Origin of the sequence: Brevundimonas sp. Leaf168 (assembly GCF_001423685.1) — a bacterium.
GTDB classification, from domain to species: Bacteria; Pseudomonadota; Alphaproteobacteria; order Caulobacterales; family Caulobacteraceae; genus Brevundimonas; species Brevundimonas vesicularis_C.
In genome coordinates this window covers 835,059-888,758 of the sequence record NZ_LMOY01000001.1, presented here as the reverse complement: position 1 = coordinate 888,758, position 53,700 = coordinate 835,059, and the positions used below count along the sequence as shown (strand labels likewise).

General features: G+C 64.0%; 60 protein-coding genes, 2 tRNA genes, 1 other RNA gene and 1 pseudogene (2 of these 64 running past the window's edge). 32 read left to right on the top strand and 32 right to left on the bottom strand.

Features of this window, described 5'->3' with window-relative positions; all coding sequences use genetic code 11:
* Positions 1–443, bottom strand: partial view of an alpha/beta fold hydrolase gene (locus tag ASF81_RS15155; RefSeq protein ID WP_055805212.1) — the beginning only. The gene continues 718 nt to the left of window position 1, outside the view; 443 of the gene's 1,161 nt are visible here — the first part of the coding sequence; the start codon lies at positions 441–443; its stop codon lies off the left edge, out of view.
* 862 nt (positions 444–1,305) lie between these two features.
* Between ASF81_RS15155 and ASF81_RS04405 the strand changes: the two genes are divergently transcribed.
* Together ASF81_RS04405 and ASF81_RS15620 are read left to right on the top strand one after the other, a co-directional pair.
* On the top strand, positions 1,306–3,234 hold the full coding sequence (locus ASF81_RS04405) for a PAS domain-containing sensor histidine kinase (RefSeq protein WP_235559213.1): 1,929 nt from the start codon (positions 1,306–1,308) through the stop codon (positions 3,232–3,234).
* Between the two features lie 21 nt (positions 3,235–3,255).
* Positions 3,256–3,666: a BLUF domain-containing protein gene (locus tag ASF81_RS15620; RefSeq protein ID WP_369814892.1), complete on the top strand. Its 411-nt coding sequence runs from the start codon at positions 3,256–3,258 to the stop codon at positions 3,664–3,666.
* Between the two features lie 316 nt (positions 3,667–3,982).
* Here ASF81_RS15620 and ASF81_RS04395 read toward each other — a convergent pair whose 3' ends face one another.
* Positions 3,983–5,515 carry a phospholipase D-like domain-containing protein gene (locus ASF81_RS04395; RefSeq protein ID WP_055805204.1) on the bottom strand — a complete coding sequence of 511 codons (1,533 nt, stop codon included), beginning with the start codon at positions 5,513–5,515 and terminating at the stop codon, positions 3,983–3,985.
* Positions 5,516–5,624: 109 nt separating this feature from the next.
* On the bottom strand, positions 5,625–5,888 hold the full coding sequence (locus ASF81_RS04390; RefSeq protein WP_055805201.1) for a hypothetical protein: 264 nt from the start codon (positions 5,886–5,888) through the stop codon (positions 5,625–5,627).
* Positions 5,889–6,628: 740 nt separating this feature from the next.
* Here ASF81_RS04390 and ASF81_RS04385 point away from each other — a divergent pair.
* From ASF81_RS04385 to ASF81_RS04370, 4 genes are read left to right on the top strand one after another with little or no spacing between them, the layout of a single operon-like run.
* On the top strand, positions 6,629–7,036 hold the full coding sequence (locus tag ASF81_RS04385) for a response regulator transcription factor (protein ID WP_055805198.1): 408 nt from the start codon (positions 6,629–6,631) through the stop codon (positions 7,034–7,036).
* Positions 7,011–8,072, top strand: a complete 1,062-nt coding sequence (locus tag ASF81_RS04380) for a YaiO family outer membrane beta-barrel protein (protein WP_055805194.1) — start codon at positions 7,011–7,013, stop codon at positions 8,070–8,072. Before ASF81_RS04385 ends, ASF81_RS04380 begins: the two co-directional genes overlap by 26 nt.
* On the top strand, positions 8,069–9,130 hold the full coding sequence (locus ASF81_RS04375) for a HEAT repeat domain-containing protein (protein WP_055805191.1): 1,062 nt from the start codon (positions 8,069–8,071) through the stop codon (positions 9,128–9,130). The genes ASF81_RS04380 and ASF81_RS04375 overlap by 4 nt, the downstream gene beginning before the upstream one ends.
* Complete coding sequence (locus ASF81_RS04370) at positions 9,127–10,551, top strand: glycosyltransferase family 2 protein (RefSeq protein ID WP_200932861.1); 1,425 nt, start codon at positions 9,127–9,129, stop codon at positions 10,549–10,551. The genes ASF81_RS04375 and ASF81_RS04370 overlap by 4 nt, the downstream gene beginning before the upstream one ends.
* On the opposite strand, the gene ASF81_RS04365 is transcribed toward ASF81_RS04370, so the two are convergent.
* The 3 genes from ASF81_RS04365 to ASF81_RS04355 are packed head-to-tail and all read right to left on the bottom strand — an operon-like array spanning position 10,535 to position 13,595.
* On the bottom strand, positions 10,535–10,819 hold the full coding sequence (locus tag ASF81_RS04365) for an Hpt domain-containing protein (protein WP_055805187.1): 285 nt from the start codon (positions 10,817–10,819) through the stop codon (positions 10,535–10,537). The two genes, ASF81_RS04370 and ASF81_RS04365, sit on opposite strands and share 17 nt — an antisense overlap.
* Positions 10,816–11,202 carry a response regulator gene (locus ASF81_RS04360; protein ID WP_055805184.1) on the bottom strand — a complete coding sequence of 129 codons (387 nt, stop codon included), beginning with the start codon at positions 11,200–11,202 and terminating at the stop codon, positions 10,816–10,818. Before ASF81_RS04360 ends, ASF81_RS04365 begins: the two co-directional genes overlap by 4 nt.
* Complete coding sequence (locus ASF81_RS04355; protein ID WP_162237571.1) at positions 11,199–13,595, bottom strand: CHASE3 domain-containing protein; 2,397 nt, start codon at positions 13,593–13,595, stop codon at positions 11,199–11,201. Before ASF81_RS04355 ends, ASF81_RS04360 begins: the two co-directional genes overlap by 4 nt.
* Positions 13,596–13,721: 126 nt before the next feature.
* Between ASF81_RS04355 and ASF81_RS04350 the strand changes: the two genes are divergently transcribed.
* From ASF81_RS04350 to ASF81_RS04340, 3 genes are all read left to right on the top strand, one after another.
* Positions 13,722–14,078, top strand: coding sequence for a response regulator (locus tag ASF81_RS04350; RefSeq protein WP_255353857.1), 357 nt, complete (start codon positions 13,722–13,724; stop codon positions 14,076–14,078).
* A gap of 580 nt (positions 14,079–14,658) precedes the next feature.
* On the top strand, positions 14,659–15,030 hold the full coding sequence (locus ASF81_RS04345; RefSeq protein WP_055805174.1) for a sensory rhodopsin transducer: 372 nt from the start codon (positions 14,659–14,661) through the stop codon (positions 15,028–15,030).
* 436 nt (positions 15,031–15,466) lie between these two features.
* Positions 15,467–17,551, top strand: coding sequence for a glycoside hydrolase family 65 protein (locus ASF81_RS04340; protein WP_055805170.1), 2,085 nt, complete (start codon positions 15,467–15,469; stop codon positions 17,549–17,551).
* Between the two features lie 312 nt (positions 17,552–17,863).
* On the opposite strand, the gene ASF81_RS04330 is transcribed toward ASF81_RS04340, so the two are convergent.
* The gene (locus ASF81_RS04330; RefSeq protein WP_055805164.1) at positions 17,864–18,592 is read right to left on the bottom strand and encodes a Crp/Fnr family transcriptional regulator; all 729 of its coding nucleotides are present in this window, start codon (positions 18,590–18,592) and stop codon (positions 17,864–17,866) included.
* A gap of 436 nt (positions 18,593–19,028) precedes the next feature.
* Here ASF81_RS04330 and ASF81_RS14730 point away from each other — a divergent pair, with 436 nt between their 5' ends.
* Both ASF81_RS14730 and ASF81_RS04320 read left to right on the top strand, forming a co-directional pair.
* Positions 19,029–19,205, top strand: a complete 177-nt coding sequence (locus ASF81_RS14730; RefSeq protein WP_082064521.1) for a DUF3606 domain-containing protein — start codon at positions 19,029–19,031, stop codon at positions 19,203–19,205.
* A 242-nt stretch (positions 19,206–19,447) separates the two neighbouring features.
* A complete protein-coding gene (locus tag ASF81_RS04320) occupies positions 19,448–19,846 on the top strand; it encodes a DUF6766 family protein (protein WP_197458458.1) in 399 nt (132 codons plus the stop codon).
* A 137-nt stretch (positions 19,847–19,983) separates the two neighbouring features.
* Here ASF81_RS04320 and ASF81_RS14725 read toward each other — a convergent pair whose 3' ends face one another.
* Positions 19,984–20,157 (bottom strand): helix-turn-helix domain-containing protein, encoded by a 174-nt coding sequence (locus tag ASF81_RS14725; RefSeq protein ID WP_235559226.1) that lies wholly within the window; start codon positions 20,155–20,157, stop codon positions 19,984–19,986.
* A gap of 107 nt (positions 20,158–20,264) precedes the next feature.
* Between ASF81_RS14725 and ASF81_RS04315 the strand changes: the two genes are divergently transcribed.
* Entirely contained in the window at positions 20,265–21,086 is an 822-nt protein-coding gene (locus ASF81_RS04315; RefSeq protein WP_055805158.1) for a hypothetical protein, read from the top strand.
* A gap of 370 nt (positions 21,087–21,456) precedes the next feature.
* Here the strand turns inward: ASF81_RS04315 and ASF81_RS14970 are convergent, their stop codons facing one another.
* Positions 21,457–21,633 carry a hypothetical protein gene (locus ASF81_RS14970; protein ID WP_156363132.1) on the bottom strand — a complete coding sequence of 59 codons (177 nt, stop codon included), beginning with the start codon at positions 21,631–21,633 and terminating at the stop codon, positions 21,457–21,459.
* An 839-nt stretch (positions 21,634–22,472) separates the two neighbouring features.
* Between ASF81_RS14970 and ASF81_RS14965 the strand changes: the two genes are divergently transcribed.
* The 3 genes and pseudogenes from ASF81_RS14965 (at position 22,473) to ASF81_RS04310 (ending at position 24,453) form a co-directional block, all read left to right on the top strand.
* Entirely contained in the window at positions 22,473–23,174 is a 702-nt protein-coding gene (locus ASF81_RS14965) for a MerR family transcriptional regulator (RefSeq protein ID WP_156363131.1), read from the top strand.
* Positions 23,174–23,338: pseudogene (locus tag ASF81_RS15615) on the top strand (helix-turn-helix domain-containing protein); the annotation flags it as partial. The gene ASF81_RS14965 and the pseudogene ASF81_RS15615, both read left to right, overlap by 1 nt.
* Positions 23,339–23,358: 20 nt before the next feature.
* On the top strand, positions 23,359–24,453 hold the full coding sequence (locus ASF81_RS04310) for a tyrosine-type recombinase/integrase (RefSeq protein ID WP_055805155.1): 1,095 nt from the start codon (positions 23,359–23,361) through the stop codon (positions 24,451–24,453).
* 94 nt (positions 24,454–24,547) lie between these two features.
* Here the strand turns inward: ASF81_RS04310 and ASF81_RS04305 are convergent, their stop codons facing one another.
* From ASF81_RS04305 to ASF81_RS04295, 3 genes are all read right to left on the bottom strand, one after another.
* Complete coding sequence (locus tag ASF81_RS04305) at positions 24,548–24,910, bottom strand: hypothetical protein (protein ID WP_231868773.1); 363 nt, start codon at positions 24,908–24,910, stop codon at positions 24,548–24,550.
* A 68-nt stretch (positions 24,911–24,978) separates the two neighbouring features.
* Complete coding sequence (locus ASF81_RS04300) at positions 24,979–25,494, bottom strand: Dps family protein (protein WP_235559212.1); 516 nt, start codon at positions 25,492–25,494, stop codon at positions 24,979–24,981.
* A gap of 125 nt (positions 25,495–25,619) precedes the next feature.
* Positions 25,620–25,693 (bottom strand) — tRNA-Gln (locus tag ASF81_RS04295).
* Between the two features lie 201 nt (positions 25,694–25,894).
* On the opposite strand from ASF81_RS04295, the gene ASF81_RS04290 reads away from it, so the two are divergent.
* Positions 25,895–25,971: transfer RNA gene (locus ASF81_RS04290), tRNA-Pro, on the top strand.
* Positions 25,972–26,031: 60 nt separating this feature from the next.
* Here the strand turns inward: ASF81_RS04290 and ilvC are convergent.
* Positions 26,032–27,066: a ketol-acid reductoisomerase gene (ilvC, locus tag ASF81_RS04285; protein WP_055805150.1), complete on the bottom strand. Its 1,035-nt coding sequence runs from the start codon at positions 27,064–27,066 to the stop codon at positions 26,032–26,034.
* Here ilvC and ASF81_RS04280 point away from each other — a divergent pair.
* From ASF81_RS04280 to ASF81_RS04260, 5 genes are all read left to right on the top strand, one after another.
* Positions 27,065–27,607, top strand: coding sequence for a DUF924 family protein (locus ASF81_RS04280; RefSeq protein ID WP_055805146.1), 543 nt, complete (start codon positions 27,065–27,067; stop codon positions 27,605–27,607). The genes ilvC and ASF81_RS04280 overlap by 2 nt on opposite strands.
* Positions 27,608–27,697: 90 nt before the next feature.
* Entirely contained in the window at positions 27,698–28,543 is an 846-nt protein-coding gene (locus ASF81_RS04275) for a thymidylate synthase (protein WP_156363129.1), read from the top strand.
* Entirely contained in the window at positions 28,543–28,842 is a 300-nt protein-coding gene (locus ASF81_RS04270; RefSeq protein WP_055805138.1) for a hypothetical protein, read from the top strand. The genes ASF81_RS04275 and ASF81_RS04270 overlap by 1 nt, the downstream gene beginning before the upstream one ends.
* Positions 28,839–29,366: a dihydrofolate reductase gene (locus ASF81_RS04265; RefSeq protein ID WP_055805134.1), complete on the top strand. Its 528-nt coding sequence runs from the start codon at positions 28,839–28,841 to the stop codon at positions 29,364–29,366. Before ASF81_RS04270 ends, ASF81_RS04265 begins: the two co-directional genes overlap by 4 nt.
* Before the next feature lie 9 nt (positions 29,367–29,375).
* Entirely contained in the window at positions 29,376–29,696 is a 321-nt protein-coding gene (locus ASF81_RS04260; RefSeq protein ID WP_039243695.1) for a YbjQ family protein, read from the top strand.
* Between the two features lie 19 nt (positions 29,697–29,715).
* Here ASF81_RS04260 and ASF81_RS04255 read toward each other — a convergent pair whose 3' ends face one another.
* Complete coding sequence (locus tag ASF81_RS04255; protein WP_055805130.1) at positions 29,716–30,813, bottom strand: NADH:flavin oxidoreductase; 1,098 nt, start codon at positions 30,811–30,813, stop codon at positions 29,716–29,718.
* A gap of 76 nt (positions 30,814–30,889) precedes the next feature.
* Complete coding sequence (locus tag ASF81_RS04250; protein WP_055805126.1) at positions 30,890–31,957, bottom strand: Mrp/NBP35 family ATP-binding protein; 1,068 nt, start codon at positions 31,955–31,957, stop codon at positions 30,890–30,892.
* Positions 31,958–32,031: 74 nt separating this feature from the next.
* Between ASF81_RS04250 and miaA the strand changes: the two genes are divergently transcribed.
* The 3 genes from miaA (at position 32,032) to ASF81_RS04240 (ending at position 33,869) form a co-directional block, all read left to right on the top strand.
* Positions 32,032–32,904 carry a tRNA (adenosine(37)-N6)-dimethylallyltransferase MiaA gene (gene miaA, locus ASF81_RS04245; protein WP_055805462.1) on the top strand — a complete coding sequence of 291 codons (873 nt, stop codon included), beginning with the start codon at positions 32,032–32,034 and terminating at the stop codon, positions 32,902–32,904.
* A gap of 10 nt (positions 32,905–32,914) precedes the next feature.
* Positions 32,915–33,284, top strand: a transfer-messenger RNA (tmRNA) gene (gene ssrA / locus ASF81_RS14715).
* Between the two features lie 111 nt (positions 33,285–33,395).
* Complete coding sequence (locus tag ASF81_RS04240) at positions 33,396–33,869, top strand: SspB family protein (protein WP_017504863.1); 474 nt, start codon at positions 33,396–33,398, stop codon at positions 33,867–33,869.
* 6 nt (positions 33,870–33,875) lie between these two features.
* Here ASF81_RS04240 and ASF81_RS04235 read toward each other — a convergent pair whose 3' ends face one another.
* Both ASF81_RS04235 and ASF81_RS04230 read right to left on the bottom strand, forming a co-directional pair.
* Positions 33,876–34,256 (bottom strand): RusA family crossover junction endodeoxyribonuclease, encoded by a 381-nt coding sequence (locus ASF81_RS04235; protein WP_217431584.1) that lies wholly within the window; start codon positions 34,254–34,256, stop codon positions 33,876–33,878.
* Positions 34,232–34,885, bottom strand: a complete 654-nt coding sequence (locus ASF81_RS04230) for a peptidylprolyl isomerase (RefSeq protein WP_200932860.1) — start codon at positions 34,883–34,885, stop codon at positions 34,232–34,234. Before ASF81_RS04230 ends, ASF81_RS04235 begins: the two co-directional genes overlap by 25 nt.
* Before the next feature lie 61 nt (positions 34,886–34,946).
* Here ASF81_RS04230 and fumC point away from each other — a divergent pair, with 61 nt between their 5' ends.
* Positions 34,947–36,338, top strand: coding sequence for a class II fumarate hydratase (gene fumC, locus ASF81_RS04225; RefSeq protein WP_055805120.1), 1,392 nt, complete (start codon positions 34,947–34,949; stop codon positions 36,336–36,338).
* 63 nt (positions 36,339–36,401) lie between these two features.
* Here the strand turns inward: fumC and ASF81_RS04220 are convergent, their stop codons facing one another.
* A complete protein-coding gene (locus ASF81_RS04220; protein WP_055805456.1) occupies positions 36,402–36,788 on the bottom strand; it encodes a YccF domain-containing protein in 387 nt (128 codons plus the stop codon).
* Positions 36,789–36,884: 96 nt separating this feature from the next.
* The gene (locus ASF81_RS04215; RefSeq protein ID WP_039243689.1) at positions 36,885–37,124 is read right to left on the bottom strand and encodes a DUF2171 domain-containing protein; all 240 of its coding nucleotides are present in this window, start codon (positions 37,122–37,124) and stop codon (positions 36,885–36,887) included.
* Positions 37,125–37,274: 150 nt separating this feature from the next.
* Between ASF81_RS04215 and ASF81_RS04210 the strand changes: the two genes are divergently transcribed.
* Both ASF81_RS04210 and ASF81_RS04205 read left to right on the top strand, forming a co-directional pair.
* Positions 37,275–38,534 (top strand): patatin-like phospholipase family protein, encoded by a 1,260-nt coding sequence (locus ASF81_RS04210; RefSeq protein WP_055805117.1) that lies wholly within the window; start codon positions 37,275–37,277, stop codon positions 38,532–38,534.
* A gap of 2 nt (positions 38,535–38,536) precedes the next feature.
* On the top strand, positions 38,537–38,725 hold the full coding sequence (locus ASF81_RS04205) for a DUF4169 family protein (protein WP_055805113.1): 189 nt from the start codon (positions 38,537–38,539) through the stop codon (positions 38,723–38,725).
* Positions 38,726–38,729: 4 nt separating this feature from the next.
* Here ASF81_RS04205 and ASF81_RS04200 read toward each other — a convergent pair whose 3' ends face one another.
* Positions 38,730–39,614, bottom strand: a complete 885-nt coding sequence (locus ASF81_RS04200) for a DMT family transporter (protein WP_055805110.1) — start codon at positions 39,612–39,614, stop codon at positions 38,730–38,732.
* A 105-nt stretch (positions 39,615–39,719) separates the two neighbouring features.
* Here ASF81_RS04200 and ASF81_RS04195 point away from each other — a divergent pair, with 105 nt between their 5' ends.
* The 5 genes from ASF81_RS04195 (at position 39,720) to ASF81_RS04170 (ending at position 43,996) form a co-directional block, all read left to right on the top strand.
* Complete coding sequence (locus tag ASF81_RS04195; RefSeq protein ID WP_055805107.1) at positions 39,720–40,127, top strand: YbaY family lipoprotein; 408 nt, start codon at positions 39,720–39,722, stop codon at positions 40,125–40,127.
* Positions 40,124–40,348, top strand: coding sequence for a ribbon-helix-helix domain-containing protein (locus ASF81_RS04190; protein WP_055805103.1), 225 nt, complete (start codon positions 40,124–40,126; stop codon positions 40,346–40,348). Before ASF81_RS04195 ends, ASF81_RS04190 begins: the two co-directional genes overlap by 4 nt.
* 24 nt (positions 40,349–40,372) lie before the next feature.
* Complete coding sequence (locus ASF81_RS04185) at positions 40,373–41,092, top strand: SIMPL domain-containing protein (RefSeq protein WP_055805099.1); 720 nt, start codon at positions 40,373–40,375, stop codon at positions 41,090–41,092.
* Between the two features lie 333 nt (positions 41,093–41,425).
* Entirely contained in the window at positions 41,426–43,780 is a 2,355-nt protein-coding gene (locus ASF81_RS04175) for an ATP-dependent helicase (RefSeq protein WP_055805092.1), read from the top strand.
* Positions 43,781–43,813: 33 nt separating this feature from the next.
* Positions 43,814–43,996 carry a DUF3606 domain-containing protein gene (locus ASF81_RS04170; RefSeq protein ID WP_055753752.1) on the top strand — a complete coding sequence of 61 codons (183 nt, stop codon included), beginning with the start codon at positions 43,814–43,816 and terminating at the stop codon, positions 43,994–43,996.
* A 61-nt stretch (positions 43,997–44,057) separates the two neighbouring features.
* On the opposite strand, the gene lpdA is transcribed toward ASF81_RS04170, so the two are convergent.
* The 12 genes from lpdA to ASF81_RS04110 all read right to left on the bottom strand — a co-directional run.
* Positions 44,058–45,464, bottom strand: a complete 1,407-nt coding sequence (gene lpdA, locus ASF81_RS04165; protein WP_055805089.1) for a dihydrolipoyl dehydrogenase — start codon at positions 45,462–45,464, stop codon at positions 44,058–44,060.
* Complete coding sequence (locus ASF81_RS04160; protein WP_055805086.1) at positions 45,464–45,943, bottom strand: glutathione peroxidase; 480 nt, start codon at positions 45,941–45,943, stop codon at positions 45,464–45,466. Before ASF81_RS04160 ends, lpdA begins: the two co-directional genes overlap by 1 nt.
* A 15-nt stretch (positions 45,944–45,958) precedes the next feature.
* Positions 45,959–47,257, bottom strand: a complete 1,299-nt coding sequence (locus ASF81_RS04155) for a pyruvate dehydrogenase complex dihydrolipoamide acetyltransferase (protein WP_055805083.1) — start codon at positions 47,255–47,257, stop codon at positions 45,959–45,961.
* Positions 47,257–47,574, bottom strand: coding sequence for a DUF5076 domain-containing protein (locus tag ASF81_RS04150; protein WP_055753755.1), 318 nt, complete (start codon positions 47,572–47,574; stop codon positions 47,257–47,259). The genes ASF81_RS04155 and ASF81_RS04150 overlap by 1 nt, the downstream gene beginning before the upstream one ends.
* Positions 47,571–48,950 carry a pyruvate dehydrogenase complex E1 component subunit beta gene (locus tag ASF81_RS04145; protein WP_055805080.1) on the bottom strand — a complete coding sequence of 460 codons (1,380 nt, stop codon included), beginning with the start codon at positions 48,948–48,950 and terminating at the stop codon, positions 47,571–47,573. Before ASF81_RS04145 ends, ASF81_RS04150 begins: the two co-directional genes overlap by 4 nt.
* 3 nt (positions 48,951–48,953) lie before the next feature.
* Positions 48,954–49,982, bottom strand: a complete 1,029-nt coding sequence (gene pdhA / locus ASF81_RS04140) for a pyruvate dehydrogenase (acetyl-transferring) E1 component subunit alpha (protein ID WP_055805076.1) — start codon at positions 49,980–49,982, stop codon at positions 48,954–48,956.
* Positions 49,983–50,116: 134 nt separating this feature from the next.
* Positions 50,117–50,416: a septum formation initiator family protein gene (locus ASF81_RS04135; RefSeq protein WP_017504845.1), complete on the bottom strand. Its 300-nt coding sequence runs from the start codon at positions 50,414–50,416 to the stop codon at positions 50,117–50,119.
* Positions 50,417–50,554: 138 nt separating this feature from the next.
* Positions 50,555–51,832, bottom strand: coding sequence for a phosphopyruvate hydratase (gene eno, locus ASF81_RS04130; protein WP_039243670.1), 1,278 nt, complete (start codon positions 51,830–51,832; stop codon positions 50,555–50,557).
* A gap of 89 nt (positions 51,833–51,921) precedes the next feature.
* On the bottom strand, positions 51,922–52,542 hold the full coding sequence (locus ASF81_RS04125; RefSeq protein WP_055805073.1) for a hypothetical protein: 621 nt from the start codon (positions 52,540–52,542) through the stop codon (positions 51,922–51,924).
* 109 nt (positions 52,543–52,651) lie between these two features.
* A complete protein-coding gene (gene rpmF, locus ASF81_RS04120; RefSeq protein ID WP_026108365.1) occupies positions 52,652–52,834 on the bottom strand; it encodes a 50S ribosomal protein L32 in 183 nt (60 codons plus the stop codon).
* Positions 52,835–52,967: 133 nt separating this feature from the next.
* On the bottom strand, positions 52,968–53,519 hold the full coding sequence (locus tag ASF81_RS15580; protein WP_039243667.1) for a sugar O-acetyltransferase: 552 nt from the start codon (positions 53,517–53,519) through the stop codon (positions 52,968–52,970).
* Positions 53,516–53,700: the end of an NAD(P)/FAD-dependent oxidoreductase gene (locus tag ASF81_RS04110; protein WP_055805071.1), read on the bottom strand. The gene runs 931 nt beyond the window's last position; the window shows 185 of its 1,116 coding nt (coding positions 932–1,116); its start codon lies off the right edge, out of view — the gene reads right to left on this strand; it ends in the stop codon at positions 53,516–53,518. The genes ASF81_RS15580 and ASF81_RS04110 overlap by 4 nt, the downstream gene beginning before the upstream one ends.

Genomic DNA, 53,700 nt, shown 5'->3' with positions numbered 1-53,700 from the left:
GGTAGGTCCCAAGTGACCCGTTGGTGTGGGACAATACTTTGACAGGTTGCCAAATCGCGGTTCAGATATTGCCAAATTGTACTGTCTAGTCCCCAGCCATGGGTGGCGATGACTACGGGGCCGTTGGCTGGACCGCGCATCTCGACATAGAGTTCGGAGCCGGTCGGACTAGCGATCCTGATGCCGTCGGAACGCCGGGGCGCAGTGACATCAGTGTCGCTTTTGGCGAGAAGCATCGTCATGGGCCAGCGGCCTAGTAGGCTCCATGCCAAGAGCCCTGCCGCAGCCCAAGCGCGCCAGTCTTCCCTAATCCTATATTCGACACCCCGCGGGCCGGTGGCGATGTCGCCCGTCCACCACGTCCATAGCAAATAGGCGGCGGCAGCCAGGAGCAACCAGCCAAGCCAGGAGGTCAGGATACGGACGACGGGGATCAGAGGCATGAATAGTCCTGTTCGCGGCGAACAAACGGTCGCAACGCGAGGCCTGAAAGCGGGACCGCCGTAAAGGTTGCTGTGTCCCTTATCCGACACGTTCCATTCAGGGCAAAGTTTGACAGCGTGCCGGCCAGTAAAACGCCCGACGACCTTGTGGCCAGAGCGTGTCGGTCGGCAAACAATCAGATGAGACTGTGTGCTACCCAGTCTTAGCCGATGTTGACCGGGTCCGGTTTCAGCTAAGGGGCGAAACCCCACGATGGAATAGGTGCAGGCAGCCTGCTCGACCCTTAAATGATAATGAGTTCGGCGTGCGCAATCGAACTCCAGCATTGCCTATGTGATCATCGTCCCTGAACGGGTTGAAAATGATGCTGAATTTAGGGCAAAACCAGCTGATGGGTCGTGGGCGGAACAGGTTTTCTCAGTCCGAGCAGTGGAAGATGTGCCACTTGCGGGAAGGAGAAGTCCTTGGCTGAAGCTGGCGGCATCCGTTGAGCGGCATTTGGCAAGAATCACACGGTCGGCTTTTGCACTGTTGCCGGTCGATACGGACACTGACAATCTGCCATCCCGTGGCAGCCCGCTCTGAGGATGGGTGTCCGGTTTCTAGCTTAGCCGACATCCTGGGAGCCTGCTCTCCGTGAGGGCAGACAGGGCCCGCTTTCTGGTCAGATGCAAAATTCGCAACCGCCCCGAACACTCTTCTAGGCCCGATTGTTATCGACGGGTGAATATGCGGTAGCAGCACCTCTATCGGCGTCCGTTGGCAGTTTTCTTTGGCGTCGGTCAATCAGGCTGCGGAACGTTCCGGTGGCAGTTCTGTTCGTCCTGCGGGGAATAGGGCCAGAGCGCATTGACCACACAATTGAACGGCTACGACGACAGCCGATACCGGCTGCTCATTGAGTCCATCACGGACTACGCGATCTACATGCTGGACGCGGGTGGCCATGTGATTAGCTGGAACCCGGGAGCGGAGCGTTTCAAGGGGTACTCCGCTGGAGAAGTTCTCGGCTCCCATTTCTCGCAGTTCTATACGCCGGAGGACCGAGACGCCGGCCGACCGGAGCGTGCCCTTGCCGTTGCTTCCGAAGCGGGGCGGTTCGAGGCTGAAGGCTGGCGGCTCCGCAAGGACGGCACCCGTTTCTGGGCTCATGTGGTGATTGATCCGGTCCGGCGCGGCAACGAGCTTGTCGGGTACGCCAAAATCACCCGCGATCTGACGGAGCAGCGAGCGGCCGAGAGAGCGTTGCGCCAGAGCGAGGAACTATTCCGTATCCTCGTTGAAGGCGTTACCGATTACGCGATCTACATGCTGGATCCGGGCGGCAAGGTGATCAGCTGGAACGCCGGGGCCGAGCGCATCAAGGGCTACAAGCCGGACGAGATTATCGGCGAACATTTTTCGCGGTTCTACCGTCCCGAGGAGGTCGGCGCCGGGGCTCCGGCTGAGGCTTTGAGTATCGCCCGTGCGACCGGGCATTTCGAAAAGGAAGGTTGGCGTCTGCGAAGCGATGGCACGCGCTTTTGGGCGCACGTCGTGATCGATCCGATCACGGCCGACGACGGCGAGATCATCGGGTTCGCCAAGATTACCCGCGATATAACCGAGCGCGCCAACGCACAACGCGAACTCGAGACGGCGCGTGAAGCGCTCTACCAATCGCAGAAGATGGAAGCCATCGGTCAACTGACCGGAGGCGTCGCCCACGACTTCAACAACCTCCTGGCTGCCATTCTGGGAAGCCTCGACCTGCTGCGGAAACGGCTGCCGCACGACCCTCGAACAACGCCCCTGCTAGAGAACGCCATTCAGGGCGCAGAGCGCGGCGCGATCCTCACCCAACGGATGTTGGCCTTTGCACGCAAGCAGGAACTCAAACTGGAAGCGGTGGACATCCCGCACCTCGTGAGGGGTATGAGCGAATTTATCCGCCGCTCTATCGGTCCAAATGTCGATGTGCAGATGCGGTTCGCTGAGGTTCTGCCGAGGGCCCAGACCGACCCGTATCAACTTGAGACGGCGTTGCTCAACCTCGTCGTCAACGCTCGTGACGCGCTCCCGAATGGTGGAGAAATCGCCATCACAGCCGATCAGGTGAGCGTTTCGAAGACGGAAGGCGAACGTCGCGCTGGAAGCTTCGTGCGACTAAGCGTGAGCGACAACGGTACCGGGATGCCAGCGGAGATCGCCGCCAAGGTGACCGAGCCGTTCTTTACGACCAAGGGTGTAGGCAAGGGCACCGGCCTTGGGCTTTCGATGGTGCAGGGATTGGCAGGACAGTCCGGAGGCTGGATCGAGATCCATAGCGAGGTCGGCAAGGGAACCCGTATCGACCTGTGGTTGCCACTAGCCACTGCCGAGTTTCCGACAGCAGGATCGCCTGTTACCGAGGCGATACAGGAAACGTGCAAGCGGCTTGTCGTGCTGGCCGTCGATGACGATCCTCTGGTTCTCACAAACACCGTCGCGATGCTGGACGAATTGGGCCACAACGTTCTGGCGGCGAACTCCGGCGACGAGGCCATGGTGATCTTTCAGAGACACCCCGAGATCGACCTCGTGTTGACGGATGAAGTCATGCCCGGGCTGTCGGGCAGCCAGCTCGCAGAACGGGTTAGGGAGTTGCGGCCGACGGCGGCCGTGGCCTTGGTGTCGGGCTACGCTGACCTCCACCCTACGCCCGGTCGTGGTCTCGCCGACCTGCCTCGTTTGGCCAAGCCGTTTACGTTGGCTCAGCTCGTCGGATTTATCGATGAACTGGCCCTGGATTCTCATCACGCGGCGCATTGACCGCGCGATCTGGGACGCCAATTGCAAGGAAGTCGGAGATTGATCGATCGTCTAATATACCGCAGTCGGTCTGTTGGGATTTTGCCAGAGGTGGCCTTGGACCCGATTTTCCGGTCCTCGGTTCCAAGGAACGCGCGGCTACACGTCACAGGAGCGCTAGGTTTTTCCCAGCTGACGTACGTCCAGCTTCTGGAAGGCCCGCCCTCCGCCCTTGACGAGCTTGTAAGGTTGCTGGAACGGGATCCACGGCACACGGAGCTGACCATCCTCTTGCGCGGCGGCTCGGAACGGCGGCTTCTCCCGAACTGGTCGATGGCCCGGGTCAATCTCGCCAAGCTGACGCCTCGAGTGGAGACCCTCCTTAAAAAGGACGACGGCCTAGGACTAATTGCGTTGTTGGCGACGCTTGCCCACGAAGGCGTGGCGACCTGACGTCCGCTTCCATCCGTTGCGGACGAATGCCGCGCCCGCTGATCGAGCCCGCGATTGTGTCGAAATCCGATCAGCTCAGCGCGCTTGAAGCCGTTGCCAACGTCGGCGCGCCTTTTGGAAAGGGCGAGCATCCGGACGTCGCCAAGCGCCATATCGTGCCTGTTGGGCTGGGAATTTGCTCTAATCCGCCCGGGCTGCCCCCTGTCAGAGCGCTCCGGTCTGGGCGAGACGCAAATCTTCTACGGCTTATCCCGTGAACCTTGTTTTGCGTCCTGACCCATCAGCTCCGAACGTGAGCTATCGCTTGCGCAAGGCACTAGTCCTGGACGAGGCTTGGTTCGACCGAACCGCCGGGCCGCACCTCCGGCGCCGGAATGTGGGCGCGGACCAGCCGATGCGCCGCCGCGGCCAGCTTGTGTCGCATCTGCGCCGGTCGGCGCCACGGTCGCAAGCTGTCGGCAGCCGAGATTGGATCGCCTAGATGGTGTTCGGCGACGAACCGGGAGAAGGCGCCGTGACGGCGTGATCGAAGCGGACGGAGACGACCAAAACCTTCGTCCCGCAGATGTTCGATGCCGGCACTGATGCCGCCTCGGGCCAAAATCGCCCGGGTGACCTGCCTCTCTTCGCACCCCAGCCAGTGGGCGATCAGTCGGTTACGAAACCGGCCGACGCGCGTTCTTCCTGACGCTTCGGGATCCGACCCCGCATCCAGGGTCAGGTCGCATTCGCTATCGAAGCCTTGAGATCGGTTGTTGACGTTGCTGGACCCGATGCGAACGAACCGATCGTCGACAACGGCAAGCTTGGCGTGGACGATGATGATCCGGCCGTTGCGGGTGACTGGGCTATAGGCGCTGAACCGCCCATGCCGATCCGCGTCTTCAAGCCGTTTGAGGAAGGCCGAACGTGTCTTGTCCATGGTCATCTGGTCAAACCAGCTTGGCGAATGCCGGGTCGACACCAGGATCACCTCGGGACCGTCGGCTTCATCGAGCCGTTGGGCGATGGCCTCCGCCACGATGGGCGAGGTGAAATACTGGTTTTCGATGTAGAGGTCCGTTTTGGCCGAGGCGATCGCGGCCAATGTGGCCGCCTCGCCCTCCCTCAACTCTGGACACGCCTTCCACGGGGCTTGGGTTCGGGACACGCCGATCTCGACGTTTTCCAGATCGGCTTTGACCTCGGCCGGCCAGATGTCGGACACGGTGGTAGCCTGGGCAGCGAGCATTTTTCCGGTCGCTCTCGCCCACCGTTCGCGGAAGAGATCACCCAGGGTGGCCGCCGGCGGACCGTCGACCATCGCCATGACCTCATGCCGGCAATCGTAGCAGGGCGTTCCCTTCCCGGTCTTCCCGCGACGCGGATCCGGGTGGAGATGTTCGGGGCTATCCCAGCGGTCGGGACCGATGTCGCAACTGCCGCAGAAGGCCACGGCGTCATCGACGATGATGACCTTCTGGTGGTGGGAAGCGCCTGGCGGCAAGGTTCCGTCCAGACGGAAATCGACGCGCGTGTCGGCGAAGAAGCGACGACTGCGCCAGGGAAAGAACCGCTGAGTGGCCGCAACGGCTAGGGGCGACTTCCAGCACAGAATCCGGATTTCGAGCTCCGGCCGGGCCTCGGACAGATCTCTGAGGAAGCGGCCGATTGTTTGCGGACTCGAACCGTCTGTCGGCTCGTGATCAAGGATGGTGTCGGGATCGAAGGCCCAGTTCAGGAAGTAGATGGACCGGGTCGCCTGACTCATCGCAGCCCTTGCGGCCGCCAGATAAGGTTCCATGTCAACCAGTAGCGCGGCGCGGGGCGAGACTTCGGCGCGCCAGCAGGTGGTTCCGACTTCCAGCATCTTGACGTCTCCCGACAAAAATCGCCCGGTGAGCCGGTCGCACTGCTTACATCATATCGAAGATGTCGCGACGCCCCCAAAATGCATCGCGAGCGTCGCGACGCTTTGCTTACTGGGTCCGGGCCGCGGCGTCGGCCGCCGCATCGGTCTTGCGCGCTGCGGTATTGGCGGCGGCGTCGGCGTCAGCTGCCGCGTCCCGGGCCGCAGCCGCAGTCGTGTCGGCGGCGGCGTCCGCATTCGCTGCTGTGTCGCTAGCCGCCGAGGCGACCGTGTCGCCCGCGTTTTCCGCAGTCGCGGCTGCGTTTTCCTCGGTCCGCTCGGAGCAGGCCGACAAGGCCAAGGCGGCCGCAGCGGCGATGTACAAGATGCGCATTGTATGTTTCCTCTCGCTGACCCGGCGGCTGATCCGCCTTCGATTGCAGCGGCGACACGCTAGGGCGAAGACCTGCCGATGGCGACAGAGTTTTTCTAAACCGACCTCGTTGGATCGCGCGTCGGGCGGCGAATCGTTCAGAGGTCGCCGCTGGGAACCGCGTCTTCTCACATCGTCAGCTGCTAACATCCGCTAGTCGCCGAGCGTCGGACGTTCGAACAGAGTCGCAACATTTCATTCTGAAATCGTAGTTTTGCGGGACATTTTCACCGCCAAGGCGGCCGCCTCTCGCATCGACATCGATCCCAGCTCAGCGTTTTTGTCCGAGCCGCCGTCGCAATCCAGACCCATGAGGCAAAACGTGGTGACAAAACCACTGCGGCTTCCCTTCTGTAAAGACGAACGTCGCCGCCGAGCCCCTGAGGCGAAACAGGTAGGCGAGGCTTCTGATGTCGGCACGACGGACGCGCAACGTCTTCTGCCGCGCCGCCAATAAGCGAGTCTCCGGGTAAGTCGAAATCGACTGGACAGACGCTCTCTGCGCAACATCGCACCCAGCAAGAACCTCGTGCCACGCCGATGCGGCATATGGCGGCTTGGACGATGCCCTGCCGGCTAAGCTTGGCTGAGAAGGCTCGCATCTGAGATGCGAGCATTGTTTCCCATTTCCCTAGGGCTTGATTCACACTCCTGACTCTATCATGCCGCCAGGTTCGGGCGGGCCAATTGTGGAGTGAGTGATGGCGCGCATCCTAATTGCGGATGATGACCCGTTGCTGCGGGCGTTGTTGCAGCACAAGCTGGCGGCGGAAGATCACCAGATTTTCGCCGCCGAACATGGCGGCGAGGTTCTCGACATGGTCAGAAATCATGCGCCCGATTTGATCGTTCTGGACGCCATGATGCCGGTGATGGACGGGTTCGAGGTGCTGCGCAGGCTCAAGGCGGGCGCCAGCGAGCGCGATATCCCAGTGATCATGCTGACCGCCCTCAAGCGCGAACAGGATGTGGTCGGCGGGCTGCAACTGGGCGCCGCCGACTATCTCGCCAAGCCCTTCATTCCCGACGAGCTGGTGCAACGTATCCGACGGCTGCTTACGACGGCGCAGATGGAGCAGGGGAATGTTCCTTCAAGACGTCCCGGCTGACGTCCGTATTGACGCGACGGCGCTGTATGAAGCGGCGGTCGCGGATCGACGGGCAGGACGCTATGACGCGACCGTCGAGAAGCTGGATCGCGTCCTGCAAGCCCGTCCCGGCGACGTCGACGCCCGCCTGAACCGCGGGCTTGCCCTGCTGGCGCTGGATCGGACTGCGGAGGCCGAGGCTGATTTCCTTGCGGTGCTTTACGCCGCACCGGACTATGTCGACGCCCGCGTCGGGTTGGCCCGTGCCGCGCAACGCCGGGGCGATCTCGCACAGGCCCGGGTCGAGGCGGGACGGGCGCTGGCCGCCGCGCCGGACCGTCCCGATGTCCGCGCGCTGAGGCCGACGCTCGGGCTGCCGGCCGTCTGGAGAGTGGATTTCGACGTCTCCCGCAGCCGCCTCGGCGCAGGCCTTCCGGACTGGAGCGAGGCCCGCCTGGGCGCGGTGCGGACGCTGAATGACCGGTGGAGCTTCGGCGCCGCGGCCGAGTGGACCGAACGGTTCGGTCAGGACGACGTCTTCCTTGAGGGGCGCCTGGACCACCGGATCGGAGCCGGCGGCGTCTATGTGGCCTTGGGCGCTGCGGTGGAGGCCGATTACCGGCCGGAAGCCTCGCTGCGGGCGGGCGCCGACGTCCCCCTGAGCGGCGGGATCAGCGCGACGCTGGACGCCTCCACCGCGCGCTTCGCCAGCGGGACGGTGAACAGCCTGCAGCCCGGTCTGGCCGCCCAGCTGGCCGATGGCCGCCTACGGCTGGCCGCGCGCTGGATCAATGTCTGGGACGAAACCGATCAACGGCGGGACGGTTATGCCGTCAGCGTCCAGTGGGCGGCCACCGACCGTGTGCGGCTCCGTCTGGATCACGCTGATGCACCGGAAACCAGCGAAGGCGTGACCGTCGACGTCAGCGCCGTCAGCCTCGGCGGCGAAGTCGATCTGACGGACCGGACCAGTCTGCGTTTCGGCGTCCTGAAGGAGGACCGCGGGGCCTATGACCGCGAGGCGATCAGCCTCGGGCTTGGCTGGCGCTTCTGGTGAGCCTGCTGGGTCTCCTGTGGGCAGGTTCGCTGGTCATGGGGCTGGCGGCGGTCGCGTGGATGTTCGGGCTGATCATCGCCCGGTTGTTCCGGGAACGCGGCGACGCCCGTCGCGCCGCGGACCAGGCCCGCGTACGCACCGCATTCCTCGATATCCTCGGCGGCGACCTCGAAGCGCTCATGCGCCTGAAGCCCTACCGGCGCCGCGCGCGGTTAATGGCCGAGGCCGTGCTGGATGTGCTGGGTCTAATCCGTGGCGCGGAGCGGGAACGGCTGATCGAGGTTTTGGTCGGGATGGGCGTCCCCGACCGGCTGCGGGCGCGTCTGGATCGCGGCAGCAAGGCCGGCCGGATCGCATCGGCCGAGGCCCTCTGCGCCTTTCCCGAGACGGCGACGGTGGACGCCCTGCGAGGCGTCCTTCAACGCTCGCGTGACGGCGACCTGAGGGTCGCCATCCTGATCTCGCTGCTTGATCTGGATGCGGCCCCGCCTTTGAACGCTCTGCTGAACGACATCGCCGCGGGTGGGCTGCAGGACTCGCTGCTGTACGAACCGGTCATCCGGCGCGCGGCCGAGGCCGCGCCGGCCCAGGCGCTGGACGCCTTCATGCTGTCGACCGCGCCGGCGGCTAACCGCGCCCTTCTGGCGGATGCTCTGGGTGCAGCGGGCGACTACCGCGCCGTCGAACCCCTGATGCGCAACGCGGCTGCGCCTGAGCTCGAACTCCGGATCGCCTCCATCCGCGCGCTGGGCGTGCTCGGCCATCCCGCAGCCGCGCCGGCGATGATGACCGCGCTGGAAGACGAGATCTGGGAAGTCCGGTCCGCCGCATGCGAGGCCGCCGGACGCATCGGCCTGCTCGAGGCCGCGCCCCTTCTGGTCCAGGCCCTGGCCGATCCCGCCTGGTGGGTGCGGTTCCGGGCCGGCGAGGCACTGACCATGCTGGGCGACAAGGGCGTCGCCAGCCTGCGGATCGCCGCCCGAGCCGATCAGGACCTCATGCGGCGCTCCGCCTCGCTGGTTCTGGCGGAACGCGGCCTCTCGGAGGCGACGTCGTGACCCACGAGATCGCCGTCCTGATGGTCGGTTTCGCCCGCTCCATCGCCCTGTTCGTCATCGGAACGGGGGTGGCCCAGAACCTCATCTATATGTTCCAGCTGTTGCTGGCGGCCCGGGCGCTGGCGACCCGTCCCCCGATTCCCCAGCCCGCGGTCCTGTGGCGACGCTATGCGGAAGCCTCGCCCCCGATCGCCTTGCTGGCGCCCGCCTACAACGAGGCGATGACGATCGTTCAGAGCGTGCGCTCCCTGCTGTCGCTCCGCTATCCCAGCTTCGAGGTGATCGTCATCAACGACGGGTCGAAGGACGCCACCCTGCAGGTGCTGATCGACGCGTATGAGCTGAAGCTCGTCCAACGGCACTATGACCAGGCGCTGGACCATCAGCCGATCCGGGGCGTCTACGCGGCGACGCACCAGCCTCGCCTGATCGTGGTGGACAAGGAAAACGGCGGCAAGGCGGACGCCCTGAACGCCGGGATCAACGTGTCCCGGGCGCCCATCTTCTGCTCGATGGACGCCGACTCTCTGCTGGAGCCTGACGCCCTGCTGCGCGCCGTCCGTCCCTTTGTGGAGGACCCGGAGCGTACGGTCGCCGTCGGCGGCACCGTCCGGATCGCGAACGGCTGCGTCATTCGCGACGGGCGAGTTCTGGAGGTGCGCCCGCCCCGCAACCTGCTGGCCCTGCTGCAGACGGTGGAATACCTGCGCGCCTTCCTGATGGCCCGGCTCGCCTGGAGTCGGATCAACACCCTGACCATCATCTCCGGCGCCTTCGGCCTGTTCCGGCGGGCGCGCGTAATCGAGGCGGGCGGCTATACCCACGGGACGGTCGGCGAGGACATGGAGCTGGTGGTCAAGCTGCACCGGCTGATGCGCAACCAGGGCCGCCCGTACCGGGTGGCCTTCGTGCCGGAGCCTGTCTGCTGGACCGAGGCGCCCGAGGACTTGAGGGTGCTGGGCCGTCAACGCGCCCGCTGGCATCGCGGCGCGCTGGAAACCTTCGAGCGGCACTGGGATGTGATGTTCCGACCCCGTTACGGCCGACTGGGGCCCGTCGGCTTCGGCTACATCTTCCTCGTGGATGTGCTGGGCCCGATCGTCGAGATGCTGGGCTACATTTTGATTCCGGCCTTCTGGGTGCTGGGCCTGCTGTCGCTCGAGTACCTGCTGGCCTTCCTGGCGGTCAGCTTCACCTTCGGCGTGGTGATTTCGGTCGGCGCGCTGGCGCTCGAGGAATCCGAGTTGCGCAGGTTCCCGCGCGCCCGGGACCTCCTGCTGCTGACCGGCATCGCGGTGCTTGAGAATTTCGGCTACCGCCAGCTGAACAACCTCTGGCGCCTGCGCGGCGTCTGGCAGTACCTGCGCCGTAGCCAATCGTGGGGAACGATGACCCGCCGGGGCTTCAGCCCTCCGGTGTGACCAGCGCCGCCTCCAAGGTCCGGATCAGGTGATGGATTTCGTCGGGTGACGGTGTCCCGCCCGCGGCGAACGCGTCGTCCGCCGCGCCGGCGGCCAGACTGATCTCCGGAAAGCCGAAGGTGCCCGCCGCGCCCGACAAGCTGTGCACCAGACTGCTTAGCGCTTCAGCGCCGAGGTCATCGCGCGCCAGCAGGTCCTCAAGCCGCACCACATCACCGGCGCAACGCTCCAGAAAGCGCGCCCGCAAGGCCGGGAGGACGTCCGTCATCGCCGGGCCGCGAGAATGGCCCGCACGTCTTTGGCCAGGGTCATCGGATCGAACGGCTTGATGATGACGTCGAGCGCTCCAAGCGCCCGGTAGTGATCAACCTCACCTGACTGCGCCCGCGCGGTCATGAAGATGACCGGGGTCTGCACATGCTCGGGCCGCTCCCGCAGACGCCCCAGCGTGCCGGGCCCGTCGAGGTGAGGCATCATCACGTCCAGAAGGATGACGTCCGGGCGCAGGCCGCCGTCCAGAACCGACAGCGCCGCCTGTCCGGAGGCCGCCGAGGCCAGGCTTATGCCCGGGTCCAGCTCCAGCGCGAACGCCGCCACCTCGCGGATGTCGTCCTCGTCGTCGACATGAAGAACGGTCAGTGCGGTGCTCATGAGCAGCCTCCGGAACTACGGGTCAGGCGACGAACTGTCCGCGCCAGCTGGGTCAGGGACATCCGAGACTTGGTCAGCACCGCCTGAACCGCCGGCGCCGCCTGACGGTCCGTATCCTGCGCGGAATAGATGACCACGGGGATGGTTCGCCCCTCCTCATCTGTCAGTTCCGGCAGCAGGTCCAGACCATGCCCGTCCGGCAGCCCCAGATCGAGGATCACGAGGTCCGGACGGCGGTCCTGCAGGGCCTCACGCGCCTCGGCGAGGCTCTCGACGCCGCGAACCTCGACTGAGGTCAGGGCCTGTCGCGTCACCTCCAGAATGTCGCGATCATCGTCCACATGCAGCACGACCGGCTTGGCGTCCGCCCGGGCGAGGGCCTGCACCGCCAGGCGCAGACGCGATGGATCGACCGGCTTCTCCATCCAGTCCGCCACCTCGAGCGACCGTCCCCTCACCTTGCCGCGGGCGACGTCGCCGGACACCACGATCACGGGCATGGCGCGCGTGTCCTCGCCGGCCTTCAGAGCCCGGATCAGACTGACGCCGTCCGCGTCCGGCAGATGAAGGTCGACCAGCCCCAGCGCATAGCGCCCGGCCTGGGCCATGGTCAGGGCCTCGCGGGCGGTGGCGGCGACGTCGGCGTCATAACCCTCCTGCGCCACCATCTCGGCAAGGATCCTGGCGGCGTCCGGATCGTCCTCGCAGATCAGGATGCGGCCCACGCCCCGGCTGCTGGCCTGTTCAGGCAGATCGAGCGGGAGGTCCAGATGGAAGGTGGCGCCGTCTCCCTCGGCGGACTCGAACCACAGCCGTCCGCCGTGGCGTTCGGCGATCTCACGGGCGATGGCGAGGCCCAGCCCCGTCCCGCCCTTGGCCCGGGTGTCCGTCGAGTCCGCTTGAGCGAACTTGCCGAAGATGCGCGAGCGGAAGGCCTCCGGAATGCCTGGACCGTGGTCGGTGACGCTGAGGCGTGCGATCCGGGCCTCGGGATTGACAGTCACCGCGACCTCCCCGCCGGCGGGCGAGAATTTCGCCGCGTTGGACAGCAGGTTGGTCACCACCTGGATCAGCCGGTCCGCATCGCCCCGCACCGGGGCCGGATCACCCTCGCCGAGACTCAGCGAGACGCCGAGCTGATCCGCGTAACCCCGAACGCCGTCGATCGACCGCGCGGCGATCTCCCTCAGGTCGAGCGGCGACATGGCCAAGATCAGCTTGCCGGACTCCAGCTTCTCGACATCCAGGATGTCGTTGATCAGCCGCACCAGCCGCTGGCTGTTGGAATGGGCGATGCCGATCAGGCGCGCGGCCTTGTCCGGAAGCTCCCCCCCGGCTCCACCGGCCAGCAGGCCCAGCGACCCGGCGATGGAGGTCAGCGGCGTCCGGAGTTCGTGACTGACCGTCGAGACGAAGGCGTCCTTCATCTCGGCCACCCGCCGCCGCTCGGTGATGTCGCGCACCACCGCCACAACATGTCGCCCGGTCGGCAGGTCCATGGCGCCGAGCGCCACATCGGCCGCGAAGGTCTGCCCGTCCCGCCGCTTGCCGTTCAGCTCCCGCAGCAGACCGTCGGCCAAGGCGCCCTGGCTGGCGCCCAGACGGTCCAGGAACGAGCCTTCGCCGTTATTCGCCAGATCGATCAGGACGCCAACGTCGCGCCGGACCAGGTCTTCCGCGCGCCAGCCGAACATCCGTTCGGCCGCCGGATTGAGCGTCTCGATGCTGCCGCTGGGGTTCAGGGTGATGATGGCGTCGAAGGCGCTGTCCAGGGTGGCGGCATGCCGCGCCGCGGCCGCCTCCAGGCGTTCCAGCAGTGCGCCGCGCGTGGCCAGATAGCGCCAGACCAGAAACGCCGCGCCCGCTGCTGTCAGCACCAGCGCGAGGAACAGGGCCACCACCAGGATTTCGGTTCGCGCCGTGCGGCCTTGGGCCCTGTCGGACAGCTGGGCCAGATGGTTGGCCTCGTATCGGGTCATGTGATCCACCACCCGGCGGATATCGTCCATGGCGGCCTTGCCCTCGCCGGTCGAGACCTGCGCGGAGGCGGCCGCGGCGTCACCGCCTTGCCGCAGGCTGATCGAGCGTTGCATGACCTGCCGCTTCCGGGCGATCTGGCGTGACAGGTTCCGATAGTTCCCGGTCTGCTCGGCATTGCCTTCGTAGAGGCCGCCCAGCGCCGTCATCTGGCTATCAAGACGATCCAGCGCGTGATCGTAGGGTTCGAGGAAACTGGCGTTGCCGGTGATGATGTACCCCCGCTGGCCGGTCTCCGCGTCCTGCATCAGCGAGAACACCGACTGAATCTGGAGGCGGGTGTCGTAGGACCGCTGCACCGCCGCCCGCAAGGCCCCGGCGCTGGCGAACTCCCGCTTGAGTTCTACCCCGGTCATGATCAGCAGAACGCCGAATATGGCGGCCGCTAGAGAGACCACAAGCTGGTAGCGCCGCTTTCCAGGTTGACGCGTGGCTGAGGTCACCGGTTTAAACGCAAAGGCAGATACATCCGAAGGTTGACCGTGAAAGTTTGCGTCATCGAAGACGACCCCCTGATGATGGGCCATTTGGAAGACATGCTGAAGCGCATGGATTACCAAGTCGTGACTGCGGCTTCGGTCGACAAGGGTCTCGAAATCGTGCGGACATGGGAGCCCGACGCCGTCGTCGTCGATATCCTGATGCCCGACCGCGACGGCTTGAACTTCATCCTTGAAACCCGCCATCTCCGGGACACCATGCGGGTGGTGGCCATCACCGGCGGCGGCCGCCTCGGCTCAGGTCCGATCCTGAAGATGGCCTCAGGGTTGGGCGCCCACGCCGCCCTGACCAAGCCGATCAACGAAGAGGTGTTGAGGGCGGCTCTGTCGGAAGGCTGAGACGCGCCTTGATCCTTCATCGTTCGAGCACCGGGTCGAGTTTCTCGAACCGCCGTTCTCGGATCAGCCCTACGCATTCTATTCACGACTTTGACAAGGGTGGTGACGGCCCCGCACCGAGATTGGCTGCGGCTGCGATGGAGAATCTTGGGACGACGTTCTTATCGTGGGCGATCCGTGCGGCGCGCTGGCGGCGGAAGCAAAAGCGTTTCCAGTTGAGCGGGCGATGCCGGATCGAGGTTCGCTTGGCTCGGCGACAGGCGGGCTGAGCGACTGGAAAACGCGCTGGCCGCCCGTGGTGATCGGGGGCATCTGCGCCAATGTGCGACGAGTCCGGGCGCCGCATAGGCGAAACACATTCTCGAGATCGCTCACGTGCTTGCTGGTGCGAATAGCGCGACAATGCCCAATGTTTCACGAAGCGCCTGTCGGATCGCCACGCGAGTTTGAGACGCGCCGCCGATCAGATCGCATCGCTTGCCCGAACAGACGAGTTTGCCCGCTTAAACGGGAACAACCCGCAACATCATCGCGCTATGGGGCCGGGCCAACCTGATCGCAGACAAAAGGATAACGTCTTATGAGCGAGATCGGAAAACGGGTATGGGTGATCGCCGAAGGCTATATTCCGAGCGATAGCTCGGGCCCGAGTCCGGCGATGATCAGCCATGAGACAGCTTGCATCCTCAATCCCGGAGACAGGCCGACGGAGGTCGAGATCACGCTTTTCTTCGAAGATCGCGCCCCGGTCGGTCCCTACCGACTGGTGATCGGCGGGCAGCGGACCAAACATGTTCGCTTTAACGATCTCCACGATCCGGAGCCGGCGCCTCGCGATACGGACTACGCCAGTGTCATCCGCTCGCAACACCCTATCGTCGTCCAGCATACTCGCCTGGATTCGCGACAAGCCGCGAACGCGATCATGACGACAATCGCCTACAGCGAATAAGACTTGGATAAGAGCGTTCGAGAGAATTCGCGCTTCGCCCTTCGCCCTTCGCTCTTCGCCCTTGATCGGATTTTCACTGAAACCGATTGGCCGAAAGCGAACACAGGAAACTGTGGCTCGGTTTGGGGTTTGATGTGTCTCCTCCCATTCACGAGGTACAGATCGATGGGCTCGTCGAGGACCGGACGTTCCGTCCACGACGCTGACAGCAGTGAACCGAAAACGTTTGGTGGAGCGGACACGACCGATGCCGCTCGGCAGGCTCGGCTGCAGACCGACTTCCGTTCCTTCTTCGCTCCGTGGCTAGACTGAGGGCGGATCGCCGAATGGGCACCTCTGATGACTGCACCGAACCTGAGAGATCACTAGGCCGCGTCATGCGACCCGTCGAGGCGGATGTCCATGTCTTTGAGCGCCAATTTCAAGTGAGGCAGGAATGACGACTGGCGAGCCCGCCACGGACTGGAGACCGATCAGCCCGCCTGTAGAACACGGCGCTAGAGACGGCGCGCTTCCCGCCTATGTGGCCAACGGCCTGATCGGTTTGCGCGTGCGGGAAATGGCGCTCTCGCCGGGCATGACGATCGTCAACGGCGTCGTCGGCCAGGATCCTGAACGCCGCATAGAGGCGGGCGTCCCTGTCCCCTATCCGCTGGAAGCCGACATCTGCATCAACGGCGTCTGGCTGTCGGACCAGCCTTGGTGCGTCAGCGACTTAAGGCAGGCCTATGATTTTGCGACCGCTGAACTGACCAGCCGCTGGCGCGCGCGGATGAGCGACGTTAGCGCCGAGATCGAGGTCGTCACCTTCGCCAGCCGCACTGCGCCGGCCGTCGTCATGCAGGAGGTCACCGTGCGGCCCGATGCGCCGTGCGAAATCCGCCTGCGCGCCCGGACCTCGACCGCCGATGTCAGAGGGCGGGTCGTGCGGCGTCGGACGGACACGCCCGGAGATACGGACCCCGCTTGCGACGGCTCCCTGCTGTGGTCGACAGAGGGCGACCTGTCGACCTGCGGGATTGCGCTGTGGACCGACACGGATCCGGCCGCCGAGCGCGAAGTGACACGCTGGGATGCGTCGGGACCGCTGCAAACCACCTACGATCTGGGCCAGATCGGCAAAGGCGGTGCGCGTCTGCGGCAGATGGCGGCCCTTGTTCCCTCGCTGATCCATGCGCGACCCGACGAAGAGGCCGTACGTCGGGTGGCGCGCGCTGCGCAGACCGGGTTCGAGATCCTTCGCATCCGCAACCGCGACGCCTGGCGTGAGCTATGGCGTGGCCGGATCGTCGTGACGGGCGCCGATCCAGCGCATCAGGCCTTAATCGATGCGGCCTTCTTCTATCTGAACAGCTCCGTCCACCCCACCTCGCCGGCCGCGACCTCGATCTTCGGCCTGGCCGCGTGGCGGGACTATTCCTACTATTTCGGCCACGTCATGTGGGACATCGACGCCTTCTGTGTGCCGCCCCTGATCCTGAGCCAACCCGACGCCGCGCGCGCCTTGCTCGACTTCCGCTCGCGCGGTCTCGCGGCGGCCGCATCGAACGCGCGTCTGTCCGGCCGTCAAGGATTGCAGTTCCCGTGGGAGGCGGCCCCCTTGTCCGGCCAAGAAGCGACGCCAGGCGGCGGGTCGGGGGCGGCGCATGAGGATCATGGGACGCTGCATGTGGCGCGCGCGTTCAGCCTGTTCGCCGACGCCACAGGCGATGAGGCCTTCCTGCGGGAAAAGGCCTGGCCCGTGCTTGAAGGCGTCGCAGACTGGATCGTCAGTCGATTGAGCCTGACAGAGCGCGGCTATGAGCTAATGCGCGCTACAGGACCGGCTGAGGTCCCAAGCCCGCCGGACAATGACGCATTCACCTTGATGTTGGCCGACGATGTTCTGTCGCGGGCGATAGGCGCTGCGGAGGTGCTTGGACGACCGCCCCATGCGGCGTGGCGTGCCATTCGTCAGACCCTGTATCTGCCGCTACGTTCAGACGGAGCGATTGCGGCGCACGACGGCTTCCGCATCGATGAACCCAAGGGCGCCACCCCATCGCCTTTGGCCGGACTGTTCCCGGGCGGTTATCAAGCCAATCCGGAGACGATGCGCCGAACTCTCGATCTCTATCTGGCCCACTGGCGGGACTATGTCGGGGCGCCGATGTTTCCCGCCCTCTACGCGACGTGGGCCGCCTTGGCCGGCGACCGCGCCTTGGCCCTTCAACTGTTCGAGGCTGGATACGCCGCCTATGACGCCGGCCGTTTCCATCAATGTCTCGAGTATCGACCGGACCATCCCGACAGCGAAACGGCGGCCGGTCCGTTCTTCGCCAATCTGGCGGGCATGTTGATGGGGCTTGTCTACGGATTGACGGGGCTGGAAGCGCGCGGCGCGCCAGAGACATGGCCGAGACGGGTGGTGATCTTGCCGGCGGGATGGGACGCGATCACCGTTGAGCGCATCTGGCTGGGCGATCGAAGGGCGCGGCTGCATGTCGAGCACGGAAAGCCAGCCGCAATCACATGGCTTTGACTGCGAAGCCGGTGCACACGCCCTCGGCCGACGACGCCATCGCTAATGGCGGCGACCCGAGCGTTGATGGGCGATCCTCACACGGACGTTTAATCTCGTCTGTAGGCCAAGGTCCCAGCGAACACCGTCGCTCCCGCGTTATTCCTGACCGAAATCTCATACGTCTCGTCGCCCTCATTATGGGACTCCGAGAACATTTCGCCCAGCGCCTTTCGCGCTAGACGGCGCGCGCTGTTGTCGGACGGACAGTCGATGCCGACACCGTCGCGGCGGGCGCCGCTGGGATCGACCGTATCGAAAAAATATCGCATCTCAGACCTGGGCGTTTGGCTTGGTGCCTCCAAGGTGCAGGTAGCTGGGCTCGAAGCCCGCGAACTCGGCGAGGCGATCAAAGTTCGGAATTTCTACGAACCGCCCCTCTGTGCGGATCAGATCGGCGCCGCGCAACGTCATCAGCGTCCGGTTGATGTGCACTGGGCTCATGGAGGTGATGTCGGCGAGTTGCGCCTGCGTCAGCGGCAGGTCCAAGCCCGCTTCATCGGCGAAACCGACAGCGCGGAGCCGGAAATGGAGCTCGCAGATCAGATGCGCCAGGCGTTGATCCGCGGGGCGCTGGCCGATGTTCACCAGCCACTCGCGCAGGGTGGCCTCGTCCACCAGCGTCGCCCAGTTGAGCGCCAGGTTGATCCTCGGATTGTCTGTCAGGGCATTGATACGAGCCGGAGAGATTTGCGCGACCCTGGCGTCCGTCAGAACGCCGATCCCATGATCCATCTCGGTCAGGATCTGCACACGCAGATCACACATGTCGCCTGGAACGAAGATCGCCATGACCTGACGCTGACCGTCCTCCAGCATCTTATAGCGACAGCCCCAGCCCTCAAGCACCACGTGCACGTTTCGGGGGACTTCGCCCTGCGACGAGATATCCTCTCCTGCCTTAAAAGTGCAGACATCCAGCACGGCGTCGCGGAGATCGATCCGATCTTGATCGGTCAGATCGGCGCCATACTCGAGCTTGCGGATGAAGGGGTCGATCATGGTGTTCGCCTCATCTGTCCGCCCTCACCCTAAACTTAGCGGGCTTCATTTGCACAGCCGCAAAGCCCTACGAACACGGGTCGCCAAAAATGCTCGCCGCTAACCTGCGTTAGAGAAGCGCGGGCGTCGCTGCGTCATTCTCGGGGAATGGCGCTGTTCTCCGGTCCGAAAATCCGCCGTGCACGGTTATCGAACAACCGCTTCGATCGGCTACTCGCCTGGATCTCTGTGTTCGCGTGCGCTGTGGTGACGACCCTGCTTGTGGTCCTGTCCCTGCCGCATCTGACGGGCTGAGTGAGGTCTTGCGCTTCGCCAGCGGCTTGTCCGCTTTGCAGTCGCCGAACCGGATCCGATCTTCGGCCCGGCCCACCGACCGATATTGGACACAGGAAACGGAACGGCTCGCCCGCTGTTTCGGGTTCTTCAGGAGGCGCCCATGACAGACGACAAAACCCAGACCGGCAACCCGGATCGCCAGCGAATCAGCCTGAGCGAAAACTATGAGGCTCGGGATTGGGCCGAAAAATTCGGGGTCACCGAAGATCAGCTTCGACGGGCCGTCGAGAAGGTGGGAAACTTGGCGAGCGACGTCGAAAGAGAGCTTCGAGCCTGATGAAATCGGATCAAGAAGCCGAAGCCGCGTTGCCGCCGGGCGTCGCAAAAGGTCGGCGTCTTGACACGACGCCGGCGGAACAGCAGCGGGCGGCGGGCGGCATTGGGCCAGGCGGCCAGCCGGGTCCGGACCCTGCGACGCGAAGGCTGCAGGAGGGCCGAACGGACGCCCGTGATTTCGAAGGGCAGACCGGGCCGAACGAACCCTCGGATTCACCGACGCAGGATTGATGGAGCCAGGTCATGCTGAAGAAGTATGCCTACGCCTGGATTACACTGGCCTTCTTCACGGTCTCGATCGCCCTTCATTGGGGCTTCGGCTGGCTCGCCTATGTGGATGACCAGACCTCTCATGGGCAAGCTGTCCGTCTCTCGCCCTATCTGGTCGAAATGGGTCGCGACACCTTCGAGAACTGGCAGTCAGAGTTTCTGCAACTTCTCTGGCAGGTCGTCGGCTTGGCTTATTTTCTCTATGTCGGGTCACCATCTTCCAAAGAGAACGATGATCGAATGGAGGCTAAGCTCGATGCGTTGATCGAGTTGGTCGGAAAAGAGAAGGGTGCAGAGCTGATTGCTGACCTCGACAAGACCCACTTGCGTCACAGTGGCCATGCTACGATCCACAAGCCGCAATCTTACTGACGGCCCTCTGCTGACCAGAGCCCTACAAGCAGACCTTTTAAACGTCGGCTATGAGTCACAAACGGACGGACGTCACAAGAAATAGTCCGGATCCGACGCGCCACGTCGGCAGGGAGCGAACATTTTTAGCTAGCCAACTACGCAAAAAACTCGGCTGCTGAACACTTCAGACCGGCGGCCAACGCAAACACCGCCTTAATCCCGACGTTTCGCTCCCCGCGCTCGATTCCGCCGATGTAGTTCCTGTGCAGACCAGCTCGATCAGCCAGTTCCTCCTGGCTTAGCCCAAGCGCGATACGACGACGCCTCACCGCCCGGCCAAAACTCAAAAGATCAGGGTCAACTTCCACCTGATGGACTTGCGGTGGACGCGGATCCTTCTCTACACACTATCAGTGTGATTTTGAGGACGACCCTAATGACAGGCTTTGCCGACATCTCCGAGATGAGCCCCCAGCTCCAACTGATGATCGGAACCGGATCGCATCTCGATCCTGCCGAACTCGATCCGCTAATCATGCTCGCGTCGCTTACAATCATGAAGAACGCCGGACGTGCCGGCCTGGGTGACGACGCCCTAACGACGCTCTCGCTGCTGCTGATGGTCTGGACTCGCCTGCTGCGGGACAACCCCGACAATGGAGGGCTAGTGAAAACGTCCGCCGAGGACTTGGCAGATCTCTCAGGCTGGCCTGTCGAGCGAGTCCACGCGTCCCTGCAGGCGCTAGGTCCGCATATCCTGACCGATGACCTCGCCCTGTTCTCCGCAGGGGATTTGGAGATCGGCTTGGCACCGCTGCTAGATCAGGATGGCGCCAACTGCGGCGAGATGCTGATCCGCTATTGGACGGCTCATTATGTGGTTAGAATGGGGTCCAAGCTCGAGGCTGCCGAGGAGACCGTCGCGGAGGGATTGGCACGAGCGAACGACCTTGTCGGTTCCGGCGAGCGCGTGGCGAAGCTGAAGGCTCGTTGGAATGCCTATCGAGTCCAGCGAGAAGGCCTCGCTCACTACACGGTGTACGGGGCCGGCGCGGACTTGGCCGCTTTCGTGGATGACGTCTCGACGCTAGAGGGATTGCACGACGCAGTGGTTGGTATGATCGACCCCGCCAATCATGGGCCGCTCACCTTTGCTCAGGAATGCGGCCTTCTTCCGTGTACCAAGCTTCAGGCTCTCGCGATCAGTGCGGCTGAGCTGCAGCCGAACCCCGTCGAGACGAAGGGCGTTCGGCACTGAAAGGCCTCGAATCAGAAGTTTGCTCTGGCCGCCTTGCCGCCCCGCAGCTTTGGTCACATGACATGCTGCCGTATACGAGACCCACAGACTTCGCTGGGAAACGCCTCATGATGGATGTTCTTATATTCGCGGCCGGTGGGGTCACCGCATTGGTCATAGCCTGGTTGGTCCAACCGATTTTCGGAGGGCTCATAGAAGGAATGAATGGCGGGACGAGCCGGCGTAAAAAAAGGTCGGAGTAGCAGCTGGTTCCGTACGTGGCTCGATGTATCGACACCGCGTTCCTTTGGCACGGAGGATGTACAGCCCTCGTCGCGGTAGCCCTGCGCGTGCCGGACGACCGCAGCCGGATCAACGCGAGAGAACTAGGTCAATAAGAATCGCTTGGCTCGTCATGATCGCCGGCGCGGGACTTTCGATCACACAGCGCTCGCACCATTTTGGAGATCACCGTCTTGATGGCGAGGACTCCCACGATGGTGAACGAGAACACCAAAGCCATCTGCAGAAAGTTCATCTGAAAAGATTGCAGCTCAGCGTCGCTCACTGTCGTACTCCTAGCTGATTGGCCGCCAAATAATACATCTCGAGCGCCATCCTAAACCCAGCTTCAGGGGGCGGTAGGCCTGTGTTCGAGACAACAAATCTCGGCAACAAAAACGTCTGACCCCAGTGGGGGCCATTAGGAATATCATCCTGTGGAAGATGATGCACACCTTACGCACACCTGCGGCAGCCTTAAGCTGTTGTATTCGCACACCAATCCTCGGGCGCAAAATAGATCACAAGTGACCCATTTCCGCGTTCTGTCAGATTTGTAAGCGGAATCAATAGCGTTGGTGGGTCACCGATGATCCATCTGGCAGGTCGCTTCTGCGCTAACTCGCGAATTTCATCGCACGGCCTTCCGCGACATTTATGGCGACATCGTCAGAAACGGACTCAGCCTGTTATCCGACACAATCGCCCTAGCCATGCCGTCGCGCTCCACTCGGACAAGACCAGATGCTCATCTTCGAGCCGCTGGACCAGATCGTGAAGAAGAGCCCATAGAATGAGCCGCCGAACGCGGCGAGTACCACTTTAAGGAGGAATGTAATAACGAAGGCCCAATGCGAAGAATACGGCCACGTCAGCAACCACCTGCTTTCGGCACCTTAACTGTTGCGGATTTCTGTCACGTCGAAACGGTCGGAGTTTCAAAGTCAAAGCCTGGGAACGGATCGCAATAACCTACCCAAGCTATCCGATCATCTCAAAGTGCCTGACGCGGGCCTATAATGAGGTCGTGAAAGACTGTTTCCACGACAGCGACTAAGTCGCTCGGACGCTCTGGCCTGCGAAATGAGGTGAGCCTTCAGCGCGCCCCGTGTGATATCTCACAAAATGCTTGACGACATCGATTTTGTGAGCAATCTCACACCCATGACGCAGGCCTCCGCACCAGATGAATACCACCTCGAGTTTACGAAATATGGGCCGTCTGATGTTTCGCGGATAACCGGTGTCTCCAGCGACTTGCTTAGGGATTGGCGCCGAAGGGGGATCATTAAGTCCTCCGACTTCGGGAGCAGTGTCTACACCTCGCTTACCATCGCGCAGATCATGCTTCGGCGCGCTCTGAGCGATGTAGGCGTTCCCCTCACGGCGTCCGAAAAATCAGCAGATTTAGGCGCGCTATATGTTCTTGGCTTCGCTGTAGAAGCACCTAAAGCGATCGAAGAGCCAGCCGACATTTCCTCTGCTAGCGTGAGGGGCGCAATCAACGAACTACAGCTGCCATCCGATTTTCGTTATCTGCTGATAACCCGACCTCAAATTGTAGCCGATGATCTATCTGACCTGCCAAACGCAGCAGAGTCATTCGAACAGTTCGGCGGATTATTGCCACTCCCAACACTAGAGGTTGGACTTGGGATCATCGACCGCCTTCAACGAGATAATAGAGCTGAAGCGTGGTCCGTCGTGGATCTAAGGGCGCTTGGTGACAAGCTGTTGTGGCGGAGCGAGCGCCCGATCTGCAGGCTGTGTTCCGGACCGAGACGTGCTGCACATCCAGTTGCAACCTCAAAGGTTGGAGGTGGCTGATGTCAACATCAATAGCAGCCATCTCCTCCACCCTACTGACCTTGAGGGAAGTTTGCGCCACGCTCCGGCTTTCCGAAAAGACAGTCCTGAACCTTATCAACGCCAGATCTATTCCGGCGATCAAAACCGGCCGCCAGTGGCGCATCCGCTCTGACGACCTCGACAACTACACGCGAGGCGAAACATGTCCCTCTATCGTCGCGGCGAGACCTGGCATTACGACTTCCAGTTCGCGAGTCAGCGATATCGGGGGACGACGCGCTGCACCAAAAAGGGTGACGCCCAAAAGCATCTCGAACGCCTCCGCCGAGATCTTGCCCTGGGATCATCTGACGCGCTCCAAGAGCAAACGCTGAAGGATGTTTCAGTGGAGTGGTTCAATGCCAAGGTGGCGGGCACCAAGGCCGAGGCCACCGTCGCGTTTAGACTGAACATAATGCTGCGACATTTCGACGGCGACGCTCTGATCTCCACCCTCGGCGCGGCCGAGGTTCAGGCGGCAATCAGCCGGCGCCGCGTGGAAACCACTCGCCAAGGTAAGCTGCCCTCCAACGGCACAGTCAACCGCGACCTGATCGACACGACTCTTCGGCCGATCCTGCGCTTCGCTCGACGAAATCTTGAGCTCAAGGTCCGCGAGATCCCATGGAGCGATCTGCGTCTGAAGGAGCCCAAGGGTCGCACTCGCACTTTCAGCGGCGATGAGATCGAAACCTGGCGCGCGGGTTTGCCGGAATGGCATCGCCCCCTATTCGACTTTATCAATCGCTACGGCGTCCGGCTGACCGAGGCCTTCTTCCCGCTAGACGCCGTTGACGTCGTGGGAGGACGGGTCGCGCTTCGGGCCCGCAAGAACGGCGGCACACATTACCTCCCTCTCCTGCCCGACGACCTCTCAGACATGAAGGCGAGGATGGGTCGTGCCAGGGATGCCGATCTCGCCACGGTTTGGTTTCGACAGAAGCCGGACGGTAAGCTCCAAGCCATCACACCCAGAGGGCACCAAGCCGCGTCCCAAGCCGCGCTCAGGGCGGCCAAGATCGTCGACGCGCGGCCGGTTCATGACAGACGTCACCACGCCGCTACCAGGGCATTAAAGGCCTCAGGAAATCTCGCTGTGGTGAAGCAGCTTCTTGGGCACGAGAGCATCACTTCGACCGCTCGCTATGCCCACGTCTCAGACGCTGACGTGCTTGCGGCTCTAGGGCACAAATCCCACCACACCGAGGCGGAAGTCTCAAAAATCTCTAGCGAAAACAATGTGAAAGATGCTGGATGAGCAGAAACCTAAATCCAGTGCGTCTACCAGTTCCGCCACATCCGCATCGGGTAGGCGGTCGCGTCTAGAGGGTGACGCCGCTTAGGGCAAGGCCTCAGCGACGCCCAGCGACCAGTTCGTTGCGAATGGAGCGTCCCAAGGGATCGCGGGCGCGCCAGGTGTCGCCGACATCGGCCTCGACCATCCGGCTGCAAAAGCGCGGCAGGATCTGACGCGGGCTGAAGCCGGACAAACAAATCTTGTCACCCTCGGCCGACCAGCGGGCCGCCACACGTCGCCCGTCCGAAAACTGCGAGGTGTAGCGTCCATCCGGATCGAAATAGTGCCTGACCCACTGTCCGTTCGGATAGTGAGACACGATCGTATTGCCGAACGCCTTGGACATATCGGCTGAGGCGGGCGAGGCCGCCAGCACACCCACAATCGCCAAGCCGCAGATCACCGCACCCTGCTTCACACGCCCCTCCTGCGCCGTCCATAATCGACTATCGACGATACATAAGACGGCGCAAGCGCTGCGGTTCCTCAGCCGTTACCGCGACGACCCGATTCGAACAGGAACCAGACGCGCTTCTCGCTCTCGTCGATCCAGTTCTCCAGCAAACTGGCGGTCGCGACGTCGTTATGCTCGTCGCACAAGTCATGCACCTCGCGCATCCGGCCGATCAGTTCACCGTTGTCGTCGCGAAGCTCGGCCAGCATATCCAGCGGGTCGACATAGTCGGCGTCATTGTCGCCGATGCGTGATTCCTTGGCGATCTGACCGATAGAGCGCAGCGTGGTCCCGCCGATCTTGCGCGCCCGTTCGGCCATCGGATCGGTCATGGCCAGGATTTCCGCCGACTGCTCGTCCAGCATCAAATGATAGTCCCGGAAATGCGGGCCCGAGACGTGCCAGTGGAAGTTCTTGGTCTTGATGTAGAGGGCGAACGTATCGGCCAGCAGCCCGGTCAGAGCGGCGGAAATGCTCTGGGTCGCCTCCTCCGACAGGCTCGTCGGCGTCTTCAGGGGCGCCAGGCGCTTTTCTTTGGCGGTGACCATCATCGTTCTCCTCAGCAGTAGTCTGCGGTCAAGCTAGGTAGCCGGGCATCCGAACGGAAGCCCTGGCGCAGATGATAATGCTGAAGCTGTAAAGTAGTTCGGCGGCGCCGACCTTTGTCGGCGGATGGCTGGGGAACTAGGACTCGAACCTAGAATGACGGTACCAAAAACCGTAGTGTTACCATTACACCATTCCCCAGCAGGACCGGCGTTTCCGAAGCACTCTGTGCGGCGGAGGCGGTCAGATACGCCAAGCCGTTTTGGGATGCAACACCCTCTTTCAGGACTATTTTCGCTTACCGTGAAGATGGGTCGAAATGGGCGCTTGCGACCCATCGAACCCATGGTTATAAGCCGCGTCCTCACTTCGGGGCGACGCCGCCAGGCCAGCCCCCACGGTCGGAGTGTGGCTCAGCCTGGTAGAGCACTGCGTTCGGGACGCAGGGGTCGGAGGTTCGAATCCTCTCACTCCGACCATCTTCTCCTCAGAAAAATCGACGATGCGACAGCGGGCCTTCGCCCGTTTCCATGTCTGCGTCAGTCGTCGTTCGCCGCGCTCTCCATCGCTTGGCGCGCCACCGCATTTAGATGCGCTCCAACCGACTCGATGGTCTTCACGCCCAACGCCTTTCGGCGCGCGGTCAGGTCGGGCGAGCCCGCGTCGTAGTCGGCCATCAGCCGCCGCACGAACGCCCCGCTCTGAACCTCGGCCAGCACCTCATCCATCGCTTGGCGCGATTCGTCTCCGATAACCCTCGGCCCGGTCAGATAGGCGCCGTATTCCGCCGTGTTCGAAATCTTGGCGAAGGCGCCCGCGATGCCGCGTTCGTACATTAGGTCGGTCACCAGCTTGGTTTCATAGAAACATTCGAACCACGCCACTTCGGGCGGATAGCCGGCGTTGACCAGCTTCAAGAAGGCCGCGTCGATCAGTTCGGCGATGCCGCCGCACAGAACCACCTGTTCGCCGAACAGGTCGCTCTCGCACTCGTCGCGCATCGTCGTTTCCAGAATGCCCTTGCGCCCGCAGCCCAGCGCCGCCGCATAGGACAGGCCCAGCGCATGCGCGTCGCCCGTCGCGTCCTGCTGCACGCCAAACAGGCAGAAGACCCCCTCCCCGGCTTCGTACAGATCTCGGATGCGCGGCCCGATCCCCTTGGGCGAGGCCAGGATGACGTCCAGATCGGCGCGCGGTTCGACCAGGCCGAATCTCACTGACAGGCCGTGGGCGAAGACCAAGGCCGCGCCCGGCCGCACGTTCGGCTCCAGTTCGTCGCGCCACAGATCGCGGTGCGCCTCGTCTGACGTCATGACGGCGACCACGTCGGCGCCCGACGCGGCGTGTCCGGCCGTCATCACCTCGAACCCGTCGGCGCGCGCCAGGTCTCGCGTCTTGGAGTCGGCCTTCAGACCCACCACGGTGTCGGTCACGCCCGAATCGCGCAGGTTCAGCGCATGGGTCCGCCCCTGGCTGCCGTACCCGATCATGGCCACGCGCTTGCCGCGGATGATCGAAAGGTCGCAGTCGCGATCATGGAAGACGGGCAGCGGATTGGGTAGGGTCTGGGTCATGACCGCCTTCATAACCCCATCCGACGTCGTCGCCTTCTGGAAAGAGGCTGGGCCCGAAAAGTGGTTCGCCAAGGACGAGGCGTTCGACGCCGACTTCCGCGACCGGGGCCACGCCCTGCATTGGGCGGCGGCACGCCGCGAACTGGACGACTGGGTGGACACGGCCGAGGGCGCCTTGGCGCTGCTGATCCTGCTAGACCAGTATCCCCGAAACAGTTTTCGCCGCACGGCGCATCAGTTCGCCACCGACCCGCTCGCCCTGATGTTTGCAAACCAGGCCGTGGCGCGCGATCTGCATCTGGCTATCGAGCCGGCGCTAAAGAACTTCCTCCTCCTGCCCTTCGAACATTCCGAACGGATCGAGGATCAGGACCGCTACATGGCCTTGGTCGCTGGCGACGAAGAGCTGGAGAAATGGGGTAAGCTGCACCGCGACATCATCGTCCGCTTCGGCCGCTTCCCGCACCGCAACGCCGCGCTGGGCCGCCACACAACGCCTGAAGAACAGGCATTCCTCGAAGACGGCGGTTTTGGCGGCTGATTCGATTCCTGTGGACTCTCGTCAGACGGCCGCGATTTCCCGAAACACGAATCGGTTTTCTGAGGCAACCTGCGCCTCATGACCATCCAGATGATCCTTGCCGATGTTCAGTCGCGCGCCGGCGCCGCGCCCGTCGATCATCCGGAATGGCAGTATCTGAACCTGCTGCGCGACATCCTCGACAATGGCGTCCGTCGCGACGACCGCACCGGCACCGGCACCTTGGGCGTCTTCGGCCGCCAGATGCGGTTCGATCTGTCCAAGGGTTTCCCGGTCCTGACAACCAAGAAGCTGCATCTGCGGTCGATCATCGTCGAACTGCTGTGGTTCCTGCGTGGCGAGACCAATATCGCCTATCTGAAGGACAATGGCGTCCGCATCTGGGACGAATGGGCCGACGCCGAGGGCGAGTTGGGCCCGGTTTACGGCAAGCAATGGCGGTCGTGGACAGCGCCGGACGGCCGCGTCATCGACCAGATCGAAAAACTGGCCCACGGGCTGAAGACCAATCCCAACAGCCGCCGCCACATCGTCACCGCCTGGAATCCGGCCGACGTCGACGACATGGCGCTGCCGCCCTGCCACTGCCTGTTTCAGTTCTTCGTCGCCGACGGAAAGCTCAGCTGCCAGCTGTATCAGCGTAGCGCCGACGTCTTCCTGGGCGTGCCGTTCAACATCGCCTCCTACGCCCTGCTGACGATGATGCTGGCTCAGGTCGTGGGGCTGGAGCCGGGCGACTTCGTCCACACCTTTGGCGACGCCCACCTGTATCTGAACCACCTCGAACAGGCTGAGCTTCAGCTGACTCGCGAGCCCCTGCCCCTGCCCGTCATGCAGATCGCGCCCAAGACCGACCTGTTCGCCTTCGACCTCTCGGATTTCACCCTCGAAGGCTACGAAGCCTGGCCGCACATCAAGGCCGCCGTCGCGGTCTGATGAATCTCAAGGACCTGCAGGCCGACGTCCTGCGCATCTCCGACATCTACGCCGCCGAACACGACATCGACCGGGATCGGGATTGGGCGCTGCTGAAGCTGCAGGAAGAGCTGGGCGAACTGACCGCCGAGCATCTGCGGCTGACCGGACGCGCACGAGGCGCGCCCGACAGCCAGGCGCTGGATGACGAGGCGGCGGATGTGCTGGGGATGCTGCTGATCTACTGCGCGCGGGCGGGTGTCGATCTGAATCAGGCCATGCAGCGCAAATGGCTGAAGTGGCTGGAGCCGAAAGCATGACCGTTCCTCTGATCGCCCTGGTCGTCGCGCGTGGACGCAACGGCGTCATCGGCCGAAACGGCGACCTGCCCTGGCGGCTGCGGAGCGATCTGCAGCGCTTTAAGGCCATAACTGTGGGCAAGCCCTGCCTGATGGGCCGCAAGACCTGGGAGAGCCTGCCGCTGAAGCCTCTGCCCGGTCGTCTGAACATCGTGCTGACGCGTGACGAATCTTACGAAACAGACGGCATGTCCAAGGGCGCGCTGGTCTGCGCCACTCTGGACGAGGCCATCGAGATCGGACGCGAGACAGCCGAGGACGTTGGCGTCGATGAGATCTGCATCATCGGCGGTACCGCCCTGTTCGAGGCGTCCCTGCCCCGCGCCAGGCGCTTGTACATCACCGAGGTCGAGGCCTCGCCCGAAGGCGACGCCGTCTTTCCTGCATTCGACGAAACAGCCTGGGTCGAGGTATCGTCAGAATCGCACCCGGCGGGTGAGAAGGACGATCACGCCTTCATCTTCCGCGTGCTGGAACGCCGTTAGGAGAAACAGATGTACGTCACCACGACCAACGACCTGCCCGGCTTTCGCGTCACGCGCCACATCGGCCTGGTGCGCGGTGTCACGGTGCGCTCTCGCAACGCCATCTCCGACGCCATCGGCGGCGTCCAGTCAATGCTGGGCGGCCGCGTCGGCGCCTATGTGAAGCTGGCTGAGGCCGGGCGTCAGGAAGCCTATGACGAACTGGTCAAACACGCCCAGGCCCACGGCGCCAACGCCATCCTGGCCGTCCGCTATGACGCGACGGAGATCATGCCGGGCGTGACCGAGGTGCTGTGCTACGGCACGGGCGTGATCGTCGAGCCGGCATAACCGGCTCGACGTTTCCCGATCAGGACAGGGTCATCAGGTCCGAACGCTCGAAGTTGCGCAGCTCGTCTTCACGACCCTCGCGGATCTTGGCGACCCACTGAGGATCGGCCAGCAGCGCGCGGCCGACGGCGACCAGATCGAACTCCTCGTTCTCCAGACGGCGCAGCAGACCGTCCAGCGAGGCAGGCTTTGAACCCTCGCCGCCGAAGGCCGCGATGAACTCGCCGTCCAGACCCACGGATCCGACGGTGATCGTGGGCTTGCCCATCAGCTTCTTGGTCCAGCCCGCGAAGTTCAGGTCCGAGCCTTCGAACTCCGGCTCCCAGAAGCGGCGCTGAGAGCAGTGGAAGACGTCGACGCCGGCGTCCGACAACGGGGTCAGCCACTCGACCATCTGTTCCGGCGTCTCGGCGATGCGGGCCGTGTAATCCTGCAGCTTCCATTGCGACAGGCGCAGGATGACGGGGATGTCGTCGCCGACGCCTTCACGCACCGCCTTCACGACCTCGGCGCCAAATCGGGCGCGGTCGGCGATGGTCGGTCCGCCCCAGCGGTCCTCCCGCGCATTCAGGCCGCCCCAGAAGAACTGGTCGATCAGATAGCCGTGGGCGCCATGGATTTCGACGGCGTCGAAGCCGAGGTCGCGAGCCGCGCGGGCCGACCGGCCGAAAGCGGCGATGGTGTCGGCGACATCTTCCTCCGTCATCGGCTCCAGCTTGGTCTTCCCCGGCATGGTCATGCCCGACGGGCTGTCCACCTTGCCCAGCGGCGCCCAGTCGTCGCCGCGTCCCCTCGCCGAGCCCACGTGCCAGATCTGCGGCGCGATCAGACCGCCGGCGGCATGAACCTCTTCAACCACGGACTTCCATTCTGGCAGCGCTTCGCCGTGGAAGACCGGAACGTTGGCGTCGTTGCGCGCTGCCGGCCGCTCGACGACCGTGCCCTCGGTGACGATCAGCCCCACTCCGCCCTCGGCGCGGCGGCGATAGTAGGCGGCGACGTCGGAGGTCGGGTTGCCATTCGGCGAGAAGGACCGCGTCATGGGCGCCATGACGATGCGGTTGGGCAGGGTCAGCCCCTTGATCGTGAAGGGGCTGAACAGGGCGTCGAGGCTCATCGGAACTCCTTGGATATCTGTAGCACCCAAGGTGGCGAACAGGGTTGCGTTTGAAAACCCTTTGTCTCGGCTTTTTCTAAAGCCCAAGCGCCGCAGAGACGTGCGCGGCCATTTCGGCGAAACGGCCGGCGATATCGCCGTGAGGATAGGATGCGACAAGCGGTCGCCCGGCATCGCCGCCCTCTCGCAAGGCGGCGTCCAGCGGCAAGGTGCCCAAAAACGGGATGTATAGGCGCTCGGCCTCGGCCCTCCCCCCGCCTTCACCAAAGACCGGACCGCTCATATTCTCGATCAGGCCCAACGTCGGGACATTGACGCGCTGGAACAAGGTGTGGGCGCGCCGCGCATCGGCCAAGGCCACTTCCTGCGGCGTCGACACAATCACCGCCCCATCCAGCGGCGTCTTCTGGATCAAGGTCAGTTGCACGTCGCCCGTGCCCGGCGGCAGATCGACCACCAGCACGTCCAGCGGCGCATCAGCTGTCCCCCAACGCGTCTGGGTCAGCATCTGCGTGATGGCCTGCGACGCCATCGGTCCGCGCCAGATCATGGCGTCGTCCATCTTGGTCAGCAGGCCGACCGACATGGCCTTCAGCCCGTGAGCGACGTGCGGCACGATGGCGCCGTTCTCGTAGGCGGGCTGACCGCTGATGCACAGCATGGTCGGCAGCGACGGCCCATACACGTCGGCGTCAAGAATGCCGACCGAAAGCCCGCGCGCCGAAAGCGCAGCGGCCAAGTTTACGGCGACGGTGGACTTGCCCACCCCGCCCTTGCCGCTGGCGACGGCCAGGACGCGACGGACATGGGTCGGACGATCGGTCGGGACGGGCGCCTTGGCGCGGCCCTGATCGGCCGCCGCCTTTGACAGGCTCGCCGTGCGCGACGCAGCAGCAGGCTTGGTCTCGGCGGTTAGAATGACTGAAACGCGCGCCATGCCGGGAATGGCCTTCAGCGCAGCCTCCGCCGCGTCACGAACGGGTGCGTAGGCGGCCGCTTGGGTGTGGTCGACTTCCAGAGCAAACCCCGCGCGATCCTCAGCCACGACCAGACCCTGAACCAGACCGGCGGCGACCATCCCCTGGCCGGAAACCGGATCGATGATGGCGTCGAGGGCGGCGATGACGGCGGAGCGTTCGACCAAGGCGGTCTCCAGAAGACTTGCAGGCGATGATGCGCGCGTTCTATCGCCCTCGAACCCGTCCCGCGAGCCACGATTTGTCCCAGCCGCCCTCAATCACCCTGATCGCCGGCCCGACCGCCTCTGGCAAGTCGGCGCTGGCGCTGAAAATGGCGCGCGAAACAGGCGCGGTGATCATCAACGCCGACAGCCAGCAGCTCTACGCCGACCTGCGTATCCTGACGGCCCGCCCCTCGGCGGAGGATGAAGCCCAAGCCGACCATCGACTGTATGGCGTCGCTGACGCGGCCGACGCCTGGTCGGTAGGACGCTGGAGCCGCGCAGTGATGACGTTGCTCGACGACCTTCGCGATCAAGGCCGGCCGGCCATTTTGGTGGGGGGGACCGGCCTTTATTTCACCAGCCTGACACGCGGCCTGGCCGATATTCCTGCGGTGCCGAGCGCGGTGCGCGATCAGATGGATGCCGACTACACGGCGCTCGGCGAGTCAGGTTTCCGCCGGCGCCTGGCCCAGATCGATCCCGAGGCGGCGCAAGCCATCGAACAGGGAGACCGCCAGCGACTGGTGCGGGCCATGAGCGTCTTCATCGCCAGCGGCCGCGCGTTAAGCGTCTGGAGGGCCGACACCCAGCCCTTGTTGGCGCCGGATTCATGGACCGGATGGGTCAGGGAGCCTGAGCGCCAGCAACTCTATGCAAACTGCGACCAGCGCGTGGACCTGATGATCGATCAGGGAGCGATAGACGAAGTCCAAGCCCTCATGGACCGTGGATTGAACCCCGCCCTGCCCGCCATGAAGGCGGTCGGGGTCAGAGAACTGGCCGCCTACCTATCCGGCGATCTGGCCCGCGACGACGCGATCGCCGCCCTGAAACAAGCCACCCGCAACTACGCCAAGCGTCAGTTGACGTGGTTCCGAAACCAGACGCCGGAGTGGCGCCGCGCCTGAGTGCAATCCGGCGCTTGGAATGCCTCACGGCTGCGCCTATATTCGTCTGGTCCGGTTTCGGCCGGACTATAGCGATAAACGCGCTTGTAATAAGCGGACCGGACCCGGGTGCGATTCCCGGCGGCTCCACCAACTTTCTCCCCGCGTTATCGGCGGAGGCAGCATGGGGCCGACTAGCATCGACGGACGTGTAAAGAGGATTGCTTTCGCTCGTCCTGGCCCACCGTATCGGGCCATTTTCTAACTGCGAACGATAACTTCGCTGGAGAAGTCGCTCTAGCCGCGTAATGCGGTTCGAGTGATTTCGAATCTTAAGTCCTAGGGGTTCAGATCCTTGGGCGGGGCCCGTCGGGGGGCCTGGCAACAGAACCCCCGGCACTTTCCAAAAGATGATCGGGAGCTTGGCGCCAGAATCCCGGCGCTTTACCTTCATGACACCTTTCGCCTACGGCCCTGCGCCGCTATCAGTCGCGCTCTGATGTGAGGTGACGATGAGCGACCAGGCCCCTCCGGTCGATGAGATGCGGTACGAACAGCTGGCGCAGGAAGCCCTGCGCGGCGTCATGCGCGCCGCGCTGGAACGCGTGCTGGCCGAGGGCCTGCCCGGCGCTCACCACTTCTACATTACCTTCAAGACGCGCGCCGTCGGCGTCAGCGTGGCCCCCGACATTCTGGCGAAATATCCGGAAGAGATGACGGTCGTTCTGCAGCACCAGTACGACGACCTGCGCGTCGAGCCTGAGCGTTTCTCGGTCAAGCTGCGCTTCGGCGGCATGCCCAAAAGCCTGGTCATCCCCTATTCCGCGATCACGCGCTTCTACGATCCCAGCGTCCAATTCCTGCTGCAGTTCGAAGACCCGCAGCTTCTGGACGAGGTCGAAGACGAGCCGACCCCGCCCCAGGACATGCCGCCGATTTCGGACGGCCCCAAGGTCGTTTCGCTGGACCAGTTCCGCAAGAAATAGCCGCCGTCAGTCCTTGCGTGGATAGGAGCGGATCAGGATCCGCTCTCTTTCGCCTTCGCGTCTTTCGACCAGCAGCCGCGCGACCTGAGCGTCGTCGTGGAAAAGGTAGCCCTTGATGGAGTCGAGCAAGGCCTTGGCCAGGTTGTCGAGGTCCATCCACGGCGGCTCGCCGACATGTTCCATGCGGATTTCGACGACATGATCGCCCCATGACGGCCTGGCTCCGCGCCATTCCTTGCGCATGAACTCATAGACCAGCGGCTTGTAGTATTTGGCCTGGGTCGTCAGGCCGTCGATAACGAGCTCGACCGCATCGCCATCCTCGCGCGCCCTGACCTTGCCGGTCCCGGTCCAGCCGGCGGTCACGGTCGCATCGACTTTATGCAGACGGCGGGCGCCGCATCCAGCAAGCGCGCAGAGCGGATCGTTACGGGCGGCGTAAGCTGCTCCTCAGAATTCGCGGGCATCCGCTGGATTCTGCGCGCGGCATCCAGCCCTTCGACCACAGCGCCGAATGCGGCGAAGCCCTGACCGTCAGGATTCCGCCCTCCGCCAAAGTCCAGGCTGGGCGTATCCTCGGTGACGATAAAGAAGCTGGAGGTCGCGCTGTCCGGTCCGTCCCGCGCCATGGACACCGCGCCGGCCGTATGGCGCAGGCCAGTGTCTCGTGTCCGTTCAAGAGTGATCGGTGGTCGCGAGGCGTCGTCGCTGCCGCGTGGCGTCGCCGCCTGGATCACGTCGATGGGATAGCGGCTGGCGGTATTGGTTTCGCGGCTGACGGTCCTGAAGAACGTGCCCGCATCATAATCACCGGTAACAACGTAGCCGATGAAATTGCATGTCGTGATCGGCGCGACGGCCGCATTCAGCGCCAATACGATCGTGCCGGCTGTCGTATCGAGCGCCACGCGGGGCATTGTGGGTTCAGCCTCAACGGTCGCGCAGCCCGCCAGCGCCGACAGCGCCGCCACGGCGATCAACCCTCGTCTCATATCCGCGCTCTTCTTGCCCTGCATGGCTCTCGTGCTACACCGCCGCGCAACCCATCGCCACGCCTGAGAGACGAGATTTACGCGCATGAGCAACGTCCGCACAGAGACCGACACCTTCGGCCCGATCGAAGTCGCCGCCGATCGCTACTGGGGCGCTCAGGCCCAGCGGTCGCTGGGCAACTTCAAGATCGGTTGGGAGAAACAGCCCCTGCCGGTCGTGCGCGCCCTGGGCATCGTCAAGCGGGCGGCCGCCGAGACCAATCGCGACCTGGGCAAGCTGGACCCGGCCCTGGCCGACGCCATCATCAAGGCCGCCAATGAGGTCATCGAAAGCAAGCTGAACGACCACTTCCCGCTGGTGGTCTGGCAGACGGGTTCGGGCACTCAGTCGAACATGAACGCCAATGAGGTGATCTCGAATCGCGCGATCGAGATTCTGGGTGGCGAGATGGGCTCCAAAAAGCCGGTCCACCCCAACGACCACGTCAATATGAGCCAGTCGTCCAACGACACCTATCCCACGGCCATGCACGTCGCCTGCGCTGAACAGGTGGTCAACGACCTGATCCCGGCGCTGAAGCATCTGCACGCCGCGCTGGACGCCAAGGCCAAGGCCTGGGGCCACATCATCAAGATCGGCCGCACCCATACCCAGGACGCCACCCCCCTGACCCTGGGCCAGGAGTTCGGCGGCTACGCCCAGCAGGTCGAGAACGGCATCAAGCGCATCGAGCAGACGCTGCCGGCCCTGATGGAATTGGCGCAGGGCGGCACCGCCGTCGGCACCGGTCTGAACGCGCCCATCGGCTTCGCCGAGAAGGTTGCGGCCCAGATCGCCGAGATCACCGGCCTGCCCTTCACCACGGCCCCGAACAAGTTCGAGGCCCTGGCCGCCCACGACGCCATGGTCTTCAGCCACGGCGCCATCAACACAGTCGCCGCCAGCCTGTTCAAGATCGCCAACGACATCCGCTTCCTGGGTTCCGGCCCGCGTTCGGGTCTGGGCGAACTGGCGCTGCCGGAAAACGAGCCGGGCTCGTCGATCATGCCGGGCAAGGTCAATCCGACACAATGCGAAGCCCTGACCCAGGTCTGCGTCCAGGTGTTCGGCAACAACGCCGCCCTCACCTTCGCCGGGTCGCAAGGCCATTTCGAGCTGAACGTCTACAACCCCGTGATGGCCTACAACTTCCTGCAGTCGGTGCGCTTGGTCGCCGACGCGGCGATCAGCTTCACTGACAACTGCGTGGTCGGCATCGAGGCGCGCGAGGACAATATTGCGCGCGGCCTGAACAACTCGCTGATGCTGGTCACCGCTCTGAACGGCAAGCTGGGCTATGATCTGTGCGCCAAGATCGCCAAGACCGCGCACAAGAACGGCACCACGTTGCGCGAAGAGGCTGTAGGCGGCGGCTATCTGACGGACGCTGAGTTCGATGAAGCCGTGCGGCCGGAGAAGATGATCTCGCCGGGCTGACCCCCTCCAAGATCGAGATTTTTGAAACGCCGACGTCGTCTGACGTCGGCGTTTTCGTTTGGGTCAGGCTTTGTCGCGGATGGTGCGTCCGACCGGCGCCAGCGCCAGCTTGGCCAGTTCGAGATCCTTCAGCGCAAACGGAATGCCGATGATGGAGACGAACTCCGCCACGGCGATGAGCAGGTGCGTCAGGGCGATGTACCAGCCGGCCACGACGAACCAGACGACGTTCAAAACGACGCCGACGCAGCCTGCGACGGGATGCGTGTCCTGCCACACGATCTCACGGCCGAAGGGCCAGAAGGAATAGCTGGCGATACGCCACGCCGCGAACGTCCATGGCAGGCCGACGACGGTCAGCGCGAGGATCGCGCCGCCCAGTAGCCACAGCAGCCCGGAAATCCAGCCGCCGAAGATGAGCCAGAGGACATTCAGGATCAGGCGCATCAAGACAGGCTCCACTGTCGCCCAATGCGACATACCTCAGATAAGCAAAAGACCCCGCTTGTGCAGCGGGGCCTTCATTAGATCGGCGTCAGATCGGCCTTAGTGCGGCTTCTCGGTCCAGCGCGCCTTGGCGTCGTCTTGGGTCAGGCTCAGATGGACGTGCTTGTCGTCAACCCGTTCGACCCAGCTGACCGGGATCATGTGGTGCTTGAAGCCGCCGGCGAAATCCAACTTCGCCAGTTCGATCTGGTCGCCCAGGACGTGATCGACCCGCCCCACGTGACCGCCGTCCGAGCCCACGACTTCGAGGTGTTCCTTGATGAGCGAAACGTCAACCATGTGTATCTCCAGCAGTTTGGTTTGTCCTGCCGATGAGAACACACCCGGCCTGCGACGGTTTCAAACGGCGACGCTTGTTCATCGCCTTGATGACAGGATTGGCAAGGACGCGGTAGAAGCCGGCGTTCACACGGAACCGGAACTCAAGATATGCGGCGGATTGGATCAGGCCTGTTCGGCGTCCTCATGGCCCTGGCCTTGTCGGCGTGTGGAACGCTGGATCGCCCGACCGGCCCCCTCCGCATCACCGACGGCACGCTCGTCAAGGCGCAAGACCCTCGCATCCGCGCCAGCGACAGTGCGCGCCTGCAGGCCTTCACCGAGGAAATCGGTCAGCGACTTCGGCCTGACAAACCGACGTCGATCCTGGCGCTATCTGGCGGCGGCGCAAACGGGGCCTACGGCGCCGGGCTTCTGGTCGGTTGGACCGAACAGGGCGATCGCCCCGCGTTCGATGTCGTCACCGGCGTCAGCACGGGGGCGCTTGCCGCTCCGTTCGCCTTTCTTGGATCGGATTGGGACGACGAACTTCAGCACGCCTACACCAGCGGCGCCGCCAGCAATTTGCTGAGCTGGCGCAGTTTCGCCGCCTTCCTGAACCCGAGCCTGTTCTCGTCACAGGTCCTGCGCAATCTGGTGGACGAGAACGTCACCCCTGAACTGATGCAGGCCGTCGCGCGCGAGCACGCCAAGGGCCGACGCCTGCTGGTGGCGACGACCGATCTGGACAGCGAGGAAACCGTCATCTGGGACATGGGTCTTTTGGCGACCCAGGGCGACGAGAACGCCCGCGAACTGTTCAAGGAGGTGCTGGTCGCCTCAGCCAGCATTCCCGGCGTCTTTCCTCCTGTGCTGATCGCCGGGCTTCAGGACGACGACAAGGTGGTTCTGGAAATGCACGTCGACGGCGGCGTCAACACGCCGTTCCTGGCTATTCCTGAAGACCTGATGCTCTGGACCCGCCCAAAGGACGAAGGCCGCGTCGGCGCCCTCTATGTGATCGTCAACGGCCAGGTCGGCCGCAACGACGGCGTTACGCCCGGCCGCCTGTCGGGGATCCTGGCGCGGACCTATGACAGCATGAGCAAGTCGTCGCTGCGCATCCATTTGGCGGTGACGGCGGCGTTCGCGCGGCGCAATGGGCTGGACATGGCGCTGTCGGCCATTCCAGACAATGTCGCAGCCTCCAGCCTGAAGTTCGATCAGGAGACCATGACGGCCATGTTCGAACTGGGGCGTCAGCGCGGACGCGGCGCCGATGCCTGGACCCGGCTGGGGGAGCGCCCGGCGGACCAGCCCTTCATCCCCCAGACGACGATTTCGGAGTCTCAGGTGCCGGCTGTGCTGGCGCCCGAGCCCTCGGCCAAGCCGCCGGCCGATGGGCCCCCCGCCGACAAGCCCAAGGCGTAGTCATGGGCGAGATCGTCAATCTAAAGCGAGCGCGAAAGACCCGCGCCAAGGCCGAAGACAAGGCGTTGGCCGCCGCCAACCGCTTGGCCCATGGACGCTCCAAGGCCGAGAAGACCCTGTCCGCTCTTGAGCGTCATCGCGCCCAGAAGCAGCTGGACGGTCAGAAGCTGGAGCCGAAATCCGACGACTGACGGCTCAGGCCTTGGGCGCGCGGATCAGCATGACCTGCCCCGCCAACACAAGCGCCAGGCCGATCAGGGCGCTCCAGCCGAACCGCGCGCTCTCGAACAGCACCGACACCAGCATGGCGATGGGCGGCGTCAGAGCCGAGATGTAGCTGGCCAGGGCATAGCCGCGTTGGCGCGCGATGGTGAAGTACAAGCCGAACGCGATCACCGACCCGAACAGCGAGAGATAAAGCAGTGACAGGACATAGTCCGGCGTCGGCTCGATCCGCCACGTCACGCCGGTCGCCATGCCGTACAGCGCCAACATGGCTGTGCCATAAGCCATCGCCCAGGACGTGGCGGCCATAACGGGCGCGCCCGCCTGCTGTCCCTTCCAGGCGAACCAGTTGCCGAGCGCCGAAGCCAGTACAGCGGTTAGCGCGAAGAGGACGCCCAGCCCCGGATTGAGCCCAGCGCCGGCTGCCGTGATCTGGCCGTAGGACAAGACCCCGACGCCCATGACGCCCAGTATTGCGCCGATCCACGCCGCTGGCGCCGCCTTCTGTCCGCCCAGCAGCCGAAACAGGATCAGGTTCACAAAGGCTAGGGCGGCGAAGATCACCGCGACCACAGCCGACGCCACCTGCCCTTCCGCGGCATAGACGAAGCCATAGCTGACCGCGAAGACGAAGGCGCCCTGGCCGATGGCGGCCAGATGCTGGCTGCGCGTCAGACGCAGCGGCCGGCGCGTCACGGCGCAGAAGGCGAACAGGACCGCCGACGCCAGACCAAACCGCCAGACGATCGAGACGATGGAATCAACCGGCCCCAACTGCAGGGTGATCGCGTACCAGGTCGTGCCCCAGATCAGGGCGCAGATGGCGATCGCAGCGATCGCAAAGGGGCGGCTCAAAGGTTGATCTCCGACGGTGGACGGCCCGCATAACACGCCCTACGCCACGCGCCCTCACGTCTTGCGCCTGAGTGTGACACACTGGGCGCCTCGAAGGAGATCGCCATGCGAAACGCCCCCCTGATCCTGCCCGCCGCTCTGGTCTTGGCTGCCTGCGCCGCCACGCCGGACATGACGACCGGAACGACGGTCGCAAACGTGACCGCCACCTATCGCGAACGGATCATGCTGCCGCCCGGCCATGTCCTGACCGTCAGGGTTGAGGATGTCAGTCTGGCCGACGCTCCCGCCAAGGTTCTCGCCGAGACCAGCGAGCCGCTGACCGGCGCCCCGCCCTATCGCGTCACCCTTGGCTTTCCCACATCTCAGATCGATCCGCGCCACACCTATGCCGCGCGTGCCGAGATCCGCGACGCGGCCGGCGCTCTGGTCTTCGTCACAGACACCCGCCACGCGATCCTGACGAACGGCGCGCCGGCCTTGGCCGAGATCGTGCTGAAGTCGGCGCGTTGAGCAGCCTCAGCAAACGTTCGGTCGCCCTGGCCGGCCATGCCACCTCGGTGGCGCTGGAGCCGGAGTTCTGGACCGTGCTGGATCGGATCGCCGCTGCCCGCAACCTCAGCAAGGCGCAGCTTCTGGCTGAAATCGACGCCGGTCGCGGCCGACGCCCCCTCGCCTCCGCCTGTCGCCTGCTGGCGCTGGACTGGGTGGCGGATCATGGAAGACCGGCGTAGCTTCGATCCAACGGAGACCTGATCATGTCCGACAATCGTCTGCTTCCAGCCGCCGTGGTCGGCGGTCTTCTGGCTGTCGGCTTCATCGGCGCCGGCGCCCTTATCGGTCAGGGCGTCATTCACGCGCGCGCCGGCGACCGCACCGTGACGGTGCGCGGCCTGTCGGAACGCAATGTGAAAGCGGACCTTGCCGTCCTGCCGCTACGCTTCACGGCCTCGGGCGATGTCCTTTCGGAAGTGCAAACCAAGATCGACGGCGATCTGGCGCTGGTCCGCCGCTTCCTCACCGCCCAGGGCTACCCTGCCCAGGCCATCGAATTGGGCCGGTTGGAGGTGGCCGACACCCGGTCGCGAGAATACGCCGCCCAGAACGGCGGTCCGCGCTTCATCCTGGCTCAGACGGTGATCGTGCGGACCAGCGATGTCGCCCGGGTTCAGGCAACGACGCGACTGCTCAACGACCTCGTGCGTCAGGACGTGGTGCTGCAGGACTTCCAGGGTCCGTCCTATATCTTCACCAAGTTGAACGACGTGCGCCCGCAAATGATCGCCGAGGGTACAGCGGCGGCGCGCACCGGTGCGGAACAGTTCGCCAAGGACAGCGGAACGCCCTTGGGCCCGATCCGTCAGGCCACCCAGGGCTCGTTCGAAATCCTGCCGCGCGATGGCGCAGCCGGTGACGAGGCCGCCTCCATCGACAAGAAGATCCGGGTCGTCACGACCATCACCTATAGTCTGAAGTAGTCTCGGGCGGTCCGGCGTCGGAGGATTGCGGTCGCCCGATGAAATCGACGTCGGCGTGCGGATCTTGACCTATCTCGACCAACACGACCCAGACGGCCAGGATCACGAACATTCCGACCATGCCCAGAACGAAGGCCCACCACCCGGCCTTCTTACCGCGTGATTTGCGGTGTGACGCCGCGTCCCTCTTGTCAGTGTTCTGCTGCATCGCACCTAGGAACCGGCCGTCGATCCGCCGGGTTCCGAGGTTTGATTGTGGCGGCGGCCCTGACTTTGCCGCGCGGTCCCCTTATGTTCCGGTTTCGAATCTGACTGACGGATGTTTCTGCGCCTGTGACCGACCTTCCCGCCCCCCGTATTTCCGACCTGGCGCGAGCCCGCGCGCCCGAGGGCGAGGCGCCGCGTGATTATCTGAAGGGGCTGAACCCGGAGCAGCGCGAGGCGGTCGAGACGACCGAGGGTCCGGTTCTGGTGCTTGCGGGCGCCGGCACGGGCAAGACCCGCGTCCTGACGACACGGCTGGCGCACATTCTGGCGACAGGCCGGGCCAAGCCGTGGGAGCTGCTGGCCGTCACCTTCACCAACAAGGCCGCGCGCGAAATGCGCGAGCGCATCACGCATCTGATCGGCCCCTCCGCCGAAGGCCTCCGCTGGCTTGGCACCTTCCACTCCATCGCCGCCCAGATCTTGCGTCGCCACGCCGAACTTGTCGGCCTGAAATCCAGCTTCACCATCCTGGACACCGACGACCAGGAACGGGTGCTGAAACAGCTGCTGGAAGCGGCCAACATCGACACCAAACGCTGGACGCCCAAGTCGCTGTCCGGCCTGATCGACCATTGGAAAAACCGGGGCTGGACGCCGGACAAGCTGCCGCCGGGCGAGGACTTCGCCAACGGCAAGGGTCAGGGCCTGTACGCCGCCTATCAGGCGCGCTTGCGCAGCCTGAACGCCTGCGACTTCGGCGATCTGCTGCTGCACAACATCACCATTTTGTCGCAGCATGCGGACCTGGCGGAGGAATATCGCCGTCGGTTCCGCTACATCCTGGTGGACGAATACCAGGACACCAACGTCGCCCAGTATCTGTGGCTGCGGCTGCTGACGGCCTCGACAGGCAACGTCTGCTGCGTCGGCGACGACGATCAGTCGATCTACGGCTGGCGCGGGGCCGAGGTGGACAACATCCTGCGCTTCGAGCGCGACTTCCCTGGCGCCAAGATCGTCAAGCTGGAGCGGAACTATCGCTCGACCAGTCATATCCTGGGGGCGGCGTCCGGCCTCATCGCCGCCAACCGAGACCGGCTGGGCAAGACCCTGTGGACCGAGGACGACAGCGGCGACAAGGTGCGCGTACGCGGCGTGTGGGACGGCGAGGCCGAGGCCCGGCTGATCGCCGACGAGATCGAGACCGCGCGGCGTCCCCACGCCGGCAAACCCGGCCTGAAATACAAGGACATGGCCATTCTGGTCCGCGCCTCGTTCCAGATGCGCGCCTTCGAGGAACGGCTGGTCATGCTGGCCATCCCCTACACCGTCATCGGCGGGCCGCGCTTCTTCGAGCGCGCCGAGATCCGCGACGCCCACGCCTATCTGCGCCTGATCCTGTCAGAAGACGACGACCTCGCCTTCGAAAGGATCGTCAATGTGCCCAAACGCGGCATCGGCGACACCAGCGTGCAGAAAATCCTGCAACTGGCCCGCCAACACGACCTGTCGGCCCTGACCGCCGTGCGGGGCCTGATCAATACCGATGAGCTTCAGGCCCGCACCCGCACCGCCCTGTCCAACTTCGTGCGCGACATCGACCGCTGGCGCCAACTGTCCGAGACCACGCCCCACTGGCAGGTCATGGAGACGGTGCTGGAGGAGAGCGGCTATACCGACATGCAGAAGGCCGACCGCACCAGCGGCCAGACCCGCCTGGAGAACCTGAAGGAACTGACCCAGTCGATGCAGCAGTTCGAGACGCTGCAAGCCTATCTGGAGCACGTCTCCCTGGTCATGGATCTGGAGCGCGCGACCAGCGACGATCCGAACGGCGACGGGGCGGTGCAGATCATGACCCTGCACGGCGCCAAGGGGCTGGAGTTCCCGCTGGTCTTCCTGCCCGGCTGGGAAGAAGGCGTCTTCCCCAGCCAGCGCAGCATCGACGAAAAGGGCGAGAAGGGCTTGGAGGAAGAACGCCGCCTGGCCTACGTCGGCGTCACACGCGCCAAGCAGGACGCCCGCATCTCCTTCGCCGCCAACCGGCTGGTCTATGGACGCTGGACCTCCCAACTGCCCAGTCGGTTTGTCGACGAACTGCCCATCGCCCACGTCGATCCCCAATCCGACACAGGCTATTACGGCGCTTCGTCCGGCATGAAGGAGGCCAAGAGCCGCTGGGACGACGCGCCGTCCTTCGGCAGCGGCTATTCCTCCCCCGGCTGGAAACGCGCCCAGAGCTTCACCGCCGCCCAGACCCCGGCCAAGATCCCAGCGCGCAAGGCCGTCATCGAAGGCGACGGCCGACTGATCGCCACCGCCGACCCCAAATCCAGCTCAGGCTGGAAAAAGGGCGAACGCGTCTTTCACCAGAAGTTCGGCTACGGAAACGTGCGCGTCATCGAAGGCAACAAACTGCTGGTCGAATTCGAAAAGGCCGGGGAAAAGCGCGTGATCGACAGCTTTGTCGAGAAGGCCTAACCCGGCACCCTAACGCAATGAATGGAGCCAAAGATGGCGGGCCTCAAGGACAAGCGCGGCTTCATCGACAAGGATCGCATTGATCTGTCGGAACGTCAGTCGGTCGAATACTGGATGAAACGCTGGGGCGTGACCAAGGACCAGATCACCGCCGCGCACCGCAAGGTTGGGCGCATGACCAAGGATATCGCAGCGGAATTGGGCAAGAAGCGCTGACGCCGCCTTCCTGAAACGAGAAACGGCCCCGGAGCACTCCGAGGCCGTTTCCGTCTCTGGCTTAGATGTGGATCACACGCCCATATGCGTCCAGCGCCGCTTCGTGCATGGCCTCCGACATCGTCGGGTGCGGATAGACGATCCCGTGGATATCTTCCTCTGTCGCCTCCATGGTGATGGCGGTGACATAGCCCTGGATCATCTCGGTGACCTCGTGGCCGATCATGTGGGCGCCAATCAGCGCGCCGGTCTTGGCGTCGAAGATTACCTTGACGAAGCCGTCGGTATCGCCCGAGGCGATCGCCTTTCCGTTCACACGGAACGGGAAGCGGCCGATCTTGACGTCGCGCTTCTCGGCGCGAGCAGCCTGTTCGGTGACGCCGACCGAGGCCACCTGTGGCTGGGCATAGGTGCAGCCGGCGATCGGCGAATGGACGTTGGGCGTCTTGTAGCCAGCGATATGTTCGGCGGCGTGGATGCCTTCGTGCGACGCCTTGTGCGCCAGCCAGGGCGCGCCGGCGCAGTCGCCAATGGCGTACAGGCCCTTGACGTTGGTCTGGCAGTGGCCATCGATCTTGACGTGGCCGCGGTCCATTTCCAGACCAAGTTCTTCCAGACCGATGCCGTCGGTATTGGCGGTGATGCCCACGGCCGAGATGCAGACCTCGGCCTCCAGGGTCTCGGCCTTGCCGCCGATCTCGACGCCGACCTTCACGCCCTTGGCGTCCTTGCTCACCTTGGTGACCTTGGCGCCCAGCTTGAACTTCATGCCGCGCTTTTCGAACGACTTCTGAGCGGCCTTTGAGACCTCTTCGTCCTCGACCGGCATGATACGATCCACGGCCTCGACCACGGTCACGTCACAGCCCAAAGCGCGATAGAAGCTGCCGAACTCGATCCCGATGGCGCCCGAACCGATCACGACAATCGACTTGGGCAGGAACTTCGGGGCCATGGCCTCGCGATAGGCCCAGATCCTGTCACCGTCGGCTTCCAGTCCGATCTGCGGCAGGGCGCGGGCGCGGGCGCCGACGGCCAGCATGACGGACTTGGCCTCCAGCGCGCGCGAACCGCCGGCTTTCAGGGCAACAACGACCTTGGGCGCAGCGGCGCCCTTCTCCAGCTTGGCCGACCCTTCGATCACCTCGATCTTGTTCTTCTTCATCAGGAAGCCGACGCCCTGATTCAGTTGTTTGGCCACGCCACGCGAGCGCTGGATGATGGCGTCGAAATCGAACGAAGCGCCGGACGCCGACAAGCCGTACTCCTTCAGGTGGCTCAGGCTCTCGAACTTCTCGCCCGACTTCAGCAGGGCCTTGGTCGGGATGCACCCCCAGTTCAGGCAGATGCCGCCCAGGTTCTCGCGCTCGACGATGGCGACCTTCAGGCCCAACTGGCTGGCGCGAATGGCCGCGACATAACCGCCGGGGCCCGAGCCGATGACGACGAGATCGAATTCAGCAACCATTAGATCAACTTCTCGATGTCGGCCTTGATGGCCTCGGGTTCAGTCTGCGGGGCGTATCGGGCGACCACCCTACCCTCGCGGTCGGTCAGGAACTTGGTGAAGTTCCACTTGATGGCTTTGGAGCCCAGAAAGCCCCGTTTCTGCTTGGTCAGCCAGGCATAGAGCGGATGCCGGTTCGGCCCGTTGACCTCCACCTTGTCGAACAGGGGGAAGCTCACGTCGAAACTGGTGGCGCAGAAGGCGGCGATTTCCGCCGCCTTGCCCGGCTCCTGATTGCCGAATTGGTTGCAGGGAAAGCCCAGCACCTCGAACGGCTGATCAGCGAACGCGCGGTGCAGCTTTTCGAGGCCGTCGTATTGCCCCGTAAAGCCACACTTGGACGCCGTATTGACGATCAACAACGCCTGACCGCGAAAGCGATCGAGCGAAACGTCCGTGCCGTCGATGGCGCGGGCGGAGAAGTCATAGACCGAGGTCATGACCTCACCCTCCCCTTAGGCCAGCATCGCGACGGGATCTTCGATCAGCGGCTTGAACGCCTGCAGGAAGCGGGCGCCGGTCGCGCCGTCCACGACACGGTGATCGCAGGTCAGGGTCACGGTCATGACCGTGGCCGGCACGACCTGACCGTTCTTGACGACTGCGCGCTGTTCGCCCGCGCCCACGCTCATGATGCAGCCCTGCGGCTCATTGATGATCGAGGTGAACTGCTTGATGCCGAACATGCCCAGATTGGACACCGAGAAGGTGCCGCCTTGGAACTCTTCGGGCTTGAGCTTGCGGTCGCGGGCGCGCTTGGCCAAGTCCTTGGATTCGGTCGCGATCTGCGCCAAACCCTTGGTTTCGGCCTTTTTAATGATCGGGGTGATCAGGCCGCCGTCGATCGCCACCGCCATGGAGACATCGGCGTTGTGGTGCATGGCGATGCCTTCGGGCGTGTAGGAGGCGTTGGCCTCCGGCACCATCTTCAGGGCCAGGGCGGCGGCCTTGATGACGAAGTCGTTGACCGAGACCTTGATCCCTTGCGGCTCCAGCATCTTGTTGACCTTGGCGCGCACGGCCATCAGCTGGTCGATCTCGCAGTCGATGAACAGCGGGAAGTGCGGGACGTTCTGGACGCTGTCGACCATGCGGCGCGCGACGGCCTTCTTCATGCCGTCCAGCGGGATCAGGTCGTAGCTGCCGTCCGGAATGCCCATCTGCGCCAGCGACTGCGCCTTGCGCGGCTCCGCTGCGGTCGTGGCGGGCGACGCCGAAGAGGCGGTCGCCGGTTGGGTCGAACCCTTGCCAGCGGCCTCGACGTCGCGCTTGACGATGCGGCCGTGGGGACCGGTGCCCTTAATCGATTTCAGATCGACGCCGTTCTGAGCGGCGATACGTCGAGCGAGCGGCGACGAAAAGATGCGATCTCCGCTGTCCGACTTCGGCGCCGCGGGCGCCGGAGCCGCAGGCGTAGCCGCCTTGGGCGCCTCGGCAGCAGCCGGAGCGACCTCGGCCTTGGGGGCTTCCGTTTTTGCAGCCGACTTTTCAGCCGGCTTGGGTGCGGCCGCGCCGCCCTCGTCCTTCAGGCGGGCGATGGGCGTATTGACCTTCACGCCTTCCGTGCCTTCAGCGACTAGGATGTCGGTGACTTCACCCTCGTCCACGGCCTCGACTTCCATCGTCGCCTTGTCGGTTTCGATCTCGGCGATCACGTCGCCGGCGGAGACGACGTCCCCGACCTTGACGTGCCACTTGGCCAGAACGCCTTCCTCCATCGTCGGAGACAGGGCCGGCATCAAGATATCGGTCATCAGGCGTTCCCCCCGGTTGGCGTAATCGGTTCGGCGACAGTGCGGACGTCATTCGCCTTCACCACTTCGCTGAGACCTTCGAGGATGCGGTGGTAGGCCGCAGTTTCATCGTGTTGATGACGCACGGCATAACCATGCGCCATGTGTCGCGCCGCATAGGCCAGCAGCCGACCGAACTGTATGGGATCGTTGAAGGCCGGTTTGACGGACATCACCGGCTCGTCCTTCGACCACCACATCCGAAGGACTTCGATGGCTGCGGGGTCAGCAGCGACGCTGTCTGGCGTCGTCAGCATGAACTCCGATGCCTCGGTCATGCCATCACCTGTTTCACGGCCGCGATGATCTTGTCCACGCCTGGCAACGACAGCACTTCCAGATTGGCGGCATAGGGCAGCGGCACGTCTTCCTGGTGCACGCGCAGCGGCGGAGCATCCAGATAGTCAAAAGCATGTTCGATGACGCGAGCGACGACCTCGGCGCCGACGCCCATCGGACCCCAGCCCTCTTCGGCCGAGACCAGGCGGTTGGTCTTCTTGACGCTCTTGACGATGGTCTCGTGATCCAGGGGGCGCAGAGTGCGCAGGTCGATCACCTCGGCCTCGATACCCTCCTCAGCCAGCTTCTCGGCCGCCTGCAGGGCGAAGCCAACCATCCGGCTGTGGGCGGTGATGGTGACGTCCTTGCCTTCGCGACGAACCTTGGCCTTGCCGATCGGCAGGACATAGTCCTCGACCTCCGGCACATCGAACTCCAGGCCGTACATCATCTCGTGTTCGAGGAAGACGACCGGGTTCGGGTCACGAATGGCGGCTTTCAGCAGGCCCTTGGCGTCGGCCGCGTCATAGGGCGCGATAACCTTCAGACCGGGCACCTGAGCATACCAGGCTGAGTAGTCCTGGCTGTGCTGGGCGCCGACGCGTGAAGCGGCGCCGTTCGGGCCACGGAAGACGATAGGCGCGCGGATCTGACCGCCAGACATATAGAGCGTCTTGGCGGCCGAGTTGATGATGTGGTCGATTGCCTGCATGGCGAAGTTGAACGTCATGAACTCGACGATCGGCTTCAGGCCCGACATGGCGGCGCCGACGCCCAGGCCGGCAAAGCCGTGCTCGGTGATCGGGGTATCGACGACGCGCTGGTCGCCGAACTCCTGCAGCAGGTCCCGGCTGACTTTGTAGGCGCCCTGATACTGGGCGACTTCCTCGCCGATCAGGAAGACGCGGTCATCGCGACGCATCTCTTCGGCCATGGCGTCACGCAGGGCGTCGCGCACGGTCGTCTTGACCAGTTTGGCGTCAGCCGGGATTTCCGGGTCCCGCAGTTCGACCTTGGGCGTCGCCGTCTGAGCCGGGGCCTTTTCCGGATCGCCGGTCTTGCCCTCGGCCGCAGCCTTGGGCGTCTCGGCTTCGCCTTTTGCGGATTCAGCCTTGGGCGCAGGTGCCGCTGCGCCGTCTTCGCCGGCCAGACGCGCGATCGGCGTGTTGACCTTCACGTTCTCGGAGCCTTCGGCCACCAGGATTTCCAGCACTTCGCCTTCATCCACGGCCTCGACTTCCATCGTCGCCTTATCGGTTTCGATCTCGGCGATCACCTGGCCGGCCGACACGGTGTCGCCCGCCTTGATATGCCATTTGGTCAGCGTGCCCTCTTCCATCGTGGGGGACAGCGCCGGCATCAGAATGTCGGTCACGGATCAGGCCTCCACGTAGACGTCGGTATAGAGCTCGGACGGATTGGGTTCCGGGCTCTCTTGGGCGAATTGAACAGCTTCGGCGACGATCGCCTTGATCTCGTTGTCGATGGCCTTGAGCTCGTCCTCGGTCGCATTGGCGGCCGACAGAAGCATCTTCAGGTGATCGATCGGGTCGCGGGTCTTCTTGACCTCGTCGACCTCTTCCTTGGTCCGGTACTTGGCCGGGTCGGACATCGAGTGACCGCGATAGCGATAGGTCTTCACTTCCAGGATGAAGGGACCGCCGCCCTCGCGGGCGCGCTTCACCGCACGCGCCGTCGCGTCGCGCACGGCCAGCACGTCCATGCCGTCGACCTGCTCGCCCGGAATGCCGAAGCTGGCGCCGCGCTGATACAGTTCGGTCGTCGAGGACGAGCGTTCGATGCTCGTGCCCATGGCGTACTGGTTGTTCTCGATGATGTAGATGGCCGGCAGCTTCCACAGCTGCGCCATGTTGAAGCTTTCGTACACCTGCCCCTGGTTCGAGGCGCCGTCGCCGAAATAGACGAAGGCCACCGAATCGTCGCCGCGATACTTGCCCGCAAAGGCCAGGCCGGTGCCCAGCGCCACCTGGGCGCCGACGATGCCGTGACCGCCGTAGAAGCCGGTCGGCACGTCGAACATGTGCATCGATCCGCCTTTACCCTTGGACGAACCGCCGCTGCGGCCGGTCAGCTCGGCCATGACTTCCTTCGGATCCATGCCGGCGGCCAGCATGTGGCCGTGGTCGCGGTATCCGGTGATGATCTTGTCGTGGCCCTGTTTGACGCTCTCCTGAACGCCGACCGCCACGGCCTCTTGGCCGATGTACAGGTGGCAGAAGCCGCCGATCAGACCCATGCCGTAGAGCTGGCCCGCACGCTCTTCGAAGCGGCGGATCAGAACCATCTCGCGATAGAAGCGCAGAAGGTCTTCCTTGGACGCCGTCGGCGTGTTGGGCAGTTTGTCAGGCGTGGTCGTCTGAGCGGATTTGGCTGGGGCTTTCGCCATCCGGTATCTCCCGGCTAGGCGCCGAGAACCGACGCCTTCTTATCGTTACGGAAAGGGGCTTTAGCAGCCTTCCTTCCGGTAACGCAAAGGGGTGCGGGTCGCCCTGTAACAATAGTTCAAGTGGTGAAGGTCGCTCAGCCTTGGGCGGCCGGGGCCGAGACGCGGATCACATAGTCGCGCGGATCGGAGAAGCCGAGCACGGCGCGCGCGCGCTCTTCCAGAAGGTCGCGAGACAGACTGTCGGTGCGCAGATAGCGAACCCGTGTCTCAAGGTCGCGGCGCTGCTCGGTCAGATGCGCCAGTTGGTCCTCGCGCTGCCCCAGCAAGGCGTCGCGAGATGATCCGCTCAACAGTCCGCGCTCGCCCGTCAGCGCCTGCACCCCGAGATAGGCCAGAAGCAGCAACAGGGCGAGGGACAGGCGGTAAGGTTTCATCCGTTCGGGCACTTGAGACGCTCCTTCTGAGCGCGAAAACACAGTTCAGAAACCGTGCCCGAAAATGCCTAACGAAATGTAGCTTGACCGTAAGATTGTCGGCGGAAAACGCTGATTCTCCGCCGACAATTCCATTTTCTATTTCAGCAGCATGCCGTCGCCGAAATAGACGCCCTGATCGCCCAGCATTTCCTCGATGCGGAGCAACTGGTTGTACTTCGCCACCCGGTCGGAGCGGGCCAACGAGCCGGTCTTGATCTGCCCGCAGTTGGTCGCCACGGCCAGGTCGGCGATGGTGTAGTCCTCGGTCTCGCCCGACCGGTGGCTCATCACGGCGGTGTACCCTGCGCGGTGGGCCATATCGACGGCGTCCAGCGTCTCGGACAGGGTGCCGATCTGGTTGACCTTGATCAGGATCGAATTCGCCAGGCCTTCGCCGATACCGGCGGCCAGACGCGCTGGATTGGTCACGAACAGATCGTCCCCGACCAGTTGGACGCGGTCGCCCAGACGTTCGGTCAGCAGGCGCCAGCCGTCGAAATCATCCTCGGCCATGCCGTCCTCGATCGACACGATCGGGAAGCGTTCGCACAGATCGACCAGATAGGCGGCCATGCCTTCGGAATCGACGGTCTTGCCCTCACCGGCCATGACGTATTTGCCGTCCTTGAAGAACTCGGTCGAGGCGACGTCTAGGCCCAGGTGGAAGTCTTCGCCCGCAAGGTAGCCCGCCGCCTGGCCCGCCTTGGTGATGAAGCTCAGCGCCTCATCAGCCGACGCCAGATTGGGCGCAAAGCCGCCCTCGTCGCCGACGTTGGTGTTGTGCCCGGCGTCCTTCAGTTGCTTCTTCAGGGCGTGGAAGATTTCGGCGCCCATGCGCACGGCGTCCGAAAAGGTCTCGGCGCCCGTGGGCAGGATCATGAACTCCTGAATGTCGATCGGATTGTCGGCGTGGGCGCCGCCGTTGATGATGTTCATCATCGGGGTCGGCAGGACGCGGGCCGAGACCCCGCCAAGATAACGATACAGTTCCTGATTGGCCGACAGGGCGCTGGCCTTGGCGACCGCCAGAGACACGCCCAGGATCGCATTGGCGCCCAGACGGCCCTTATTGGGCGTGCCGTCCAGTTCGATCATCGCCTCGTCGATCCGGCGCTGCTGCTCGGCGTCCATGCCGGACAGGGCGTCGAAGATCTCGCCGTTGACGGCGTCGACCGCCTTCTGGACGCCCTTGCCGCCCCACATGTCCTTGTCGCCGTCACGCAGTTCGACCGCTTCGTGCGCGCCCGTAGACGCGCCGGACGGAACGGCGGCGCGGCCGAACGAACCGTCTTCCAGCGTGACATCGACCTCGACCGTCGGATTGCCCCGGCTGTCGAGGATCTGGCGGGCGACGATGTCGGCGATGTCGGTCATGGCTCGGCTCTTTGGCTCAAGGGGCAAGGGAGGTCAGACGGTTTAGCCGCCTCCCCGCCAAACGCCAATGCCGACGTCATCGCCGGGCGTCAGGAACAGCCTTCAACCAGCTGGATCGAGGGATCGCCCGCATGGACCATCATCACCTTGCCGTCGCTGCCGATCTCATATCGAACGCCACGCGCCGACGGATCGGTGACATAGGTCGTCGATCCGCCCTTCGACCAGACGAACAGATCCTCGGCCGGCGCCTCCTGGTATTTGTGCGGCTGGGCGAAGACCGCGCCGCCATAGGCCTGCTTGATCGCCATGGCCGTATCGCCCACCCCGAATCCACGATCGGTCTTCGTCGTCGCACCGCGCGCCAGGGTGATTCGCGTCAGCACGCCGTTCTGGATCATCACCTGCACATCGGCGGGCGCCTTCGCGGGATGGAACTGGTCACAGACTTCAGGCTCGGCGCCGCCGACGGCGTTCGGTTGGGAGTCCTCGCCCCAGACCTTCACCAGCTCGGCGCGCGTCATGCCGATTCGCACCGGGCCCAGACCTTCGGCCGTCAACGCATTCGGATCGGCTGCGGGCGTAGCGGGCATCTCGTTCGCGGATGCGACGGGCGGTGCAATGGGCTCCGAGGCGCGGTCCTCTGCGCGATTGCAGGCGGCGAGGGTCAGCAGCGCGCAGGCGCTGACGGCGGTGAAACGAATCATCATGCGGCGTCTCCAATGGAAGCTTCACCGCATTGAACGCACGAAAACGGCGCGCGGGTCACCGCGCGCCGTCGAAATCGTCATCCGACCGAAGTCGGGATCGCCTGAAAGACTAGTCTTCCTTCGGCGTGATGACCTGACGACCGCGATAGGTGCCGGTCTTCAGGTCGATGTGGTGCGGGCGCTTCAGCTCGCCGGTGTCCTTGTCCTCAACGTAGACGTTCGAGGTCAGGGCGTCGTGGGCGCGGCGCATGTTGCGACGCGAGGGAGATACTTTGCGCTTCGGAACGGCCATGTCCGTCTCAATCTTCTAAGTCGGGCGCCGCCCAGAGCCGAGCTCCGTCTAGCGCGAAAACAATAGCGGCGGCCCTCAGGACCGCCACGCGAGGCGCGGCTTATGCATGAACCGCGCGACGATTTCAAGGCGTTTAAGCAGGCGTCAGACGCCGGACGATCTTCGCAGGATTGCCGACCACCACCACGTCGGACGGCACGTCCTTCGTCACGACCGATCCCGCGCCGATCACCGAACGATCGCCGATGGTGACGCCCGCCAGAACGATCGCGCCGCCGCCGATCCAGACGTCGTCCCCGATGACGATCGGCCGCGCCGTCTCCTCGCCCCGGCGGGCGACCGCGTCCAACGGATGCTCCGGCGTCAGAAGCTGTACGCCCGGCCCGGCCTGGAAGTTGTCGCCGATACGGATCTCGGCGCAGTCCAGAAACACGCAGTTGGCGTTCGCAAAGGCCCGCGCGCCAAGGTGGATGTTGACGCCGTAGTCGCAGAAGAAGCCCGGCATGATGATCGCCTTGCCGTCGGCCGCATTGACCAATTCGTTGACCAGGGCGCCGCGCCGGTCGCGATCCGGCTCGGCGTTGATGGCGACGGTCAGGGCCACGGCGCGGGCGCGACCATCGCGCAGATCGGGATCGCCCGGATCATATGGCAAGCCCGCCAGCATCTTCTCGCGCTCGGTCATGCGCCCTCCGTCAGAGCAGAGGCCACCGCTTCGCCAATTGCCAAGGAACTGGTCAGGCCGGGGCTTTCGATGCCGAACAGGGCCATCAGACCATTGATGCCGTGATGTTCGCGGCCATGAAGCTGAAAGTCCGGTTGCGGCTCGCCCGGCCCATGCAGTTTGGGCCGAATGCCGGCGTAGT

What these genes read in the sequence shown, in the direction of transcription:
- ASF81_RS04395 (WP_055805204.1), bottom strand. Translation starts at nt 5,515, where the DNA reads ATGCTGGAAGTCGGAACCACCTGCTGGCGCGCCGAAGTCTCGCCCCGC.
- ASF81_RS04390 (WP_055805201.1), bottom strand. Translation starts at nt 5,888, where the DNA reads ATGCGCATCTTGTACATCGCCGCTGCGGCCGCCTTGGCCTTGTCGGCC.
- ASF81_RS04385 (WP_055805198.1), top strand. Translation starts at nt 6,629, where the DNA reads ATGGCGCGCATCCTAATTGCGGATGATGACCCGTTGCTGCGGGCGTTG.
- ASF81_RS04380 (WP_055805194.1), top strand. Translation starts at nt 7,011, where the DNA reads ATGTTCCTTCAAGACGTCCCGGCTGACGTCCGTATTGACGCGACGGCG.
- ASF81_RS04365 (WP_055805187.1), bottom strand. Translation starts at nt 10,819, where the DNA reads ATGACGGACGTCCTCCCGGCCTTGCGGGCGCGCTTTCTGGAGCGTTGC.
- ASF81_RS04360 (WP_055805184.1), bottom strand. Translation starts at nt 11,202, where the DNA reads ATGAGCACCGCACTGACCGTTCTTCATGTCGACGACGAGGACGACATC.
- ASF81_RS04355 (WP_162237571.1), bottom strand. Translation starts at nt 13,595, where the DNA reads ATGACCGGGGTAGAACTCAAGCGGGAGTTCGCCAGCGCCGGGGCCTTG.
- ASF81_RS04345 (WP_055805174.1), top strand. Translation starts at nt 14,659, where the DNA reads ATGAGCGAGATCGGAAAACGGGTATGGGTGATCGCCGAAGGCTATATT.
- ASF81_RS04340 (WP_055805170.1), top strand. Translation starts at nt 15,467, where the DNA reads ATGACGACTGGCGAGCCCGCCACGGACTGGAGACCGATCAGCCCGCCT.
- ASF81_RS04330 (WP_055805164.1), bottom strand. Translation starts at nt 18,592, where the DNA reads ATGATCGACCCCTTCATCCGCAAGCTCGAGTATGGCGCCGATCTGACC.
- ASF81_RS14730 (WP_082064521.1), top strand. Translation starts at nt 19,029, where the DNA reads ATGACAGACGACAAAACCCAGACCGGCAACCCGGATCGCCAGCGAATC.
- ASF81_RS04320 (WP_197458458.1), top strand. Translation starts at nt 19,448, where the DNA reads ATGCTGAAGAAGTATGCCTACGCCTGGATTACACTGGCCTTCTTCACG.
- ASF81_RS04315 (WP_055805158.1), top strand. Translation starts at nt 20,265, where the DNA reads ATGACAGGCTTTGCCGACATCTCCGAGATGAGCCCCCAGCTCCAACTG.
- ASF81_RS14965 (WP_156363131.1), top strand. Translation starts at nt 22,473, where the DNA reads ATGCTTGACGACATCGATTTTGTGAGCAATCTCACACCCATGACGCAG.
- ASF81_RS04310 (WP_055805155.1), top strand. Translation starts at nt 23,359, where the DNA reads ATGTCCCTCTATCGTCGCGGCGAGACCTGGCATTACGACTTCCAGTTC.
- ASF81_RS04300 (WP_235559212.1), bottom strand. Translation starts at nt 25,494, where the DNA reads ATGGTCACCGCCAAAGAAAAGCGCCTGGCGCCCCTGAAGACGCCGACG.
- ASF81_RS04280 (WP_055805146.1), top strand. Translation starts at nt 27,065, where the DNA reads ATGACCGCCTTCATAACCCCATCCGACGTCGTCGCCTTCTGGAAAGAG.
- ilvC (WP_055805150.1), bottom strand. Translation starts at nt 27,066, where the DNA reads ATGACCCAGACCCTACCCAATCCGCTGCCCGTCTTCCATGATCGCGAC.
- ASF81_RS04275 (WP_156363129.1), top strand. Translation starts at nt 27,698, where the DNA reads ATGATCCTTGCCGATGTTCAGTCGCGCGCCGGCGCCGCGCCCGTCGAT.
- ASF81_RS04270 (WP_055805138.1), top strand. Translation starts at nt 28,543, where the DNA reads ATGAATCTCAAGGACCTGCAGGCCGACGTCCTGCGCATCTCCGACATC.
- ASF81_RS04265 (WP_055805134.1), top strand. Translation starts at nt 28,839, where the DNA reads ATGACCGTTCCTCTGATCGCCCTGGTCGTCGCGCGTGGACGCAACGGC.
- ASF81_RS04260 (WP_039243695.1), top strand. Translation starts at nt 29,376, where the DNA reads ATGTACGTCACCACGACCAACGACCTGCCCGGCTTTCGCGTCACGCGC.
- ASF81_RS04255 (WP_055805130.1), bottom strand. Translation starts at nt 30,813, where the DNA reads ATGAGCCTCGACGCCCTGTTCAGCCCCTTCACGATCAAGGGGCTGACC.
- ASF81_RS04240 (WP_017504863.1), top strand. Translation starts at nt 33,396, where the DNA reads ATGAGCGACCAGGCCCCTCCGGTCGATGAGATGCGGTACGAACAGCTG.
- ASF81_RS04230 (WP_200932860.1), bottom strand. Translation starts at nt 34,885, where the DNA reads ATGCAGGGCAAGAAGAGCGCGGATATGAGACGAGGGTTGATCGCCGTG.
- fumC (WP_055805120.1), top strand. Translation starts at nt 34,947, where the DNA reads ATGAGCAACGTCCGCACAGAGACCGACACCTTCGGCCCGATCGAAGTC.
- ASF81_RS04215 (WP_039243689.1), bottom strand. Translation starts at nt 37,124, where the DNA reads ATGGTTGACGTTTCGCTCATCAAGGAACACCTCGAAGTCGTGGGCTCG.
- ASF81_RS04210 (WP_055805117.1), top strand. Translation starts at nt 37,275, where the DNA reads ATGCGGCGGATTGGATCAGGCCTGTTCGGCGTCCTCATGGCCCTGGCC.
- ASF81_RS04205 (WP_055805113.1), top strand. Translation starts at nt 38,537, where the DNA reads ATGGGCGAGATCGTCAATCTAAAGCGAGCGCGAAAGACCCGCGCCAAG.
- ASF81_RS04195 (WP_055805107.1), top strand. Translation starts at nt 39,720, where the DNA reads ATGCGAAACGCCCCCCTGATCCTGCCCGCCGCTCTGGTCTTGGCTGCC.
- ASF81_RS04185 (WP_055805099.1), top strand. Translation starts at nt 40,373, where the DNA reads ATGTCCGACAATCGTCTGCTTCCAGCCGCCGTGGTCGGCGGTCTTCTG.
- ASF81_RS04170 (WP_055753752.1), top strand. Translation starts at nt 43,814, where the DNA reads ATGGCGGGCCTCAAGGACAAGCGCGGCTTCATCGACAAGGATCGCATT.
- lpdA (WP_055805089.1), bottom strand. Translation starts at nt 45,464, where the DNA reads ATGGTTGCTGAATTCGATCTCGTCGTCATCGGCTCGGGCCCCGGCGGT.
- ASF81_RS04160 (WP_055805086.1), bottom strand. Translation starts at nt 45,943, where the DNA reads ATGACCTCGGTCTATGACTTCTCCGCCCGCGCCATCGACGGCACGGAC.
- ASF81_RS04155 (WP_055805083.1), bottom strand. Translation starts at nt 47,257, where the DNA reads ATGACCGATATCTTGATGCCGGCCCTGTCTCCGACGATGGAGGAAGGC.
- ASF81_RS04150 (WP_055753755.1), bottom strand. Translation starts at nt 47,574, where the DNA reads ATGACCGAGGCATCGGAGTTCATGCTGACGACGCCAGACAGCGTCGCT.
- pdhA (WP_055805076.1), bottom strand. Translation starts at nt 49,982, where the DNA reads ATGGCGAAAGCCCCAGCCAAATCCGCTCAGACGACCACGCCTGACAAA.
- ASF81_RS04135 (WP_017504845.1), bottom strand. Translation starts at nt 50,416, where the DNA reads ATGAAACCTTACCGCCTGTCCCTCGCCCTGTTGCTGCTTCTGGCCTAT.
- eno (WP_039243670.1), bottom strand. Translation starts at nt 51,832, where the DNA reads ATGACCGACATCGCCGACATCGTCGCCCGCCAGATCCTCGACAGCCGG.
- ASF81_RS04125 (WP_055805073.1), bottom strand. Translation starts at nt 52,542, where the DNA reads ATGATGATTCGTTTCACCGCCGTCAGCGCCTGCGCGCTGCTGACCCTC.
- rpmF (WP_026108365.1), bottom strand. Translation starts at nt 52,834, where the DNA reads ATGGCCGTTCCGAAGCGCAAAGTATCTCCCTCGCGTCGCAACATGCGC.
- ASF81_RS15580 (WP_039243667.1), bottom strand. Translation starts at nt 53,519, where the DNA reads ATGACCGAGCGCGAGAAGATGCTGGCGGGCTTGCCATATGATCCGGGC.